The organism is Variovorax nitratireducens (assembly GCF_051216545.1).
Taxonomy (GTDB): Bacteria; Pseudomonadota; Gammaproteobacteria; order Burkholderiales; family Burkholderiaceae_C; genus Variovorax.
Genome location: NZ_JBPJZO010000004.1, coordinates 1 through 56,843 on the forward strand (window position 1 = coordinate 1; position 56,843 = coordinate 56,843).

Here is a 56,843-nt window from a genome sequence, read left to right on the forward strand (position 1 = left end):
AGCACAGGGTTTACCGGACGGGCTCCCTTCAGCGCTTCGGGAGCGGGAGGAACAATATCAGGAGGAGGCCGCAGGCCGGGGGACATTCGCGGAGCAGCGTGCCCCGCCGCCCTGATCCCATCCCGGACCCTCAGCGCTCAGATCAACGCTGGATGGAGATCTTTGAATGCAAGACCGTATGAGTCATTCAAGCGCCGGGTCGACGCCAGAACGCGAGTGTGGCCGCCAGTGCCCACATGCCCGCCGCGCAGCCGCGGTTGAGCCGCTGCAGGCTGCGCCGCGACAACCAGCGCACGGCCTGCGTTCCGGCGGCTGCGTAGGCCAGCATCACGCAGGTGTCGAGCGCCACGAAGATCGCGCCGAGCAGCAGGTACTGCGCGCCCTGCGGCTTCGTGATGTCGATGAACTGCGGCAGGAAGGCTGCGAAGAACAGCACCGTCTTGGGGTTCGACAGCGCCACGATCAGGCTGCGCACCAGCGCGACACGACCGTGCGGCCGGATCTCGATGGCGGACTTGGCCAGCGCGGTGCCGAGGTCGGTCGCTTCACTGCGCCACAGCTTGATACCGAGCCAGACGAGGTAGGCCACACCGGCCACGCGGATTGCATTGAACAGCAACTCCGACGCGGCGAGCAGTGAGCCCAATCCGAGCGCGACGACCGCGATCAGCGTGATGCTGCCGAGCGACGCACCGGCAATGCCCCAGCTCGCGCGCCGCATGCCGCCGTCGATGCCATTGGACAGGGCCAGCAGCATCGTGGGGCCGGGGATCACGGCCAGAGCGAGCGAGGCGACGACGTAGATGAGCAGGGTGTCGAGGCTCATGGTTTGGCGGCGGGCGGGCGTTGCGACGCGGCACGAGCGCGTGCCAGGGCGGCCTCGACGATGGAGCGCTTGCGCGTGTCGGCGGCCTGCGGTTCGGCAAGTGCGGGAGTTTCTTCGGCCTCGCGCTGGCCGGCATCGCGATGCCTGGCGTGAAGCTGGTAGCGCTGCAGCGCGGCATCGGCGTGCGCCTGCGACCAGGCCTGCCAGCCGCTGCGGCCCGGCGTCGCGTCTTCGAGCGAGATGCAGTCGACCGGGCACACTGGAATGCAAAGCTCGCAGCCGGTGCAGTGCGGCTCGATCACGGTGTGCATGCGCTTGTGGATGCCGAGGATGGCGTCGGTCGGGCAGGCGTCGAGGCAGAGCGTGCAGCCGATGCACCAGGCCTCGTCGATCACCGCCATGCTGCGTGGGCCCTCCGTGCCGAATTCCGCGCCGAGCGGTTGCACTGGTCGTCCGGTGATCGCCGCCAGTCGCGCGATGCCTTCGGTGCCGCCGGGCGGGCACTGGTGAATGCCGGCCTCGTTGTTCGCGATGGCCTCTGCATAGCCGGCGCAATCAGGGTAGCCGCAGCGCGTGCACTGCGTCTGCGGCAACGCAGCGTGGATGCGCGCGGCCAGCGGACTCACTGCAGCGCTACTGCTTGGCTCAGCGCGCGGTGCGGCTGCGCGTCGTCTTGCGCGCAGCAGCCACCTTCGCCCGGGGGGCTGGCGCCGTCAATGCTTCGGATTTGGCAGGCATCGGACGAATCGTGTCTTCGGCGGTCACGGCCTTGTTCGAGACTGCGCGCTTTTGCGGCTTGTCGTGCGCCGCGATGAAGGCCAGCGTCTTCGGATAAACCATGTCGCGCCAGCGGCGGCCACTGAAGATGCCGTAGTGGCCCGCGCCCTTGACTTCGTAGTGCTCGCGCTGCGCGGCCGGAATGCCGATGCACAGCTGATGTGCGGCTTCGGTCTGGCCCGAGCCCGAGATGTCGTCGAGTTCGCCTTCGATCGTCAACAGGGCGCTGCCGTGGATGTCCTGCGGTTTGACGCGCTCGATCTGACCTTGCGGGTTCTTCACGTCCCAGGTGCCGTTCACCAGGTCGAACTCCTGGAACACGGTGCGGATGGTGTCGAGGTAGTAGTCGGCGTCCATGTCGAGCACCGCGTTGTACTCGTCGTAGAACTTGCGGTGCGCTTCGGCGCTGGCGCCGTCGCCCTTGATCAGATCCTTGAAGTAGTCGTAGTGACTGGTCGCGTGGCGATCAGGGTTCATCGCCACAAAACCGGTGTGCTGCAGGAAGCCCGGGTACACGCGGCGGCCTTCACCCGGGAAGCCTTGCGGCACGCGGTAGATCACGTTGTTTTCGAACCACTCGTAGCTCTTGTTCATTGCGAGGTTGTTCACCGCCGTGGGCGACTTGCGCGCATCGATCGGGCCGCCCATCATCGTCATCGTGAGCGGCAGCGCCTCGCCGCGGCTGGCCATGAGCGACACCGCAGCCAGTACCGGCACGGTCGGCTGGCACACGCTCACCACGTGGCAGTTGCCGTACTCGGCCTGCAGGTGGCGGATGAACTCCTGCACGTAGTTGATGTAGTCGTCGAGGTGAAACGTGCCTTCCGACAGCGGCACCAGGCGCGCGTTCTTCCAGTCGGTGACGTAGACCTTGTGGTCTTGCAGCATGGTCCGCACGGTGTCGCGCAGCAAGGTGGCGTAGTGCCCCGACAGCGGCGCCACGATCAGCACCACGGGTTGGCGCTTGAGCGTTTGCAGGGTGTGCGGCTCGTCGGTGAAGCGCTTGAAGCGGCGCAGCTGGCAGAACGGTTTGTCGAGTTCGATCACTTCCTGGATCACCACCTCGTCGCCGTCGACCTTCACGCCCTTGACGTTGAATTCGGGCTTTTCGTAGTCCTTGCCGAGGCGGTACAACAGGTCGTAGCCGGCGGCCATGCGCTGTGCCATCGGCAACTGGCTCCAGACCGCGCCCGGGCCGTAGAGCCTGGAGGCGGCCTGCGCGAAATCGGAGAAAGGCTCCATCAGGGAGCGCTGGGCTTCGTAGAGTTGGTAAAGCACGGGTGCCCCAGATAATGTAATGTTGCGGTGCAATATAGCAGCAGCGCGGCCCTGGGAGCTAGGCAGAAGCACCCAAAGAGCCGGCGGCTCAGGTGGCCGCGTAACGGCCCGGCTTGTGGTTGATCCACAAAAACAGACCCATGACGACCGCCGCCAGCACCGACCAGGCGACGCGCTGGGGCGGAATCACCCACAACGCCAGCAACACCACGGTGCAGTCTATGGCGATCTGCACCTTGCCGGCCGGCCAGCCGCGCTTCTCCTGCAGATACAGCGTCAGCACGGTCGCACCGCCCAGACTGGCGCGGTGCCGCGCGAGGAACAGGCAGCCCGTGCCCAGCAGCAGGCCGCCAAGCACCGCGGCAAAAGCCGGGTGCAGCGAATCGATGGAAAAGTAGCGTGGCGCCCACTCGGTCATGGCCGAGAGCAGGGCGATCGCAACAAAGGTCTTGACCGTGAAGGCGCGGCCCATGTGTCGCCAGGCGAACCAGTAGAACGGCAGGTTCACCAGAAAGAACAGCTTGCCGAAGCTCACGTCGGTGGCGTAGTGCAGCAGGAACGCCACGCCGGCCGTGCCGCCGGTGAGCAGGCCCGCCTGCCCGAACAGCATCATCGCGATGGCGACGAACAGCGTGCCCGAAAAAATGGCCTGCGCGTCGTCGAACCGGGAGTGCCGCAACAATTCGGGCAAAGGCGGGTGCGGGGGCGCGTTCATGGCGTGAGCCACGCAAATCCCGCGCCACCCGTGCTGGTTACACCACCATGGCGATGCTGGCGCAGACGTAGTCGATGTTCTTGCTGTTGAGCGCGGCCACACACATGCGGCCCGTGTCGGTGCCGTACACGCCGAACTCGTTGCGCAGACGCACCATCTGGTCTTTGGTCAGGCCCGAGTAGCTGAACATGCCGATCTGCGTGGTGATGAAGCTCATGTCTTCTTTCACGCCGGCCGCCTTCAGGCCGTCGACCAGCTTCTGGCGCATGGCCTTGATGCGCACGCGCATTTCGGCGAGTTCCTTTTCCCAGACAGCGCGGCGGGCCGGGTCGTTCAGCACCGCGGCCACCACCGCACCGCCGTGGATCGGCGGGTTGCTGTAGTTGGTGCGGATCGCGATCTTGAGTTGCGACAGCACGCGGCCGGCTTCTTCCTTGGACTCGCACAACACCGACAGGGCGCCGACGCGCTCGCCGTAGAGGCTGAAGCTCTTGGAGAACGAGGTCGAGACGAAGAAGGTGAGCCCAGCTTCGACGAACTTGCCGATCACGGCGCCGTCTTCCTGGATGCCGTGGCCGAAGCCCTGGTAGGCCATGTCGAGGAAGGCGACCAGATTCTTCGTCTTGACGGCGGCGATGACCTGATCCCACTGGGCGGCCGTGATGTCGTAGCCGGTCGGGTTGTGGCAGCAGGCGTGCAGCACGACGATGGTGCCGGCCGGCGCGGCGTTGAGCGCGGCCAGCATGCCGTCGAAGTTGACGCCGCGCTTGGCCGCGTCGTAGTACGGGTAGCTTTCGACAGGGAAGCCGGCCTGCGTGAACAGCGCGCGGTGGTTTTCCCAACTCGGGTCGCTGATCAGCACCGTGGCATTCGGGCTGAGCTTCTTCAGGAAGTCGGCGCCGACCTTGAGGCCGCCGGTGCCGCCGATGGCCTGGATCGTCGCGACGCGGCCGGACTTCACCGGTTCGCTGTCGGCGCCGAACACGAGGCCCTTGACCGCGCTGTCGTACGCCGCGATGCCGTCGATCGGCAGGTAGCCGCGCGCGCTGGGCGCTTTCATCATGTCTTCTTCGGCGGTTTGCACGCAGGCCAGAAGAGGCAGCTTGCCGTTGTCGTCATAGTAGACGCCGACGCCGAGGTTGACCTTCTTCGGGTTGGTGTCGGCTGCAAATTGCTCGTTGAGGCCGAGGATCGGATCGCGCGGCGCCATTTCGACCGCGGTGAACATAGACATGGAGAAAGTCCTTTGGGATGAAAGCTTCGCGTGTAACCGGGCAAGCGCTTAAGCTTTCCGGTTGCCTTGAATTTTACCGGCGCCACCGCCACCTGACGGGAACAGCCATGCCAGAGATCTCCGAAGCCATCACAGACACGCACGACCCCGCTGCCGTCGGCCCCGCGAAAGAGGGCGAATTCATCCGCTTTCCGAACTCCCCGTTCGAGCTGTTCCAGCCCTATCCGCCGGCCGGTGACCAGCCGAACGCGATCGAAGGCCTGGTCGAAGGGGTCGAGAACGGCGAGGTGTTCCAGACCCTGCTGGGCGTCACCGGCTCGGGCAAGACCTTCACCATGGCCAACGTGATCGCGCGGCTGGGCCGCCCCGCCATCGTGTTCGCGCCCAACAAGACCCTGGCCGCGCAGCTTTACAGCGAGTTCCGCGAGTTCTTTCCGAAGAACGCGGTCGAGTACTTCGTCAGCTACTACGACTACTACCAGCCCGAGGCCTACGTGCCGCAGCGCGACCTGTTCATCGAGAAGGACTCCTCGATCAACGAGCACATCGAGCAGATGCGGCTGTCGGCCACCAAGAGCGTGCTGGAGCGCCGCGACACGGTGATCGTGGCAACGGTGAGCGCCATCTACGGCATCGGCACGCCCGAGGACTACACCCAGATGCGTTTCATCATGCGGGTGGGCGACAAGATCGGCCAGCGCGATGTGATCGGCCGGCTGATCCGCATGCAGTACACGCGCAACGAGCAGGATTTTTCGCGCGGCACCTTCCGCGTGCGCGGCGATACGATCGACGTGTTTCCGGCCGAGCACAGCGAACTCGCCATCCGCATCGAGCTGTTCGACGACGAGATCGAGACGCTGCAGTTGTTCGATCCGCTCACCGGCCGCATCCGGCAGAAGATCCCGCGCTTCACGGTCTACCCGTCGAGCCACTACGTGACGCCGCGCGACAAGGTCATGACCGCGGTGGAAACCATCAAGCTCGAACTGGCGGCTCGGCTCAAGGAGCTGGTGGGGCAGGGCAAGCTGGTGGAGGCGCAGCGGCTCGAGCAGCGCACCCGCTTCGACCTCGAGATGCTGGCCGAGATCGGCCACTGCAAGGGCATCGAGAACTACACGCGCCACCTGTCGGGCGCCGCGCCGGGCGATCCGCCGTCCACGCTGACCGACTATCTGCCGAAGGACTCGTTGATGTTCCTCGACGAGAGCCACCAGATGATCGGCCAACTCAATGCCATGTACAGCGGCGACCGCGCGCGCAAGACCACGCTCGTCGAGTACGGCTTCCGGCTGCCGTCGGCGCTGGACAACCGGCCACTCAAGTTCGAAGAGTTCGAGACGCGCATGCGCCAGGCGATCTTCGTCTCGGCCACGCCGGCACAGTATGAGAAGGATCATGCGGGCAACGTGGTCGAGCAGCTGGTGCGGCCCACCGGGCTGATCGACCCAGAAGTCGAAGTGCGCCCGGCCACGCACCAGGTCGACGACGTGCTCGGCGAGATCCGCCTGCGCGTCGAAAAGAACGAGCGCGTGCTGATCACCACGCTGACCAAGCGGATGGCCGAGCAGCTGACCGACTACCTGGGCGACAACGGCGTCAAGGTGCGCTACCTGCACAGCGACATTGACACGGTCGAGCGGGTCGAGATCCTGCGTGATCTGCGTTTGGGCGCGTTCGACGTGCTGGTGGGCATCAACCTGCTGCGTGAGGGGCTGGACATTCCGGAGGTGTCGCTGGTGGCGATCCTGGACGCCGACAAGGAAGGCTTCCTGCGGGCCGAGCGCTCGCTGATCCAGACCATCGGCCGTGCCGCGCGCAACCTGAACGGCAAGGCGATCCTGTACGCCGATCGCATGACCGATTCGATGAAGAGGGCAATCAGCGAGACCGACCGGCGGCGCGCCCACCAGATCGCCCACAACGAGGCCCATGGCATCACGCCGCGCAGCATCCTGAAGCAGGTGCGCGATCTGATCGACGGCGTCTACAGCGAAAAGACGGGCAAGGAGATGGCCAAGCTCGAATTGGAGCGCGCCAAGGTCGAGGACATGAGCGAAAAAGACGTCTCGCGCGAGATCAAGCGGCTCGAAAAACTCATGCTGGAGCACGCCCGCAACCTCGAGTTCGAGAAGGCGGCGCGTGTGCGCGACCAGCTGGCGCTGCTGCGCGAGCAGGCTTTCGGCGCACGTGGCGGGGACAACATCGCCGTGCTGACCCCCGGCGAAACGCGCACCTGAGCGGCGCTCCGACGCCGCTCCCTCGGGTTTACCCGGAAGGAGCGAGGGACTTTCTGCTATACTTGACTGAAACACTCAACAACAAAGAAACTCCCGATGAAGGGTCGGCTCCAACCGATTGGTAACACCAATCGATGAAGGGTCGGTAAGGGCGGAGACGACGTCACCCAGCCCCGCCCGGGTTTGGTGTCATTTCAACGGTAAGCACACAGGAGCTTGCAATGCGTCTCACAACAAAAGGCCGTTTTGCGGTCACCGCGATGATCGACCTGGCCCTCCGCCAGAACACCGGCCCGGTCACGCTGGCTGCCATCAGCCAGCGCCAGCAGATTTCACTCTCGTACCTCGAGCAGTTGTTCGGCAAGCTGCGCCGGCATGAACTGGTCGAGTCGACCCGTGGCCCGGGCGGCGGTTATTCGCTGGGCCGCAAGGCCACCGAGATCACGGTGGCGGACATCATCGTTTCCGTCGATGAGCCGATCGACGCCACGCAGTGCGGCGGCAAGGAAAACTGCCTCGGCGAAGCCGGCCGCTGCATGACGCACGAGTTGTGGGCGTCGCTGAACCAGCGGATGGTCGAATTCCTCGATTCGGTCACGCTGCAAAAATTGGTCGACGATCAGCTCGCCAAGGGCGTGCAGGTCGAGAACAAGCCGGTCATCAAGCGTGCGATCTCAGCCCAGCCGGTGGTCAAGCCAATGCGGATCAACGCACCGAATTCGGTGTTCGCGCTGGGTAACGTTTTCGCCAAGTCGTGATCCGGTCGGTGCCTTCGGGCACCGAGCCGAAAAAGCGCCCCCCCCGATTTAACAATCTTCTTCCTTCGCCAGCCCGAGCCAGCCATGGACGTCACTCCTCATTTCCCGATCTACCTTGACTACGGCGCGACCACGCCGGTCGATCCGCGCGTTGTCGACGCGATGATTCCCTGGTTGCGCGAGCATTTCGGCAATCCGGCGTCGCGCAGCCATGCCTGGGGCTGGGAAGCCGAAGAGGCGGTCGAAAAGGCGCGTGGCGAAGTGGCCGGGCTGATCGGGGCCGACCCGCGCGAAATCGTCTGGACGTCGGGCGCCACGGAGTCGAACAACCTCGCGATCAAGGGCGCGGCCCAGTTCTACAAGGGCAAGGGCAAGCACCTGATCACGGTCAAGACCGAGCACAAGGCGGTGCTCGACACGATGCGCGAGCTGGAACGCCAGGGCTTCGAAGTCACGTACCTCGACGTGCAGGAAGACGGCCTGCTCGACCTTGACAAGTTCAAGGCTGCGATCCGCCCCGACACCATCCTCGCGAGCGTCATGTTCGTGAACAACGAGATCGGTGTCGTTCAGGACGTGGTCGCGCTCGGCAACATCTGCCGCGAAAAGGGTGTGATCTTTCATGTCGACGCGGCACAGGCCACCGGCAAGGTCGAGATCGACATGGCAAAGCTGCCCATCGACCTGTTGAGCCTGGCTTCGCACAAGACCTACGGCCCCAAGGGCATCGGCGCGCTGTACGTGCGCCGCAAGCCGCGCGTCCGGCTCGAAGCCCAGATGCACGGCGGTGGCCACGAGCGCGGCATGCGTTCGGGCACGCTGCCCACGCACCAGATCGTCGGCATGGGCGAGGCCTTCCGGCTTGCCAAGCTCGAGATGAAAGACGACGTCGCCAAGGCGGCCGCATTGCAGAAGCGCCTGCTCGACGGCCTGAAGGACGTGGAGCAGGTCTTCATCAACGGCGACCTCGAACGGCGCGTGCCGCACAACCTGAACATCAGCTTCAACTACGTCGAAGGCGAGTCGCTGATCATGGGTATCAAGGGTCTGGCGGTGTCGTCGGGCTCGGCATGCACGTCGGCCAGCCTGGAGCCCAGCTACGTACTGCGCGCGCTGGGCCGCAGCGACGAGTTGGCCCACAGCAGCCTGCGCATGACGATCGGCCGCTTCACGACCGAGGAAGAGATCGACTATGCGATCTCGACCATCAAGCACAACGTGGCGAAGCTGCGCGAACTCAGCCCCTTGTGGGAGATGTTCAAGGACGGCATCGACATCAGCACGATCCAGTGGTCGGCCCACTGACATCCACGCCCTGATCAAGTTCAAAGAGGTAACCCCATGGCATATTCACCCAAGGTCATCGACCACTACGAAAATCCCCGCAATGTCGGCTCGTTCGAAAAGGGCGACGACTCGGTTGGCACCGGCATGGTTGGCGCACCGGCCTGCGGCGACGTCATGAAGCTGCAGATCAAGGTCAACGCCGAAACCGGCGTGATCGAAGACGCGCGTTTCAAGACCTACGGCTGCGGCTCGGCCATCGCTTCGAGTTCGCTCGTCACCGAGTGGGTCAAGGGCAAGACGCTCGACGAAGCGGCTGCACTCAAGAATTCGCAGATCGCCGAAGAGCTGGCACTGCCGCCGGTCAAGATCCATTGCTCGATCCTGGCCGAAGACGCGATCAAGGCCGCCGTGAACGACTACAAGGCCAAGCACGGCGCCACGGCGCAAGCCGCATCGGAAGCAGCGGTTCACTGAGATGGCTGTGACGCTCACCGAAGCGGCCGCGCGCCACGTCACACGCTACCTCGGCAAGCGGGGCAAGGGCGTGGGTGTGCGGCTGGGCGTCAAGACCACCGGTTGCTCGGGCCTGGCCTACAAGCTGGAGTATGTGGACGAATTCGCGCCGGAGGACGTCGTGTTCGAAGACCATGGCATCAAGGTGTTGGTCGACCCGAAAAGCCTGGCCTACATCGACGGTACGCAGCTCGACTTCGTGCGCGAAGGCCTGAACGAGGGCTTCAAGTTCATCAATCCGAACGAGCGCGATCGCTGCGGCTGCGGAGAGAGCTTCCGGATTTAGCCCACCCCCGAGGCGGCTCACTTCGTGTAGCCACTTCCCCCTCAAGGGGGCAACACCAGCGGACCGGCAAAGCCGGTTCCGCGGCGTTCCCCGAGCTGGCACCGACACAGCCGCCGCTGACTTTGCAGGCGGTTTTTTATTGCCATGAATCTCCAAGACACAGATTTCGAACTGTTCGGCGTGCCGACGACCTTCGCGCAGGATCGCGCCGCGCTGGATGCGCGCTGGAAGGAACTGCAGCGCGAGGCGCATCCCGACCGCTTTGCGGCCCAGGGCGCGTCTGCACAGCGCGTGGCGATGCAATGGTCGGTTCGCATCAACGAGGCTTACCAGCGCCTCAAGAACCCGCTCCGGCGTGCGAGCTACCTGTGCGAGCTGAACGGCTCGCCGATCGAGGCCGAGAACAACACGGCCATGCCGGGCGATTTTCTGGTGCAGCAGATGGAGTGGCGCGAGGCGCTGGAAGACGTGGCCGACGAAGCCAGCCTTGATGCCTTGCGAAACGAGGTCGACGCGGGCCGTACGCGTGCGCTGTCGTCGCTCGACTGGCTGATCGACGAAAAAGGCGACTACGCGGGTGCGGCGCGTCAGGTCAGAGCCCTGATGTTCATTGAGCGCTTTGCCGAGGACATCGATGCCAAAGCCGCGCAGTGGGGACAATAGCGCCATGGCATTGCTGCAGATTTCAGAACCGGGCCAGGCGCCCGACCCGCACCAGCGGCGCATCGCGGTCGGTATCGACCTCGGCACCACCCATTCGCTCGTCGCTGCGGTGCGCAGCGGCGTGGCCGAGTGCCTCCCCGATACCGAGGGCCGCGTGCTGCTGCCCTCGGCGGTGCGCTATGTCGACCGCGAACGCCGCCAGATCGGCTTCGATGCGCTGGTGGCGCGCGCCGGCGATCCGGCCAACACCATCACCTCGGCCAAGCGGCTCATGGGCCGCGGGCTGGCCGACATCGCGAACCGCGATGCCATGCCGTACCATTTGATCGACGAAGGCGGCATGGTCAAGGTGCAGACGGTTGCGGGCCTGAAGTCGCCGGTCGAGGTCAGCGCCGAGATTCTGGCGACGCTGCGTTTTCGCGCCGAGGACAGTTTCGACGACGAGGTCTACGGCGCCGTGATCACCGTGCCGGCCTACTTCGACGAGGGCCAGCGCCAGGCCACCAAGGACGCGGCCGAGCTGGCCGGCCTCAAGGTGCTACGGCTGATCAGCGAGCCGACTGCGGCTGCCATTGCCTACGGCCTCGACAACGCCAGCGAAGGCGTCTACGCGGTCTACGACCTCGGCGGCGGCACCTTCGACATCTCGATCCTTCGGCTCACGCAGGGCGTGTTCGAGGTGATCGCTACGGGTGGCGATTCGGCGCTGGGCGGCGACGACTACGACCATGCGCTGGCCGAGCTCGTGCTGGCGCAAACCGGGCTGAAGGCCGCCAGCGACACCGACAAGGCCGACATGCTGGCGTCCGCGCGCGCCGCCAAGGAAGCATTGTCTGACGCCGATTCGACCGCCTTCCATGCCTGGCTGGCGGGCGCCGAAGTCTGCCTCGATCTGAAGCGCGAGCAATTCGACGCAGCCACCCGGCCGCTGACCGACCGCACCATCGCCGCCGTGCGCAAAGCGCTGCGCGACGCGAAGCTCAAGCCCGATGCGCTGCAGGGCATCGTGCTGGTCGGTGGCGCCACGCGCATGCCGCAGATTCGCGAAGCGGTAGCTGCGTTCTTTGGCCGACCGCCGCTGACCAACCTGAACCCCGACGAGGTCGTAGCGCTCGGCGCCGCGATCCAGGCAAACCAGTTGGCCGGCAACGCCGGTGCCAGCGACCTGCTGCTGCTCGACGTGATCCCCCTCTCGCTCGGCATCGAGACCATGGGTGGCCTGGTCGAGCGCATCGTGCCGCGCAACCAGACGATCCCGACCGCGATGGCGCAGGATTTCACCACCTACCAGGACGGCCAGACCGCGCTGGCGCTCCATGTGGTGCAGGGCGAGCGCGACCTGGTGGCCGACTGCCGCAGCCTTGCGCGGTTCGAGCTGCGCGGTATTCCACCGATGGTCGCGGGTGCCGCGCGCATCCGCGTGACCTTCACGGTCGATGCCGACGGCCTGCTGAGCGTGGGCGCGAAGGAGCAGGGCAGTGGCGTCGAGGCGCATGTCACGGTCAAGCCCTCGTACGGGCTGTCGGACGACCAGATCGCGGCGATGCTGCAGGAAAGCTTTTCGACCGCGGCTGCTGACATGCAGGCCCGAGCGCTGGTCGAGGCCCGCGTCGATGCCGACCGCATGCTGCTCGCAACCCAGAGCGCACTCGACGCCGACGGCGATCTGCTCGAGGCCGATGAGCGTGCCACCATCGCATCGCTGATGGTTGCGCTGCGCGAAGCGCGCGGCGCCACCGAAGCTGCAACGGTCGAAGCTGCCACCAAGGCACTGGCCGACGGCACCGAGGCCTTTGCCGCACAACGCATGAACCAGGGCATCGCGCGCGCGCTGTCGGGCCGCAAAGTCGAGTCTCTCTAGAAGAACAAGTAGATGCCCATCATCAAGATCCTCCCGCATGCGGAGTACTGCCCGCAGGGCGCAGAAGTCACCGCGCCGGCCGGCACCTCGATCTGCGAGGCGCTGCTCGACAACCACATCAACATCGAGCACGCCTGCGAGATGAGCGCCGCCTGCACCACCTGCCACGTGCTCGTGCGCCAGGGCTTCGAGTCGCTCAATCCGTCGGACGAAACCGAAGACGATCTGCTCGATCGCGCCTGGGGGCTGGAGCCGCAGTCGCGGCTGAGTTGCCAGGCGATCCTGGCGCAGAAGGACGTAACGATCGAGATCCCCAAATACTCGATCAATCACGCCAAGGAGAATCATTGATGAGCGCAGCGCCGGGCCGCCCCGAGCAAGCTCGCACTCCCTTGGGGGGTGGCGAGGACACGAAGTGCCGAGACAGGGGGCACACATGAGTCGCCAGATCGTTCTCGATACCGAAACCACCGGCCTCTCCGCAGAGAACGGCGACCGCGTGATCGAACTCGGCTGCGTCGAGCTGTTCGCCCGCAAGCTGACCGGCAACGACCTGCACATCTACTTCAACCCCGAGCGCGAGAGCCACGAAGACGCCCTGAAGGTGCACGGGCTCACTACCGATTTCCTGCGCGACAAGCCCAAGTTCGCCACGCTGGCGGACGACGTTGTCGAGTACCTGCGCGGCGCAGAACTCATCATTCACAACGCCGCCTTCGACGTGGGTTTCCTGAACAAGGAGCTCGAACTGGCCGGCCTGCCGCCGCTGCGCACCTTCGTCGGCGAGATCACCGACACGCTCGCGATGGCCAAGCAGGTGTATCCGGGCAAGCGCAACTCGCTCGATGCGCTGTGCGACCGCTTCGGCGTGGATCGCTCCAACCGCACTTTCCACGGCGCCAAGCTCGACGCGCAACTGCTGGCCGACGTCTACATCAACCTCACGCGGGGGCAGGACGCGCTGTTGATCGATGTGGCGTCGAACGAGCCCACGCTCGGCATGGCGATCACGGTGGATCTGCGGAGCTTTGCGCTGCCGGTGCTGCGCGCCGGCGAGCACGAACTGGCCCTGCACGAAGCCGCGTTGCAGCAACTCGACAAAGCCAGCAATGGCCGCACGCTGTTTCGCCAAACTGGCGAAAATGCTGTGGCATAATCGCGGGCTTCGCACGAAAGTGTCGAACATTTCTGGCGGTGCCAGCAGCCCTCGCGGCTGTTCCAGGTACCGCTCGGGGCGGTTAGCTCAGGGGTAGAGCACAGCATTCACACTGCTGGGGTCGGAGGTTCGAAACCTCCACCGCCCACCAATTTCCTTCGCTTTTACGCACGCATGTCGGCCCCGGCCGACGCATGGTTGCGCGTGTTCACCGTGGCGGCCGATGCGCATCAGCGGTAGAAGCGAAGCGAAAGGAGGTCCCGCATGGCCACATTCCCCGATTTGCCCACCCCGATCACACCTGACCCGGCCGATTTGCCGGTCGAACCCGATGAGGGCCCTGGCACGCCGCCGATTGAACCTGCCGAGCCGGCCAGTCCTGTGCGACTGGCAATCCACCAGGCGGGCGTTTGAACGCAGTCCCGTTGCGCGGCTAAGCTCGCGCGATGGATGAATTCGATTGCGCCGTCATCGGTGCCGGCGTGGTGGGTTTGGCCGTGGCACGCGAACTGGCGCTCGCCGGGCGCGAGGTGATCGTGCTGGAGAGCGAAGGCGCAATCGGCACCGGCACCAGTTCGCGCAACAGCGAAGTGATCCACGCCGGCATCTATTACTCCAAGGGGTCGCTGAAGGCACAGCTTTGCGTTGAGGGCAAACACCTTCTCTACGACTACCTCATCGCGCGCGGGTTGCCCCATCGCCGCTGCGGCAAGCTCATCGTGGCCACCTCAGAGGCGCAGGTGGCGCAGCTCAACGCGATTCGCGCCAGGGTCTTCGACAACGGTGTCGATGACCTCGAATGGCTCACTGCCGAGCAGGCCCGCACGATGGAGCCACAGTTGCATTGCCTGGCGGCACTGTATTCGCCCAGCACCGGCATCGTCGACAGCCATGCGTTGATGCTGAGCCTGCAAGGCGAATTCGAAAATTCCGGTGGCGTGGTGGCGCTCAAATCGCCGGTGGCGAGTGCCGAATGCGAGCCAGGGTCGATCGTTTTGACAGCAGCGGACGGCACGCAACTGCGTTGCCGCAGCGTGGTCAACGCGGCAGGGCTGGGCGCGCCGGCGTTGGCGAAACGGTTCAAAGGGCTGCGCGCCGATGCGGTGCCGACCGCGTACTTCGCCAAGGGCAACTACTTCACCCTGGCCGGCCGCGCGCCTTTCACGCGCTTGATCTACCCGGTGCCGGAAGCGGCGGGCCTCGGCGTCCATCTCACGCTCGACCTCGGCGGGCAGGCCAAATTCGGGCCTGATGTGCAGTGGGTGGATTCCCCGCAGGATCTGGTCGTCGATCCGATCCGGGGCGAAGGCTTCTATGCCGAGGTGCGCCGCTACTGGCCGGCGCTTGCCGACGGTGCGCTGGTGCCCGGCTACGCCGGCATCCGGCCGAAGATCTCGGGGCCGGGCGAGCCGGCTGCCGACTTCATGATCCAGGGGCCGGCGCAGCACGGTGTGACGGGACTCGTCAATCTGTTCGGCATCGAATCCCCGGGGCTCACCAGCAGCCTCGCGATTGCGCGCCGCGTTGCGCAATTGCTGGCAAAAGTCTGAGCGCGGGCGCGCAAAAGACCCGCGCAACCCATGTACGATGGAACGGCACGCCGCTTGCAGGCGTGCAGTGGCCGGCGCGGTGCCGGCGCAACTCACCGAGGGAAGATTTCAATGACTGCATCCACCCAAAACCTCGAAGCGGCCGCCAACGCGGTGGCTGAAGATCTGGCCAACGACGTGCGCGGCGTTCTGGCCAGCAAGGAACTCGACTCGCTTCCCCACATCAAGGCGCTGCGCCAGCGGGTGGATGCCAAGCTGGCGATTGCCCGTGAACTTGCCGCCGAAAAGGGCAAGCTCGCCGCCAAGAAGGCGCGCGACGCGGCCGACACCGCCAACGCCTACGCGCACGATGAACCGTGGCAGATCGCTGGTGCCGCCCTCGCGGTTGGCGTGCTGGTGGGTCTGCTGCTTGGCCGCCGCAGCTGAGCGCGCAGCCCTACACGCGCAACGCCCACTGCCTGAGCGCCTGAATCGCAGGCTGGAGGCCTGTCGATGAAGCTCATGTCGCTGTTCGGGCTAGACGCCCGGCTGCGTCGGCTGCGCATTGCGGCCGGCGAGGGCGCGCTGGCGGCAGAAGACCGCGTTCAGCTGGTGCGCATGGCATGGGAGGACGAGAAGCGGCGTCTCAAGCAGATGCTCGTTCTGGTGATCGCCGTGCTCGGCCTCACCACGGTTACGGTGGCTTTGCTGTCTGTCGCAGTGGTCGTGCACTTCTGGGACACGCCGAGCCGCACCACGGCGGCCTGGTCGGTGGCCGGGGTGTGGATCGCGCTCTGGCTGAGCGCTGTGCTGGCACTCGTGTCGACGCTGCAAGGCGCGAAGAGCGCCTTTGCCCCGACCCGTCGCGAGTTCGAGCGCGACTGGGAATGGGCGCAACAGCGCTTCGGCCTGGGTGGGGACCGCGACGAGGACGAAGCCGCCGCACCTTCCCCGCGTCCGGCCACGCAGGCGGAACTGCTCGCCCGTATCGAACGGCAGCGCCAGCGCATTGCGGTGCTCGAAACACCGGCGCCGCCAGCGGCGCCGGGCGTCCCTCCACCCGACGAATCGCCAGCCGCCGCAGCGTTGCGCATTGCGCGGCAGCATCCGGTTGCTTCCGGCGTGGCTGCCGCCGCGGTGGTGGCTGCACTTGGGCCGCGCCGATTGTTGCGGTGGGCCGCGTTGATCGCGCCCGTGCTCTGGCGCATGCGTTGAACGGATGAGCGCTCAGGCGCTCTTCAGCGCCTGAGCGGCCTCGCGCACCAGCGCGGGGCCGCGGTAGATCAACCCGGTGTAGATCTGCACCACGTCGGCACCGGCCGCGACCTTGGCCTTGGCATCGGCGGCATTCAGGATGCCGCCCACGCCGATGATCGGGAACCCCTTCCCCAGTGCTGCACGAAGTTGCGCAACCACGCGGTTGCTGGCCTCGCGCACCGGAGCGCCCGAGAGGCCACCGCTTTCGTTGCCGTGCGGCAGGCCCGCCACTGCATCGCGCGCCAGCGTGGTGTTGGTCGCGATCACGCCGTCCATGGCGTGGCGCTTCAGCGTCGCGGCAATCACGGCAACCTGTGCTTCTTCGAGATCCGGCGCGATCTTCACGAACAGCGGCACGCGCTTGCCGTGCGCTGCGGCCAGTGCCTCCCGCCGTTGCGCCAGCGCGCCCAGCAGCGCATCGAGCGCCTCGTCGCCTTGCAGCGCGCGCAGGTTGGCGGTGTTGGGGCTCGAGATGTTGATCGTCACGTAGTCGGCGTGCGCATACACGCCTTCGAGGCATAGCAGGTAGTCGTCTGTTGCACGCTCGATCGGGGTGGCAGCGTTCTTGCCGATGTTGAGGCCGAGCAGCATCGGCGCCGAACGGCCGGCGCGCTTGCGAAACCGCGCGCGCTGCACGTTCGAGATGAAGGCATCGAGGCCTTGGTTGTTGAAGCCAAGGCGGTTGATCAGCGCTTCGCGCTGCGGCAGGCGGAACATGCGCGGCTTGGCATTGCCAGGCTGCGCTTTCGGGGTGACCGTGCCGACCTCGACGAAGCCGAAGCCCATGGCTGCGAAGGCGTCGATGCAGCGTGCGTTTTTGTCCAGCCCGGCGGCAAGGCCGACCTTGTTGGGAAAGCTCAACCCCGCCAGCGTGACCGGGTCTTCCACGCGCGCGGCCGTGTAGACGCAGGCCAGCGGCGTGTTCTGCGTGCGGGCCAGTCCGTCGAGCGTGAGTTCGTGCGCATGCTCCGCGTCGAGGCCGAACAGGAATGGGCGGGCGAGGGCGTAAGGCAGCAACAGCGACATCGGATAATCCAGGGCTTCAGACAGACAACGACAACCCAGGATTCTCCCCGATGACCGCCAGCCCGCTCACCCAAGACGAACTCAAGACCCAGGTCGGCCGCGCCGCGCTCGACTACGTAGTGGCCGGCGAGATCGTCGGCGTCGGCACCGGCTCGACGGTCAACAAGTTCATCGAGGCGCTGGCGACGATCAAGCACACGATCCGCGGCGCGGTGTCGAGCTCGGTGGCTTCGACCGAGCGCCTGCGTGCACTCGGCATCGAGGTATTCGACAGCAACGAGGTGGAGGAACTGGCCGTATACATCGATGGCGCCGACGAGATCGACGGCCGCGGTTTCATGATCAAGGGCGGTGGCGCGGCGCTCACGCGCGAGAAGATCGTCGCTGCGCAGTCGCGGCGCTTTGTCTGCATTGCCGATCTGTCGAAGCGGGTCGAGGTGCTCGGCGCGTTTCCGTTGCCGGTGGAAGTGATTCCGATGGCAGCGCGCCGCGTGATGCGCCAGTTCGAGCGGCTGGGCGGACTGGCCCAGGTGCGCGAGCGGGACGGTCTGCCGCTGGTCACCGACAACGGCCAGCACATCGTGGACGTGACCGGCCTGAAGATCACCGACCCGCTCGCGTTTGAGACTGAGGTGAGCCAGTGGCCCGGCGTGGTGACTGTGGGCGTGTTCGCGCACCAGAAGGCCGACGTGTGCCTGCTCGCCACGCCGGACGGCGTTCAGACGCTTGTCTTCGGCGGCGCGCCGTCGCTCAGAACTTGATGCCGGCGGGGTTGCTCGGTGTCGGGCCGGTTGCGGCCGGCGGAGGAGCCGGCGCAGCCGCAGGTGCGGGCGCTGGCGCAGGGCGCGGGGGCGCTGCCTGCTGGGCCGCCACCAGCGGTTGCGCTGGCGGACGGTTGTAGCCCGCCGGCAACTGATTGCTCTTGGGATAGCCGGCTGCGTCGAGGTACTGAGACCATTCGCCGTCCGAATAGCCCTTGAGTTGTTGCGCGCCGATGGTCAGCAGCGGCAGCGAGTTCTGCCCGCTCAGGCGCTGGAGTGCGTCGATGTCTTCGTTGGTCTTGACGACGCGTTCGTCGAACGGTATGCCACGCGTGGTCAGCATTGAACGCGCGGTGCCGCAGGGCACGCAATCTTCGCCGGTGTAGATCGTGACCGGGTAGCGCTGAACCACCTGGCGCAATTCGTAGGGCAGGCCCGCGCCGGTGGCGCCGGCCGAGGCACCGCCGCCGCGTGGCGCGGTCGGCTGCACGTTGGCAGCCGGCGGCTGATCCGAGAAGGTGACCTTGCCGTTCTTGTCGACGTTGCGGTACACAGGCTGCGCGATGGCGCCAGCGGCGATCAGCAAGAAGGCGAGGGCAGTGAGACGGGTAGAAAGGGGCATCGGAAACTCCGGGTCAACGAATGACCCGAGTATCCATCAGGCCGCCTCGACTTCGGCCATCCCCTGGTGGCGCAACAGCGCATCGAGCTGCGGTTCGCGGCCGCGGAAGGCCTTGAACGACTCCATCGCGCTGCGGCTGCCGCCGGCTTCGAGAATCGCCTGCCGGTACTTTCGGCCGGTCTCGATGCTCGGCTCGCCGTTGCTGCCCACGGTTTCCTCGAACGCCGCATAGGCGTCGGCGCTAAGCACCTCGGCCCACTTGTAGCTGTAGTAGCCGGCTGCGTAGCCGCCGGAGAAGATGTGGCTGAAGGTGTTGGGCGTGCGGCTGAACTCGGGCGAGGGCATCACGGCGACCTCACGACGCACCTCGCCCAGCAGTGCCATCACCGCGCCGGGAGCGGCCGTCGCGGCGTCGTAGCGCGTGTGCAGCAGCATGTCGAACAGCGAGAACTCGATCTGGCGCAGCGTCTGCAGGCCGCTCTGGAAGTTCTTGCCCGCGGTCATCTTGTCGAACAGCGCGCGCGGCAGCGGCGCACCGGTGTCGACGTGCGAAGTCATGTGCGAAAGAACGTCCCACTCCCAGCAGAAGTTCTCCATGAACTGGCTCGGCAGCTCGACCGCGTCCCATTCGACGCCGCTGATGCCCGAGACATCGCGCTCGTTGATCTGCGTGAGCATATGGTGCAGGCCGTGGCCAAACTCGTGGAACAGCGTCGTTACGTCGTCGTGCGTGAGCAGTGGCGGCTTGCCGTCGACGCCTTCGGCGAAGTTGCAGACCAGTTGCGCGACCGGCGTTTGCAGCGCGCCCGTGTCGGGGCGCAGCCAGCGTGCGCGCACGTCGTCCATCCAGGCGCCGCCGCGCTTGCCGGCGCGCGCCGAGGGGTCGAGGTAGAACTGGCCGATCTTCTGCCCCCCGCGCTCGATGCGGTAGAACTCGACGGCTGGGTGCCACACCGGAGCGCCGTCGCGTTGGATGTTCACTTCGAACAGCGTCTCCACGATCTTGAACAGGCCGGCCATCACTTTCGGCGCGGTGAAGTACTGCTTCACCTCCTGCTCGCTGAAGGAATAGCGCGCCTCCTTGAGCTTCTCGCCCACGTAGCTCCAGTCCCAGGGTTGCGGGTCGCTCATGCCGAGTTGCTCGCTCGCAAACACGCGCAGGTCGGCCAGGTCGCGCTCGCCGTAGGGCCTGGCCTTGACGGCGAGGTCACGCAGGAACTTGATCACCTGGTCGGGCGAATCCGCCATCTTCGGCACCACCGAGAGTTCGCCGAAGTTCTTGTAGCCGAGCAGTTGCGCTTCTTCCTGCCGCAGCGCGAGGATCTCGCGGATCAGCGCCGTGTTGTCGAGCGCCGGGTCGCCGAACTCGCTGGCGCGCGTCACGTACGCGCGGTAGAGCGTCTGGCGCAACGCGCTGCTTTTTGCAAACTGCATCACCGGCAGGTAGCAAGGCATCTTGAGCGTGAGCTTGTAGCCTTCCTTGCCCTCGGCTTCGGCCGCCGCACGCGCGGTACTGACCACGTCTTCGGGCACGCCTTCGAGTTCGCCCAGGGCTGCGTAGTACGCGAAGGCATCGGTGGCGTCGAGGGCGTTCTCGCTGAACTTCTGGCTCAGCTCGGCCTGGCGTTCCTGGATCGCGGCAAAGCGCTCCTTGGCGGTGCCCTGCAACTCTGCACCGCCGAGCACGAAGTTGCGCACCGCGTACTTGTGGGCCTGGCGCTGCTCGGGGTTCAGCGTGGCCGGGTCGATCGCCTTGTACTTGGCGTAAAGCCGCTCATCGGAACCGAGTCGCGTCCAGAACGCCGTGACCCGCGGCATGGCGTCGTTGTAGGCGGCGCGCAGCTCGGGCGTGTCCGCCACCGCATTGAGGTGGCCGATTGCACCCCAGGCGCGGCTGAAACGCTCGGTCGACACATCGAGCACCTTCGCAATGGCCAGCCATTCAGCCGGGAACGCCGGCGCGGTGACAGTCTGCAGTGCGGCATCGGCCTCGGCCAGCATCACGTCGACCGCAGGGGCAACGTGCTCGGGCCGGATCTGGTCGAACAGCGGGAGGTCGGTGAAGTCGAGGAGCGGGTTGGGGTTCATGGTCTCAATCAATTGGCGGCGCGTTCGGCCGCTTCAAGGGTGTTCACCAGCAACATCGTGATGGTCATGGGGCCCACGCCGCCGGGCACCGGCGTGATCCAGCCGGCCACTTCGCGCACGCCGTCGAAGTCGACGTCGCCGCAGAGCTTGCCGTCGTCGTTGCGGTTCATGCCGACGTCGATCACGACCGCGCCGGGCTTCACCATGTCGGCCGTGAGCACATTGCGCTTTCCGACGGCGGCGACGATCACGTCGGCCTGGCGCGTCATGGCGCCGAGGTCGTGCGTCGCGCTGTGGCAGATGGTCACGGTGGCGCTCTGCGCCAGCAGCATCAGCGCCATCGGTTTGCCGACGATGTTGCTGCGGCCGATCACCACCGCATGCTTGCCGCGCAGCTTGTAGCCGATGGACTCCAGCATCTTCATGCAGCCATAGGGCGTGCAGGGCCAGAAGCCGGGCGCGCCTGTCATGAGCGCGCCCGCGCTAGCAACGTGGAAGCCGTCGACGTCCTTGGCCGGCGAGATGGCTTCGATGACCTTTTGCGCGTCGATGTGGGCGGGCAGCGGCAATTGCACCAGGATGCCGTGGATGGCGGGGTCGTTGTTGAGCGCATCGACGCGCGCCAACAGGTTGGCTTCGCTCAGGTCGGCCGGGTACTTCTCCAGCACCGAATGCAGGCCGTTGTCTTCGCAGGCCTTGACCTTGTTGCGCACGTAGACCTGGCTGGCCGGGTTTTCGCCGACCAGCACCACGGCGAGGCCGGGCGTGACGCCTTTTGTCCTGAGGGCGGCGGCGCGGGAGGCGACCTCGGTGCGCAGGGTGCGGGACAGCGCGGTGCCGTCGATCAATTGAGCCGTCATGGGTTTCGATTCTCCAAGTAAAAACGCCCGCTGACGCAGGCGTGGCGGGCATTCATGGCTATCGCGGCGATAGGGTCGTCTAGGCCTTGGCCGGGGCGGCCTGCCCGAGCGCGATCTTGAGCAGATCGGCCACGGTGTTGGCGTTGAGCTTCTCCATGATGTTGGCGCGGTGCGCTTCCACCGTCTTGATGCTGATGCCGAGGTCGTCGGCGATCTGCTTGTTCAGCCGCCCGGCGACGATGCGCTCGAGCACCTGTGCCTCGCGGCCCGTGAGCTTGGACAGTAGCGCGTCGCGGCTGGCCGATTGCTGGTGCTGCGCAAAGGCGCCGCGGGCATGCTCGAGCATGCGCTCGACCAGCGTGACCAGTTCCTCGTCGTTGAACGGCTTCTGGATGAAATCCATCGCGCCCTTCTTCATCGAGTCGACCGCCATCGGCACGTCGCCGTGGCCGGTAATGACCACGATCGGCAGCGGCGAGCGGCGTTCGATCAGGCGATCCTGCAATTCGAGACCGGTCATGCCGGCCATGCGGATGTCGACGATCAGGCAGGCCACTTCGCGCGGGTCGTAGCGCGACAGAAAGGATTCAGCCGAATCGAAACAGCGCACCCTGTAGTCCTTGCCTTCCAACAGCCACTGGAGGGAATCGCGCACTGCTTCGTCGTCGTCGACGACGTAGACCGTGCCCTTCTTCGGAATCAAACTCATGCGGGTACCTTTGCCTCGTCGCTTGCTACGGAATTGATAGCGTCAAGCACCGGAATCCAGAAGGAAAAACGGCAACCGACGACCTCTGAACCATTGTAGAGGTTCTCTGCCTGCATCCGCCCGCGGTGCGACTCGACGATGGTGCGGCACAGGTTCAGCCCGATGCCCATGCCTTCGGGCTTGGTCGAGAAGAAAGCCTCGTAGAGCCGGTCCATCACCTCCGGCGCCAGGCCCATGCCGGTGTCCTGCACCGAGAACTCGACGGCATTCTGGCCTTCGGCCATCCTCGGCAACACGCGCAGCTCGACGCTGCGGCGCGCCAGCGGCCGCTCGGCCGCGTCGATCGACTCGGCTGCGTTCTTCAGCAGGTTGACCAGCACCTGCTCGATCAGGATCGGATCGACGCGCAGGATCGGCAGCCGCGCCGCCACGTAGTGGTTGAGCCGCACGTTGCGCCGGCGCAGCTCGATACCGGCCAACTCGACCGCTTCGCTCACCATCGCGCCGACCTCGGCCGGCGTGCGATTCGGCTCGCTGCGCTTCACGAAGGAACGGATGCGCTGGATGATCTGGCCGGCCCGCTGCGCCTGCTTGGACGTTTTGTCGAGCGCTGCCAGCAACGCCTCGTTGTCGATGGTCTGGCCGCGGATGCGCGAGGCCATGCCGTTGCAATAGTTGGTGATGGCGGTCAGCGGCTGGTTCAGCTCGTGTGCCACGCTGGAGGCCATTTCGCCCATCGTGATCAGGCGGCTTGCGGACTGCGCACGATCTGCCTGTGCGGCCGACAGATCCTCGGCGTCGCGCCGCGGCGTGATGTCGGTGGCGATCACCATCTGCGCCAGCCGCCCGTCGACCCAGGTCAGGTAGCGTGAGCGCACTTCGAGCCACTTGCCGAGTTCGGGCACGAAGATCTCGTTGTTGGCCGGCTGGGCGCCGGTCAGCGTGTCGATCGGCAGGCCGGCGAACGGGTCGACGTCGTCCAGACCCTCGTCGTGCGCCTGCGACGCCGGCACACCAGCCTGCGCCACCATGCCGAGGTGGCCGATGGTGTCGGAGCCGAACCAGCTGCGGTAAAGCTTGTTGGCGAACAGCAGTTCCTCGCTGCCGAGCGGCGCCACCGACACCGAGGCGTCGAGCGCTTCCAGCACCGTTGTGAAGCGCTCGTGCGAGGCCGACAGCTGCTCGCGGATGCGCGTGGGCTCGGTGATGTCGGTCATCGACGTCATCCAGCCGGTTTGATGCCCGCGCGCATCGATCAGCGGCGACACGTACAGGCGGGCGCTGAACACGCTGCCGTTCTTGCGTTTCACTCGCACCTGAAAGCCGCCCGGCAGGGCGCGGCCATGCAGCTCTTCCTCGAGCCGCTCGGTCATCACCTCGCGGTCGGATTCCAGCCAGTAGGGGAAGGGCGGCGTCTGGCCGACCAGCTCGGACTCGCTCCAGCCGGTCATCGCGCAGAACGCCGCGTTGACGTAGGTGATGCGGCCTTCGAGATCAAGCACGCGCATGCCAGTCAGCATGGAGTTTTCCATCGCCCGGCGGAAGTTGGTTTCGGCCATCAGCGCCTGTTGTGCCTGCAGGCGCCGCCGGGTGTGGCGCCAGGTGCCGATCAGCATCCAGCTGGTCAGTACGCTGAGCGCGACCACCAGCCAGAACAGCCCGTTGCCGACGATGCCCTGCGAGGTGCGGTAGGCCTGCGCGCGCAGCAGCAGCCCGTTGCCGACCGGCGACACCGGCACCTCGTACTCGTTGGTGTGCTCGGCCCACGGCAGCAGCCGAGCGCCGGGCTCGCGCGGGTTGACGGTGTTGCCGGCGATCAGCCCGTCCTTGGCGTCGAGCAGCGACACCGCATAGCGTGCCGACACCTCTGGCGGGATGCCGTAGCGCAGCAGCCCGTCGATCGAGAACTCGCCGAGCACCACGCCGGCAAACAGGCCCTGGTCAAACAGCGGAATGTGGAGCTGCAGCAGGCTTGGCGGATCGCTGCCCGCCACCGGCTGCGAAAACACCGGCTGGCGCAATTCGCGCGCAAGCGCGTAGTTGGTTTCGATGTCGCCCGGACGCAGCACCTCGCCGATCGCATGTTGCTGGGCCGGATGCAGGCTGGGCGCCCCATAAGCTGCGCGCACCCGACGCCGGTCGTCGATCCAGGTTACGGCCTGAAGTTCGGGGAACTGGCTCACCAGCGACTCGGCCCGGCTCGCGAACTCGGTCGGATCGATCTCGCGATTGGATGCATCGCGCGCAATGCGCATCAGCTGCTCTTGCCGCTCGAGCAACCGCAGCCGCACGCGCTGCTGGGCGTATTCGACATCGCGTTTGACCGACTCCTGCTCGCGCCCGAGTTCTTCGGCGCGCAAATACCAGAAGGCCGACACGATGGCCGCCAGAAACAGCAACACCGCTGCCAGCGGCGCCAGCATGGCCACCGCGTCCTGCAACACCGGCGTTTGCCTGCGCCACCAGCGGCGCCACCACGACAACGGCGACGCGTTCACGACGTGACGCGCTGCGGTGACGGGGGAAGAGAGGGGCATCGCGCGAGTTTAGGGGAACCCCCGGCTTGCGCCGCCGAATGCGCCTGAAATGGCTTTCGACGAGGCAGGCGATTGCCCGCCCATCGCCTCTGAAGTACTGCAATATATTTCATAATAAGAAATCAACACGCACCATTTGAAATCTCATAAAATTTATGCGAAACTGCCGCGCGATGCAAACCCGGCGGTAAATTGCTGCCATCCACATCCAGGAGACAAACAACATGTCGGCAAATCCCGAGAATCTTTTTGGCTCGGCCGCGAACGACGCGGACACACAGGAAACACGAGAGTGGATGGACGCGCTGTCCGCCGTGATCCAGAGCGAGGGCCCGGAGCGCGCCCACTTCCTGCTCGAGCAATTGCTCGAACATGCACGCCAGAACAGCATCGACATGCCGTTCTCGGCCAACACCGGCTACGTCAACACAATCGAGCCCGACCAGGAAGCGCGCTGCACGGGCAACATCGAAGTCGAAGAGCGCCTGCGCGCCTACATGCGCTGGAATGCGATGGCCATGGTGGTCAAGGCCAATCGCCATCACCCCGTCGATGGGGGTGACCTCGGTGGCCACATCGGCTCGTTCGGCTCGCTGGCCCACATGTTCGGCGCCGGCTTCAACCACTTCTGGCATGCCGAGAGCGAAAACCACGGCGGCGACTGCCTCTACATCCAGGGCCACGTGTCGCCGGGCGTCTATGCGCGCGCCTACCTCGAAGGTCGCCTGACCGAAGAGCAACTGCTGCACTTCCGCCAGGAAGTCGATGGCAAGGGCCTGTCGAGCTATCCGCATCCGAAGCTGATGCCCGAGTTCTGGCAGTTCCCGACCGTATCGATGGGCCTCGGCCCGCTGATGGCGATCTACCAGGCCCGCTTCCTCAAGTACCTGCATGCCCGCGGCATCGCCAACACCGAGAACCGCAAAGTCTGGGTGTTCTGCGGCGACGGCGAAATGGACGAGGTCGAGTCGCTCGGCGCCATCGGCCTGGCCGCCCGCGAGAACCTCGACAACCTGGTGTTCGTCGTCAATTGCAACCTGCAGCGCCTCGACGGCCCGGTGCGCGGCAACGGCAAGATCGTGCAGGAGCTCGAAGGCGAGTTCCGCGGCTCGGGCTGGAACGTGATCAAGCTGCTGTGGGGCAGCGAATGGGATCCGCTGCTGGCGCGTGACAAGGATGGCGCGCTCAAGAAGCTCATGATGGAAACGCTCGACGGCGACTACCAGGCCTTCAAGGCGAACGACGGCGCCTATGTCCGCAAGCATTTCTTCGGCCGCGATCCGCGCACGCTCGAGATGGTTGCCCACATGACGGACGACGAGATCTGGCAGCTCAAGCGTGGCGGCCACGACCCGAAGAAAGTCTATGCAGCGTTCCATTCGGCCGTGAACCACACCGGCCAACCGACGGTGTTGCTGATCAAGACCGTCAAGGGCTTCGGCATGGGCAAGAGCGGCGAGGGCAAGAACAACGTGCACCAGACCAAGAAGCTCACCGACGAAGACATCAAGGCGTTCCGCGACCGCTTCAACATTCCGATTCCGGACAGCCAGCTGGCCGAGATTCCGTTCTACAAGCCTGCCGACGACACGCCCGAAATGCAGTACCTGCACGAGCGCCGCAAGGCACTGGGCGGTTACCTGCCGCACCGCCGCACCAAGGCCGATGAAAGCTTCACGGTGCCTTCGCTGGAAACCTTCAAGTCGGTGGTCGAGCCCACGGCCGAAGGCCGCGAGATCTCGACCACGCAGGCCTACGTGCGCTTTCTCACGCAGTTGCTGCGCGATCAGGCGCTCGGCCCGCGCGTGGTGCCGATCCTGGTCGACGAAGCGCGCACTTTCGGCATGGAAGGCCTGTTCCGCCAGATCGGCATCTACAACCCCGCAGGACAGCAGTACACCCCGGTCGACAAGGATCAGGTCATGTACTACCGCGAAGACAAGGCCGGCCAGATCCTCCAGGAAGGCATCAACGAAGCCGGCGGCATGGCCAGCTGGATCGCGGCAGCCACGTCGTACAGCACCAACAACCGCATCATGGTGCCGTTCTACGTGTACTACTCGATGTTCGGTTTCCAGCGCATCGGCGACCTGGCCTGGGCGGCTGGCGACATGCAGGCGCGCGGCTTCCTGCTCGGCGGCACCTCGGGGCGCACCACGCTGAACGGCGAAGGCCTGCAGCACGAAGACGGCCACAGCCACATCCTGGCCAACACCATCCCGAACTGCGTCAGCTACGACCCAACCTTCGCGCACGAAGTCGGCGTGATCCTGCACCACGGCCTGAAGCGCATGGTCGAGCGCCAGGAAAACGTCTACTACTACCTGACGCTGCTCAACGAGAACTACCCGATGCCCGGCCTGCAGCCCGGCACCGAGGAACAGATCATCAAGGGCATGTACCTGTCGAAGCAGGGCCCGGCATTGAAGGCCAAGGCGCCGACCGTGCAACTGCTCGGCAGCGGCACGATCCTGCGCGAGAGCTTTGCGGCGCAGGACCTGCTCGAGAAGGACTGGGGCGTGAGCGCGAGCGTGTGGAGCTGCCCGAGCTTCAACGAGCTCACGCGCGACGGCCAGGATGCCGACCGCTGGAACCTGCTGCACCCGACCGACACGGCGCGCGTGCCGTTCATCGCGCAGCAACTCGCTGCCAGCACTGGCCCGGTGGTCGCCTCGACCGACTACATGAAGGCCTATGCAGAGCAGGTGCGTCCGTTCATCCCGAAGGGCCGTACCTACAAGGTGCTGGGCACCGACGGTTTCGGTCGCAGCGACTTCCGCAGCAAGCTGCGCGAACACTTCGAGATCAACCGCCATTTCATCGTTGTGGCCGCACTCAAGGCGCTCAGCGAAGACGGCACGCTGCCGGCCGCCAAGGTGGCCGAAGCGATCAAGAAGTACGGCATCGACGCCGACAAGATCAACCCGCTTTACGCGTAATCATCAACGCCACAAGGCGGGAGACACACAACATGGCAACAGTGGAAGTCAAAGTGCCGGACATCGGCGATTTCGATGAAGTCGCGGTGATCGAGGTGCTGGTGAAGGTGGGCGACACGGTCAAGGCCGAGCAGTCGCTGATCACGGTGGAGTCGGACAAGGCGTCGATGGAAATCCCGTCGAGCACGGCCGGCGTGGTGAAGGAACTCAAGGTCGCGGTCGGCGACAAGGTCAAGGAAGGCTCGATCGTGCTGGTGGTGGAGGCCGAAGGCGCCGCCGCTCCCGCCCCTGCAGCAGCCGCGGCCCCTGCTACCGCGCCTGCACAGGCGGCTGCACCTGTGCCCGCTGCCGCGGCGCCTGCAGCGGCGGCCGGCCCGATCGACGTCAAGGTGCCGGACATCGGCGACTTCAAGGACGTGGCCGTCATCGAAATCCTGGTCAAGGCCGGCGACACGATCAAGGTCGAGCAGTCGTTGATCACGGTCGAGTCGGACAAGGCGTCGATGGAGATTCCCTCGTCCACCGCCGGCGTGCTGAAAGAGCTCAAGGTCAAGGTCGGCGACACGGTCAACATCGGCGATCTGATCGCGGTGATCGAAGGCTCGGCCGCCGGTGCCGCGGCACCGCCGGCCGCACCGGCACAGGCTGCAGCTGCGCCAGCGCCGGCCACCGCGTCGGCGCCCGCCGCTGCGGCGCCGGCAGCGTCTGCGGGAGCGGCGCCTGCTGCGCATCAGCCGATGGTGGCCCCCAGCGCCGGTCTGCCGCACGCATCCCCCTCCGTGCGCAAGTTCGCGCGCGAACTCGGCGTGCCGCTGGAAGAGGTCAAGGGTTCGGGGCCGAAGGGCCGCATCACGCAGGAAGACGTCCAGGGCTTCACCCGCGCCGTGATGAGCGGCCAGTCCAGCACCAAGGCAGCAGGCGCGAAGGCACCGGCGAGCGGCGGCGGCGACGGTGCGGCGCTGGGCCTGATCCCCTGGCCCAAGGTCGACTTCACGAAGTTCGGCGGCGTCGAGCGCAAGGATCTGTCGCGCATCAAGAAGCTCAGCGGCGCCAATCTGCACCGCAACTGGGTGATGATCCCGCACGTCACCAACAACGACGAGGCCGACATTACCGAGCTCGAGGCTTTCCGCGTCTCCACCAACAAGGAGAACGAGAAGTCGGGCGTCAAGGTGACGATGCTGGCCTTCGTGATCAAGGCGGTGGTGGCGGCGCTGAAGAAGTTCCCTGATTTCAATGCCAGCCTCGACGGCGACACGCTGGTCTATAAGCACTACTACAACGTCGGCTTCGCGGCCGACACGCCCAACGGGCTCGTGGTGCCCGTGCTGAAAGATGCCGACAAGAAGGGCATCCTGCAGATCAGCGTGGAAATGGGCGAACTCGCCAAGAAGGCGCGCGACGGCAAGCTGGGCTCGGCCGACATGCAGGGCGGATGCATGTCGATCAGCTCCCTTGGCGGCATCGGCGGCACGCACTTCACGCCCATCATCAATGCGCCCGAAGTCGCCATCCTGGGCCTGTCCAAGGGGCAGATGAAGCCTGTGTGGGACGGCAAGCAGTTCGTGCCGCGCCTGACGCTGCCGTTGTCGCTGTCGTATGACCACCGTGTCATCGACGGGGCTTTGGCGGCGCGCTTCAACGCGTATCTCGGGCAGGTGCTCGCCGACTACCGCCGCATCCTGCTATGACCACGGTGGTGGCCGCCCGCAAGGGCGGCCAGGTGGCAATGGTGGCCGACTCGCTCGTGACCTTCGGGGACACGCGCATGTCGCAGCGCATGGAGGCCAACCGCAAGATGTTCAAGGTCGACGATGCGGCCGGGCAAAGCGTGATGGCGGTGGCCGGTTCGGCTGCGCACTTCCCTGCGTTGCGGCATGCGCTGGCCAGCATCCCGCGCGAGGAACTGCGCCTGGGCAGCAAGGACGAGGTGTACCGCACTTTCCTGCACTTGCATCCGGTGCTGAAGGACTCATTCTTCCTGCAGACCAAGGAAGACGAGCACGAGCCCTACGAGTCGAGCCAGTTCACCGTGTTGCTGGCCAACCCGAGCGGCATCTACGGCATCTACAGCTACCGCGAAGTGTTCGAGTTCAAGGAGTTCTGGGGCATCGGCTCCGGACGCAGCTTTGCGCTCGGCGCCATGCATGCGGCTTACCCCAAGGCGCGCAGTGCGCTGGAAGTCGCGCAGGCCGGCATCGCCGCGGCTTGCGAATTCGATCGCAATTCGGCCGAACCGGTCGACGTTCTCACACTCAAACTCAAGGTGTCCAAATGAGCGAACAACAAATTCAGGTGCCCGACATCGGTGACTTCGACGAAGTCGCTGTGATCGAGGTGCTGGTGAAGCCAGGCGACACGGTCAAGGTCGAGCAATCGCTGATCACGGTCGAATCGGACAAGGCCTCCATGGAGATCCCGTCGTCGGCAGCAGGTGTGGTCAAGACGCTGGCGGTGAAAGTCGGCGACAAGGTCAAGCAAGGTTCGGTGGTGCTGACGCTGGAGGTCGATGGCGCCGCAGCGCCCGCTGCTGCCCCGGCAGCAGCCCCTGCGCCCGCCGCTGCGGCAGTGAAGCCGGCTGCCGCACCGCCCCCGGCGCCGGCCCCCGCGGCCGCATCGAGCTACGGCGGCGCGGTCGATGTCGAATGCGATGTGGTCGTGCTCGGCGCTGGCCCCGGCGGTTATTCAGCCGCCTTCCGCGCGGCCGACCTCGGCCTCAAGGTGGTGCTGGTCGAGCGCTACGCGACGCTCGGCGGCGTGTGTCTGAACGTCGGCTGCATTCCATCGAAGGCACTGCTGCACGTTGCGTCGGTGATGGACGAGGTCAAGCACTTCGAGTCGCTTGGCGTCACGTTCGCGGCGCCGACGGTCGACCGCGCCAAGCTGCTGGGCCACAAGAACAAGGTGGTGGGCAAGCTCACCGGTGGCCTGACCGCGATGGCCAAGATGCGCAAGGTGACCGTTGTGCGCGGCGTCGGCAATTTCATCGACCCGTACCACCTCGAGGTGGAAGAAACCTCCGGCACGAGCTGGGACACGACCGGTAAGAAGCAGGTCGTCAAGTTCCGCAACGCCATCATCGCTGCCGGCTCGCAGTCGGTCAGCCTGCCGTTTATGCCGAAGGGCGATCCGCGCATCGTCGACTCCACCGGTGCGCTCGAGATGGGCACCGACCCGAAGCGCATGCTGATCCTGGGCGGCGGCATCATCGGCCTCGAAATGGGCACGGTGTATTCGACCCTCGGCGCACGGCTCGACGTGGTCGAAATGCTCGACGGCCTGATGCAGGGCGCCGACCGCGACCTGGTCAAGGTCTGGCAGAAGATGAACACGCCGCGCTTCGACAACATCATGCTTAAGACCAAGACCGTGGGCGCCGAAGCGACCAAGGAAGGCATCAAGGTCAGGTTCGAGGGCGATCAGGCGCCGAAAGAGCCGCAGGTCTACGACCTGGTGCTGCAGGCCGTGGGCCGCAGCCCGAACGGCAAGAAGATCAGCGCCGAGAAGGCCGGCGTGGCCGTGACGGATCGCGGCTTCATCAACGTCGACATCCAGATGCGTACCAACGTGCCGCACATCTTCGCGATCGGCGACATCGTCGGCCAGCCGATGCTGGCGCACAAGGCGGTGCACGAGGCGCACGTGGCGGCCGAGGTCATCGCGGGCGAGCAGAAGGGCGACAAGGAACTGTCCAGCGCCGCCTTCAACGCCCGCGTGATCCCGAGCGTGGCCTACACCGACCCCGAGGTGGCGTGGGTCGGCCTCACCGAAGACCAGGCCAAGGCCGAAGGCATCAAGGTCAAGAAGGGTCACTTCCCCTGGACGGCTTCCGGCCGCGCCATTGCCAATGGGCGCGACGAGGGCTTCACCAAGCTGCTGTTCGATGCCGAGACGCATCGCATCCTGGGTGGCGGCATCGTCGGCACCCATGCAGGCGACATGATCGGAGAGATCGCGCTGGCCATCGAGATGGGCGCCGACGAAGTCGACATCGGCAAGACCATCCATCCGCATCCGACGCTGGGCGAGAGCATCGGCATGGCGGCGGAAGTGGCGCACGGCACCTGCACCGATCTGCCGCCTTCAAAGCGTTGAACCTGGCAGGCACCGGAGTGCCGCCCATGAAAAAACCCGCCGCTGGCGGGTTTTTTCATGGGGCGGTCGATGACCGCGTGGCCGCGGATTCAGTCGCCAGCCTTGGCCGCCGATCCCTGCGCCGCTTCGACCCGGCGCGCGCCATTGAAGCGTCTTTGCCAGTAACTGCCCGTCATGTCTTCCACCCGCACCTGCGCGCCGGGCTTCGGAGAATGGATGAATTTGCCTTCGCCGACGTAGATGCCGACATGGCTGAATGCGCGCCGCATGGTGTTGAAGAAAACCAGATCGCCCGGCTTCATGTCGGCGCGCGCCACCGGTTGGGTGGCTGCGGCCTGCTCTTCAGCGCGGCGCGGCAGCACGAGGCCGACGGTCTGGTTGTACATCGCGCGGACGAAGCCGCTGCAATCGAAACCCGTTTCGGCAGTGTTGCCGCCGCGACGATAGGGAACACCGAGAAATCCGATGGCGCTCACCACGAGTTCGGAGGTTCGGTCGGTCACCGTCTGGCGAACTTGATCGAGTTGCCCGATCAAACCCTTGTCGCCCAGCAAGCGTTCCATGTCGTCGGAGCGGTCGTGGTGCGGCGCAGCGTGCGCTGCGAAGGCAAGGAGGAGGGAAGCGGGTAAGACGAAAAAACGCATGGTGCGTAGGATATTGATGACAAACAGTGATGTCAATTTCATGCGAGTTCGCGATTGTGCATGTAAGTCATTGTCCTGCATATGTTTTTTTTGGAATTCGTTATATGAGATGTAAAGATGCACCGAGTCGGGTCATGCCCTGTCACTGCGATGTAACCCGAAAGTTTGTTAAACAGCTTCAATGGTTTGCAACAGATCTTTAACATCCGACTTCACCAACCTGAGGAATGGCAATGCATAGCAAATTCGGGGCCCGCTGGTGGTGCACGCGGACCGGCTGGCTACTCGCGGGGATTTGTTGCGGTGCAATGGCTGCACCGCGACCGGTCATTCTGGCCAGCGGGTTCGACCATCCATGGGGCGTGAGTTTTCTGCCCGAAGGCAGATTCCTGGTGACGGAACGGCCAGGGCGACTGCGCGTGGTCGAGGCAGACGGCAAGCTCAGCGCCCCAGTTGCGGGGCTGCCGGCCATTGCGGCCGGAGGCCAGGGCGGCCTGCTCGACGTGCTGGTCGACTCGGCGTTTGTGCGCAACCGCACCGTGTACTTCTGTTTTTCGGAGCCCGAGGCGGGCGGCGGCGGCGCCAACAGCACGGCGCTCGCAAGCGCGCAGCTGTCGGCCGACCGCAGCCGGGTGGAGGGCGTGAAGATTATTTTTAGCCAGAAGCCCAAGTTCGCCAGCCGCTCGCACTTCGGCTGCCGCATCGTCGAGTCGGGAGACGGCAACCTGTTTCTCACGCTCGGCGACCGTTTCAGCCGCAAGGAAGATGCGCAGACGCTCGACAACCATCACGGCAAGGTGATCCGCATCCGGAAAGACGGCACGGTGCCGAAGGACAACCCCTTTGCGGGCAAGGCCGGCGCGCTGCCCGAGATCTGGAGCTACGGCCATCGCAACGGGCAGGGCGCTGCACTCGCGCCGGACGGGCGTTTCTGGATGACCGAGCACGGGCCGCAGGGCGGCGACGAGATCAACGTTGCGCAAGCCGGCCGCAACTACGGGTGGCCGGTGATCACCTATGGCGAGAACTACGGCGGCGGCAGGATCGGCGACGGCCTGAAGGCGAAGGACGGCCTGGAGCAGCCGCTGCACTACTGGGTGCCTTCGATCGCGCCCTCGGGCATGACCTTTCTCACGAGCGATCGCTACGGCGACGGCTGGAAGGGCAACCTGTTCGTCGGCTCGCTGAAATTCGGCTATCTGGATCGCATCGAGCTCAAGGATGGCAAGGTCGTGGCCGAGCACAAGCTGCTGCAGGAAGGCAGGGGGCGGATTCGCGATGTCAGGCAGGGGCCCGACGGCCTGCTTTATGTGCTGACCGATGAATCGAACGGGCAGCTGATCCGATTGATGCCGGATTGATCGGGCGGCCAGCGCGACCTGTTCGGTGGTACGGTCTAGCCCCCGTTTCAAAAGACATCCGCTCCCATGCTGCTCGACGCTTCCCAATCCCAACTTGTGCTGGTCGACTACCAGGCGCGTCTGATGCCGGCGATCTTCGAAGGCGATGCGGCGGCCGCCAATGCGGTGCGGCTCGGCCAACTCGCAAAACTGGTCGACGTGCCGGTGTTCGGCACCGAACAGAACCCGTCGAAGCTCGGCGAAAATCTGGCCGCGATCCGTGCCCTGTGCCAGCGCACTCTGTCCAAGATGCATTTCAGCGGCGTGGAAGAGGGCCTGGGCGAATGGCTGCGTGTGCCGGCCAAAGCGGTGCCGCAAGGCAACGCGCGCAGCCTGCCCAAACATCTGCAGAAACCGCCGGCTGCGGCCGAGGAGCGCAACACCATCGTCATTGCAGGCTGCGAAGCCCATGTTTGCCTGCTGCAAACAGCGCTCGACTTGCTGGAAGACGAGTTCGAAGTCTGGGTCGTGACCGACGCCTGCAGCTCGCGCACCGAGCGCAACCGGGACGCCGCGTTCGACCGCCTGGCCGGTGCCGGCGCCGAACTCGTGACCACCGAGATGGTCGGCTTTGAGTGGCTGCGCAGCGCCGAGCACCCCGCGTTCCGCGAATTCCAGGCGCTGATCCGCTAGCCAGGAGACAACTGCATGGCCTCGTACAGCGACTTCTACCGCCGCTCCGTCGATGACCCCGAGGCTTTCTGGGCCGAGCAGGCGAATCTGATCGACTGGCAGGCGCCGCCGCGGCAAATCCTCGATGCAAGTCGCCCGCCATTCGTGAACTGGTTCGTCGGTGGCACCACCAATCTCTGCCACAACGCGGTCGACCGGCACCTGGCTGCGCGCGGCGACCAGTCGGCGCTGATCTTCGTCTCGACCGAAACCGGCGTCGAGCGCAGCTACAGCTTCGTCGAGCTGCATGCCGAGGTTCAGCGCGTGGCTGCGAGCCTGATCGAACTCGGCGTGGGGCAGGGCGACCGCGTGCTGATCTATATGCCGATGATTCCCGAGGCGGCGTTCGCCATGCTGGCCTGTGCCCGCATCGGCGCGATCCACTGCGTGGTGTTCGGCGGCTTCGCGAGCGGCTCGCTCGCCTCGCGCATCGAGGATGCTGAGCCCAAGGTGGTCGTCAGCGCCGATGCAGGGTTGCGCGGCGGCAAGGTGCTGGCCTACAAGCCGCTGCTGGACGAAGCCATCCGGCTGTCGAAACACAAGCCCGCCAGCGTGCTGCTGGCCGACCGTGGCCTGGCTGCAATGGAATTGACCGCGGGCCGCGACCATCTGATGGCCACCCTGGCCAGCAAACACCTGAACGCCGTGGTGCCCTGCGTCTGGCTGGAATCGACCGCCATCAGCTACACCATCTACACCAGCGGCACTACCGGCAGGCCCAAGGGCGTGCAGCGCGACACCGGCGGCTATGCGGTGGCGCTGGCAGCCAGCATGCAGCACATCTTCGATGGCCGGGCCGGCGAAACCTATTTCTCGACCAGCGACATCGGCTGGGTCGTGGGCCACAGCTACATCGTCTATGGGCCGCTGATTGCCGGCATGGCGACCCTCATGTATGAGGGCTTGCCCACACAAGGGCTGGATCAGCAGCCGGACGGCGGCATCTGGTGGCGCCTGGTCGAAAAGTACAAGGTCACCGTGATGTTCAGCGCCCCGACCGCTGTGCGCGTGCTCAAGAAGCAGGATCCGGCGCTGCTGAAGAAATACGACCTGTCGAGCCTGCGCGCGCTCTTCCTGGCTGGCGAGCCACTGGACGAGCCAACCGCGCGCTGGATCAGCGACGGGCTCGGCGTGCCGATCATCGACAACTACTGGCAGACCGAATCAGGCTGGCCGATCATCACCATCGCCAATGGCGTCGAGAAGAAGCCGAGCAAGTTCGGCAGCCCCGGAGTGCCGATGTACGGCTGGCGCGTGAAGATCCTGCACGAGTCCACTGGCGAGGAACTCACCGCGCCGAACCAGAAGGGCGTCGTCGTGATCGAGGGCCCGACGCCGCCCGGCTTCATGCAGACCGTTTGGCGCGACGACGCGCGCTTCGTCAACACCTACTGGAACAGCATTCCCGGCAGGATGGTCTACTCGACCTTCGACTGGGGCATCCGCGACGAAGACGGCTACTTCTACATCCTGGGCCGCACCGACGACGTGATCAACGTGGCCGGCCACCGGCTCGGCACGCGCGAGATCGAGGAAAGCATTTCCGGCCATGCCGACGTGGCCGAGGTCGCGGTGGTCGGTGTCGCCGATCCGTTGAAGGGGCAGGTGGCGATGGCCTTCGTCGTGCCCAGGTCGGGCCATGCGGCAACCGATGCCGACGCGGCGCTGAAGCTCGAAGGCGAAATCATGAAGCGCGTCGCGGATCAACTCGGCGCGCTGGCGCGGCCCGCGCGCGTGCGCTTCGTCACGGCGCTGCCCAAGACGCGCAGCGGCAAGCTGTTGCGGCGTGCGATCCAGGCCGTGTGCGAGCAACGCGACCCGGGCGACCTGACCACCATCGACGATCCGGCCTCGCTGCAGCAAATCAGGCAATCGATGACGCCTTGAAAGCCTGGTGAAAGGCTCGCATGTCGTGCCATATTCAACGTGGCACAATGCCGGGGTACCTAGGCCCCTTCCCCAGCCACAGTCGCATCCGCCAATCGGTCCAGCCGTGTCGCGGAAGGTTTCTTGAACCAGCTAGTGCTTCCCCCAGGGAAGCGAAGGTCAGCGCAACATGAGCAACTCGACGCCCTCGGCGTACCAAGCCTATCAGGGCAATACCTACCTCTTCGGCGGCAATGCGCCCTATGTCGAAGAGATGTACGAAAACTACCTCGCCAATCCGGGCAGCGTGCCCGACAACTGGCGCTCGTATTTCGACGCACTCCAGAACGTGCCCGCCACCGATGGCAGCAACACCAGGGACGTGGCGCACCTGCCGGTGATCAACGCCTTCGCCGAGCGCGCCAAGCAGGGCACCACGCGTGTGGTGCAGGCCAGTGGTGCCGATTCCGAACTCGGCCGCAAGCGCACCGCGGTGCAGCAACTGATCGCCGCCTACCGCAACGTCGGCGCCCGCTGGGCCGACCTCGATCCGCTCAAGCGCACCGAGCGGCCGTCCATTCCCGAACTCGAGCCCTCGTTCTACGGCTTTGCCGACGCCGATCTCGAAACGGTGTTCAACACAAGCAACACCTTTTTCGGCCGCGACACGATGTCGCTGCGCGACCTGTTGAACGCCCTGCATGAAACGTACTGCGGCACGATGGGCGCCGAGTACATGTACACGACCGACCAGAACCAGAAGCGCTGGTGGCAGCAAAAGCTCGAGAGCGCGCGCACCAACCCGCAACTGAGCGTCGAGCAGAAGAAGCATGTGCTGAACCGCCTGACCGCCGCCGAAGGCCTCGAGCGCTTCCTTCATACCAAGTACGTCGGCCAGAAGCGTTTTTCGCTGGAAGGCGGCGAAAGTTTCATCGTGGCGATGGACGAGCTGATCAACCAGGCCGGCGCCAGCGGCGTGCAGGAAATCGTGATCGGCATGGCCCACCGCGGCCGCCTCAACGTGCTGGTCAACACGCTCGGCAAGATGCCGGCCGACCTGTTCGCCGAGTTTGACCACACCGCACCCGAGGACCTGCCGAGCGGCGACGTCAAGTACCACCAGGGCTTTAGCTCCGACGTGACCACGCCCGGCGGCCCGGTGCATTTGAGCCTCGCGTTCAACCCGTCCCACCTCGAGATCGTGAACCCCGTGGTCGAAGGCTCAGTGCGCGCGCGCATGGACCGTCGCGGCGACACGGAAGGTGACTCGGTGCTGCCGATCATCGTGCACGGCGACGCGGCCTTTGCCGGCCAGGGCGTCGTGATGGAAACGCTGGCGCTGGCCGAGACCCGCGGCTACTACACCGGCGGCACGGTACACATCGTCATCAACAACCAGATCGGTTTCACCACCAGCGACCCGCGCGACAGCCGCTCGACGCTGTATTGCTCGGACATCGTCAAGATGATCGAGGCGCCGGTGCTGCACGTGAACGGCGACGACCCCGAAGCCGTGGTGCTGTGCACGCAGCTCGCACTGCAGTACCGCCAGGAATTCAACAAGGATGTGGTGGTCGACATCGTCTGCTTCCGCAAGCTGGGCCACAACGAGCAGGACACCCCTTCGCTCACCCAGCCGCTGATGTACAAGAAGATCGCACAGCACCCTGGTACTCGCAAGCTCTACGCCGACAAGCTGGCCGCGCAAGGGCTGGGCGACACGCTCGGCGACGACATGGTCAAGGCGCAGCGCGCCGCCTTCGATGAAGGCAAGAACACCATCGACCCGGTGCTCACCAACTTCAAGAGCAAGTACGCGGTCGACTGGACGCCCTTCCTCAACAAGAAGTGGACCGACGCTGGCGACACCGCCATTCCGACCGCCGAATGGAAGCGGTTGGCCGAGCGCATCACGACCGTGCCGTCCGGCTTCACCGTGCACCCGCTGGTGAAGAAGGTGCTGGACGACCGCGCCGCCATGGGCCGCGGCGACGTCAACATCGATTGGGGCATGGGCGAGCACATGGCCTTCGCCTCGCTGGTGGCCAGCGGCTATCCGGTGCGCCTGTCGGGCGAAGACAGCGGCCGCGGCACCTTCACGCACCGCCACGCGGTGCTGCACGACCAGAACCGCGAGAAGTTCGACGAAGGCACCTACACGCCACTGCAGAACGTCGCCGACAACCAGGCGCCCTTCGTCGTGATCGATTCGATCCTGTCGGAAGAGGCCGTGCTGGCCTTCGAATACGGCTATGCCTCGAACGACCCCAACACCTTCGTGATCTGGGAAGCCCAGTTCGGCGATTTCGTCAACGGCGCGCAGGTCGTGATCGACCAGTTCATCGCCTCGGGCGAAGTGAAGTGGGGCCGCGTCAACGGCATCACGCTGATGCTGCCGCACGGCTACGAAGGCCAGGGCCCGGAACACAGCTCGGCTCGCATCGAACGTTTCATGCAGCTGAGCGCCGACACCAACATGCAGGTCTGCCAGCCGACCACTGCCAGCCAGATCTTCCACCTGCTGCGTCGGCAGATGGTGCGCAACCTGCGCAAGCCGCTGATCATCATGACGCCGAAGTCGCTGCTGCGGAACAAGGACGCGACCTCGCCGCTGTCCGAGTTCATCAAGGGCGGTTTCCAGACCGTCATTCCCGACAGCAAGGAACTCAAGGTAGAGAAGGTCAAGCGCGTGATCGCCTGTTCGGGCAAGGTCTACTACGACCTGGCCAAGAAGCGCGAGGAACGTGGCGGCGACGACGTGGCGATCCTGCGCGTCGAGCAGCTCTATCCGTTCCCGCACAAGGCCTTCGGTGCCGAACTCAGGAAGTACCCGAACCTGGTCGATGTGGTGTGGGCGCAGGACGAGCCGCAGAACCAGGGCGCCTGGTTCTTCGTGCAGCACTACATCCACGAGAACATGCTGGAAGGCCAGAAGCTCGGCTATTCCGGCCGCGCCGCGTCGGCCTCGCCGGCTGCCGGCTATTCGCACCTGCACCAGGAACAACAAAAAGCGCTGGTCGACGGCGCGTTCGGCAAGCTCAAGGGCTTCGTGCTGACCAAGTAATTTCAACCTCACGACACAACTTAGAAGCGCACGAAGCGGAGCAAAACTCAAATGTCTATCGTAGAAGTCAAAGTCCCCCAGCTGTCCGAATCGGTGGCCGAAGCCACCATGCTCACCTGGAAGAAGAAGGTCGGCGATGCCATCGCCATCGATGAAATCCTGATCGAAATCGAAACCGACAAGGTCGTGCTCGAGGTGCCGGCGCCATCGGCCGGGGTGCTGGCCGAGATCGTCCAGCCCGACGGGGCCACGGTGCTGGCCGAGCAATTGATCGCGAAGATCGATACCGAAGGCAAGGCCGGCGCTGCGGCGCCTGCTGCAGCCGCGGCACCTGCTGCAGCAGCGCCGGCAGCGGCACCTGCCGCAGCCGCTGCTGCAACCGGCGGTTCGAAGTCCGACGTGGCGATGCCGGCGGCTGCCAAGCTGCTGGCCGACAACAAGCTGAGCACCGGCGACGTGGCCGGTTCGGGCAAGGACGGCCGCGTGACCAAGGGCGACGTGCTCGGCGCCGTCGCTGCCGGCGCCACCGCCAAGGCCGCACCGGCGCCCGCCGTGGCCGCACCGGCCGCCCGGCCCGCGTTGCAACAGGTCGGCGCACCCACCGGCGCGCCGGATCTGGGCGATCGCCCCGAACAGCGCGTGCCGATGAGCCGCCTGCGCGCGCGCATTGCCGAACGCCTGCTGCAATCGCAGTCGACCAACGCCATCCTGACCACCTTCAACGAGGTCAATATGGGCCCGGTCATGGAGATGCGCAAGAAGTTCCAGGACGTGTTCACCAAGGAACATGGCGTCAAGATCGGCTTCATGAGCTTCTTCGTGAAGGCCGCCGTGCATGCGCTCAAGAAGTACCCTGTGCTGAACGCCTCGGTCGACGGCAACGACGTGCTGTACCACGGCTACTTCGACATCGGCATTGCCGTCGGTTCGCCGCGCGGCCTGGTGGTGCCGATCCTGCGCAATGCCGACCAGATGAGCTTTGCCGACATCGAGAAGAAGATCGCCGAATACGGCAAGAAGGCGCAGGAAGGCAAGCTGGGCATCGAAGAGATGACCGGCGGCACCTTCTCGATCAGCAATGGCGGCACCTTCGGCTCGATGCTCTCGACCCCGATCATCAACCCGCCGCAGTCGGCCATCCTCGGCGTGCACGCAACCAAGGATCGTGCCGTCGTCGAAAACGGCCAGATCGTGATTCGTCCGATGAACTACCTCGCGATGAGTTACGACCACCGCATCATCGACGGCCGCGAAGCCGTGCTGGGCCTGGTCGCGATGAAGGAAGCGCTGGAAGATCCGTCGCGCCTCCTGTTCGATATTTGATCCACCCCCAGTCTTCGCGCACTTCGTGTCGCTTCGCCAACCCCCTGCAAGGGGGCAACACCAGCGGCCCGGCAGAGCCGGTTCCGCGGTGTTCTGGTCAGGAGCACTTCTTGAAAGAGGTTTATGTCCAAACAATTTGATGTCATCGTGATCGGTGGCGGCCCCGGCGGCTACATCGCGGCAATCCGCGCGGCGCAACTCGGCTTCAATGTCGCCTGCATCGACGAATGGAAGAACGCCAAGGGCGGCCCGGCACTGGGCGGCACTTGTACCAATGTGGGCTGCATCCCTTCGAAGGCGCTGCTGCAATCGTCGGAGCACTACGAGCATGCGGGCCACGGCTTTGCGGACCACGGCATCAAGGTGGAGGGGCTCGGCCTCGACATCGGCAAGATGCTGGCCCGCAAGGATCAGGTCGTGAAGCAGAACAACGACGGCATCACCTACCTGTTCAAGAAGAACAAGATCACGTCGTTCCATGGCCGCGGCTCGTTCGTCAAAGCGGGCGACGCGGGCTACGAGATCAAGGTGGCGGGTGCCACCGAAGAAACGATCAGCGGCAAGCAGATCATCATCGCGACCGGCTCCAACGCACGCGCGTTGCCGGGTACGGCGTTCGACGAAGAAAACATTCTTTCGAACGACGGCGCGCTGCGCATCGGCGCCGTGCCGAAGAAGCTGGCGCTGATCGGCTCCGGCGTGATCGGCCTCGAGATGGGTTCGGTCTGGCGCCGCCTCGGCGCCGAAGTTACGGTGCTCGAAGCGCTGCCGACCTTCCTGGGCGGGGTCGACGAACAGATCGCCAAGGAAGCCAAGAAGGCATTCGACAAGCAGGGCCTGAAGATCGAGCTGGGCGTCAAGGTCGGCGAGATCAAGTCGGGCAAGAAGGGCGTGAGCATCGCCTGGACCAATGCCAAGGGCGAAGCGCAGACGCTCGATGTCGACAAGCTGATCGTGTCGATCGGCCGCGTGCCGAACACCATCGGCCTCAACGCCGAAGCGGTGGGCCTCAAACTGGACGAACGCGGCGCCATCACGGTGGACGACGACTGCAAGACGAACCTTGCGGGCGTCTGGGCGATCGGCGACGTGGTGCGTGGCCCGATGCTCGCGCACAAGGCCGAGGAAGAGGGCGTGGCTGTGGCCGAGCGCATTGCCGGCCAGCATGGGCACGTCAACTTCAACACCGTGCCGTGGGTGATCTACACGCACCCCGAGATCGCATGGGTCGGCCAGACCGAGCAGCAGCTCAAGGCCGCGGGTCGCGCCTACAAGGCCGGTACCTTCCCGTTTCTGGCGAACGGCCGGGCACGCGCACTGGGCGACACGACCGGGATGGTCAAGTTCCTGGCCGATGCGACGACCGACGAGATCCTCGGCGTGCACATGGTGGGACCGCAAGTGAGCGAGCTGATCTCCGAAGCCGTGGTGGCGATGGAGTTCAAGGCGAGCAGCGAAGACATTGCGCGCATCTGCCATGCACACCCCTCGCTCTCCGAAGCGACCAAGGAAGCGGCCCTGGCCGTGGACAAGCGCACGCTGAACTTCTGATCCTTTGAGCGTCAAACAGGCCTACGAAGCGGAGCTCGCCACGCGCGGGTTCCAGAGCGATCCGGCGCAACTGCGCGCGGTCGAAGCGCTGGATCGCTGCGCCGGCGAATGGGCGGCCTACAAGGAGCAGCGCTCCAACGCGTTCAAGAAGCTCATCCGCCGGCCGGAGATCCCGCGCGGCGTCTATATGTACGGCGGCGTCGGGCGCGGCAAGAGCTTCCTGATGGATCTGTTCTTCAACGCGGTGCCGCTGCGACGCAAGACGCGCCTGCACTTCCACGAGTTCATGCGCGAGGTGCACCGCGAGCTGGCCGATCTGCAGGGCACGGTCAACCCACTCGACGAACTAGGCCTGCGGATCTCGAAGCGCTACAAGCTCATCTGCTTCGACGAGTTCCACGTCGCCGACATCACCGACGCGATGATCCTGCACCGGCTGCTGGCAGCGCTGTTCGACAACGGCGTGGGTTTCGTCACGACCTCGAATTTCAAGCCCGATGACCTGTATCCGAACGGGCTGCACCGAGACCGCATCCTGCCGGCGATCGCGCTGCTCAACGAAAAGCTCCAGGTACTGAGCGTCGACAACGGCACCGACTACCGGCGTCGCACGCTCGAGCAACTGCGCATGTACCTCACGCCGAACGGCGCCACGGCCGACCACGAGATGCGCGACGCCTTCAACAAGCTGGCCGAAACCGCCGACGAGAATCCGGTGCTGAAGATCGAATCGCGCGAGATCCACGCGCGGCGCAAGGCCGGTGGCGTGGTCTGGTTTGACTTCAAGACCCTGTGCGGCGGCCCGCGTTCACAGAACGACTACCTCGAGATCGCAACCCAGTTCCACACGGTTCTGCTGTCCGATGTGCCGCAACTGTCGGTAAACCGTGCCTCCGAAGCACGCCGGTTTACCTGGCTGGTCGATGTGTTCTACGATCGTCGCGTCAAGCTGATCCTGTCGGCCGAGGTCGCGCCCGAGGCGTTGTACACCGACGGGCCACTGGCCCACGAGTTTCCCCGCACCGTCTCCCGACTCAACGAAATGCAGTCGGCCGAGTTTCTGGCGCTCGAGCGCCGCACGGTCGACACCCGCCTCACATGAAGAAGATCGCGCTTTCGCTGTTGTTCGCTGCCGTGGTCTCGCCCGCATGGGCCCAGACCGGCGCCACCATGGGCGGGCTCGACGCTGAAGCCGAGCGCGCGCGCATCGCGACCGAACGCCAGGCGCTCGACAAGCGTGTTGCCGCCGAGCGCGCGGCCTGCTATCAGAAGTTCGCGGTCGAAGACTGCCTCCTGGACAGCCGCCGGCGGGCGCGCACGACCTCGGACGATCTGAAGCGGCAGGAGGCCGCGCTCAACGACGTCGAACGCAAGCGCCGTGCGGCTGCGCAACTGCAACGCATCGAGGACAAGGCCGCGCCCCAGCGCGCACAGGAGCAGGCGGCGCAGCACGAGCGCGCCGGCCAAGCCCAGAAGGCGCGTGAAGAGCGGGCGGTTGGCCATGCGACCAGCCGCGAGGGGTTGGCTGCACAAGAGGCAGAACGCCAGCGCGCGTTCGAGGCCAAGCAGCGCGCGCATGCCGAAGAACAGGCCAAGCTCGCGCGCCAGCGTGGCAAGGCGCCCTCGCTGGCGCAAGAGCACGAGAGCAAACTGCAAAACGCGGCACAGCACCGCGCCGAGGTCGAACGGCGCAACGCCAGTCGCGACAAGCCGCGCTCCGCGCCGCTGCCCGCGGTGCCCTGAACTCAACGCTACTTGGGAAGCGCCTCGAGCTTGAGGATGGCAATCGAGAGGTTGTCGCCGGTTCCGCGCGCGCGTTTGCGCGCTTCGGCCACCAGCAATTCGACCGCCGCCCGGGGCGATTGCTCGGCCACCACCGCACCCATCTCCTCGGGCGTGAAGTAGTGCCAGAGCCCGTCGCTGCAGGCCATGAGCACGTCCCCGGGCTTGAGCCGCGTCAACTGGTGCGTGACGATCGGGGGGGGTGCAGCGGCCATGCCGAGACATCCCAGCAGGATATTGCCTTGCGGATGCACGTTGGCTTCCTCTTCGTTGAGCTCGCCGCGGTCGATCAGCGCCTGCACGTAGGAATGGTCGAGGGTGCGCTTGACCAGCCTGCCCCGCTGAAAATGGTAGATGCGCGAATCGCCGGCGTGGATCCAGGCACCGTCGCCGCCCGGGTTCATCACGAAAGCGGCCACGGTGCTGTGCGGCTCCTGCTCGCTCGACTGCGCGGTGAGCTTGATCACCGTGTGGGCGTCGTTCACGATCTGGCGCAGCAAGTCATGCAGGTCGTCCGTGGCCGGCGCATAGCGGCTGAACAGCTGCTTGGCGGTCATGAGCACCTGATCCGACGCTTTGCGTCCGCCGCTGCGTCCGCCCATGCCATCGGCCACCACGCCGAGCAGGCAGCCTTCCACGCGTGGATGGTTCATCAACAACACCTGGTCTTGCTGATAGGGCCGATCCCCCTTGTGGAGGCCGGTGGCGGCGGAAATTCGAAAGCCTCGGGTCATGGGCGCTGCATGCGCCTGTGGCGCGATCTCTTTCGTTGTTCGTCAGTCGGTGAGACGACGTATTATCAAGCGAAGACGGGAAGCCCCGAAATGCTCCCGAACCGTGCCCGTTGGACTCCAATCTCCACTCCCTTTCCCGTCAACTGATCGAGCTGCGCATCGAGCACGGCGACCTCGACGCCACCATCGACCGGCTGGTCGAGTCGACGCCGCAGGACGAGTTGCTGCTGCGCCGGCTGAAGAAGCGGCGGCTTGCCTTGCGGGACCAGATCGAGCGGCTGGTGCGGCTGCTTGATCCGCAAGAGCCGGCGTGAACATGAACTGCCACCAGGCTTTGTCCACTTCCGGGCGTTTCGCGCGCTGGCCGCGTCGAGTTCGTGCGCCGCGCATCGTGCGCAGTGCTGAAAAAAGCTGAGATGTCCCTGGAAGACGAAGTGCGCGAAGCCTTCGCGCAGCATGGCGCACTGTCCCGCGCCGCTGACCAGTTCCGCGAACGCGCGGGCCAGACCGAGATGGCGCTGGCCGTGGCGCGCACCATCGACGAGGGTGGGCAACTCGTGGTCGAGGCCGGTACCGGCGTCGGCAAGACTTTTTCGTACCTGGTTCCCGCGCTGCTGAGCGGCGAACGCGTGCTGCTTTCGACCGCCACCAAGACCTTGCAGGATCAGCTCTTCGGCCGCGACCTTCCGCGCCTCGTCGAGGCGCTCGGACTGCCGGTGCGCACCGCGCTGCTCAAGGGCCGCGGGAGCTACCTGTGCCTGCACCGGCTCGAACTGGCGCGTCACGATGCGGGCCCCGAGCGCGCGTCGGCCCGCACGCTCGCCAAGATCGAGCAATGGTCGAAGTCCACGCGCACCGGCGACCTGGCCGAGCTTCCGGGTCTCGACGAGCGCTCTCCGCTGATCCCGCTAGTGACCTCGACCCGCGAGAACTGCCTCGGCGCGCAGTGCCCGCAGTTCCGCCCCTGCCATGTGAACGCCGCGCGGCGCGAGGCGCTGGGCGCCGACGTGGTGGTGATCAACCACCATCTGTTCTTCGCCGACCTGGCCGTGCGCGAGTCCGGCATGGCCGAACTGTTGCCGACCGTGCGCGTGGTGGTGTTTGACGAGGCCCACCAGCTCAACGAAACCGGTGTTCAGTTTCTGGGTGTGCAGTTGGGCACCGCGCAGGCGCTCGATTTCGCACGCGACTTGCTCGCGGCCGGTCTGCAGCATGCGCGCGGGCTGGTCGACTGGACGAGTGCTGTCGCTGCGGTGGAACGCGCTGCACGCGAGTTGCGGCTTGCGGTCGGCAAGCAGTGGCCCGGTGCCAAGTTACGGTGGATCGAGGCCGCGCCCGAGGGTGTCGAAGCCCGGGTCTGGCAGCAGTCGATGGAAGCGTTGCAGCAAGGCTTTGCGCAGGCCGCGGACGCGCTCGACAGCGTTAGCGAGATCGCGCCTGACTTCGTGCGCCTGCACGAACGCGCGACGCAGCTCGCGCAACGCGCGGCGCGCTTTGCGCTGGCTTGTGCGCCCGAGTCGGTGCGCTGGGTTGATGTGGGGCAGCAGTTGCGGCTGATCGAATCACCGCTCGACATCGCCGAGGCGGTGCAGACGCGCGTGCTCAAAGCCGACAAGGCAGAGCCCGATGCCGTCGAGCGCGCCTGGATTTTTACCTCTGCAACACTCGGCGATGACCCGAAGCTGCGCTGGTTCACCGAACCCTGCGGCCTCGGCGAGGCCGAGGTTCTGCGTGTGGCCAGCCCGTTCGACTATGCCAATCAGGCCGCGCTGTATGTGCCGCGCCAGTTTCCGAAGCCCAACGACCCTGGCCACAGCGGCGCGGTTGCACAACTCGCGGCGCGTGGTGCGGCATTGCTCGGTGGCCGCACGCTCGTGCTCACGACCACGCTGCGCGCGTTGCGCACGATCGGCGACGCCATTCGCCAGCAGTTCGGCCGTGCCGAGGCAGACGGAATGCCCGAGGTGCTGGTGCAGGGCGAACTGCCCAAGCGCGTGCTGATGGACCGCTTCCGCGAAGGCGCGAGCGCCGGGCGCACCGGCTGCGTACTGGTCGCTTCGGCGTCCTTCTGGGAAGGCTTCGACGCGCCGGGTGATGCGTTGCAGTTGGTGGTGATCGACAAGCTGCCGTTTCCGCCGCCCAACGACCCGCTGGTCGAGGCGCGCTCACGCCGACTCGAAGGGCAGGGCCGAAGCCCGTTCAACGATTACTTCCTGCCGGAAGCCGGAGTCTCGCTCAAGCAGGGTGCCGGGCGCCTGATCCGCCGCGAAACCGATCAGGGGCTGCTGGTGATCTGCGATACCCGGCTGGTCGCCATGGGCTATGGGCGGCGATTGCTGAACGCGCTGCCGCCGATGCGCAGGCTGGAAACCGAGGCGGATTTCGATACGGCGTTGGCCGAACTCAGCGCCAGCGCCTGAACGACGCTGCCCGCGTGGCTACCAGAACTTCCACCAGGGGTCGTCCTTGCTGCGGAAGCCCTTGGCCAGGTACTCGCTCTTCGGGTAGTTGCTCGTCAGCACACGCTGTGCGTCGTCGCGCAATTGCGTGAGTCCGAGCGCGTCGTACGACTTGACCATGATGTAGAGCGCCTCTTCGAGCGCCGGCACTTCACGATAGTCGGCCAGCGCCAGCTGGGCGCGGTTGATGGCGGCGAGGTAGGCACCGCGCGTGTAGTAGTAGCGCGCCACGTGGACTTCGTACTGGGCCAGCGAGTTCACGATGTAGTTCATGCGCTGGCGCGCATCGGGCGCGTAGCGAGACTCGGGAAAGCGCGTGACCAGTTCCTTGAACGACTCGAACGATTCCTTGGCGGCTTTCTGGTCGCGCTCCGACAGATCCTGCCGGGTCATGAACGAGAAGATGCCGAGGTCGTCGTTGAAGTTGATCACGCCCTTCATGTAGAGCGCATAGTCGAGCGCCGGGCTGGCCGGGTGCAGCTTCATGAAGCGGTCGAGCGTGGCGAGCGCGTTGGGCTTTTCGCCGGCCTTGAACTGGGCATACGCCTTGTCGAGCTGAGCCTGCTGGGCCAGCGGCGTGCCGGCGGCGCGGCCTTCGAGCTTTTCGAACAGCGGAACCGCCTTGTCGAAGGCGCCCGAGTTGGACTCGTCCTTGGCTTCGGCGTAGATCTTGTTGGGGCTCCAGTTCGCCGTTTTGTCGACATTGGTCGACGAGCAGCCGGCCACAAGCCCTGCTACGGCGCAAACCGCAAGCCAGCCGGGGACAGCCGATAATTTGGCGCGAAACATCACATGAAGCTTTCGTGAAACAGTTGCCCTCAATTATATCGACCGACCATCCCGATGCCGCCGCAGCGACAGCCGCCGAGCCGGAGGAGGGGGCCGAACTGGTCGAGACGAGCGAGGCGCGGGCCTTCACGATCGGCGTGGCCCAGCACGGACAGCGGCTCGATCGCGCTCTGGCAGCGCTGGTGCCCGAGTTCTCGCGCAGCTACCTGCAGCAACTGATCGAGTCCGGCGCCGTGCAGCTGCAGGGCGGGCGCGCTGCCACCAAGCCTTCGGCCAGCATGCGCGCGGGCGAGGCCGGCACCATCGAACTGAAACCGACGCCGCAGAGCCAGGCGTTCCGGCCCGAGGCGATGGATCTGCGCGTGGTGCATGAGGACGCCTATCTGCGCGTGATCGACAAACCAGCCGGGCTGGTGGTGCACCCGGCACCGGGCCACTGGAGCGGCACGCTGCTCAACGGCCTGCTGGCGCTCGATGATCAGGCGGTGATGCTGCCGCGCGCCGGCATCGTGCACCGGCTCGACCGCGACACCAGTGGCCTCATGGTGGTCGCGCGCACGCGGGCAGCCATGGATGCGCTAGTGGCGCTGATTGCGGCGCGCGAAGTCACGCGCCAATACCTTGCGATTGCCCACAAGCCCTGGCAGGGCGCGGCCGCGCGCCAGGTCGATGCGCCGATCGGGCGCGACCCCCGCAACCGGCTGCGCATGGCGGTGGTCGATCTCGAGCGGCAAGGCGGCAAGGCGGCCCGCACGTTGATCGAGCGGCTCGACAGCCACGATCGCGGCTGCCTGGTGCGGTGCACCCTCGAAACCGGCCGTACCCACCAGATCCGGGTGCACATGGCCTCGATCGGCCATCCGCTGGTTGGCGATGCGACCTATGGCGGCGCGCCCGCGGCCGGCGTCGGGCGCCAGGCGCTGCATGCGTTCCGGCTGGCATTCGTGCACCCTGTCACGCGAGCTGCGTTGACCTTCCATTCGCCGTTGCCGCCCGACCTGGCCGACGGGTTGCAGGCCTGGGGGCTGGATTACAATCGCGCCTGACGGCCCGAGGGCCGCGCCGGCCACCTGGAGCCGGCCTTGCGCTGCACTTGCCCCAAGTGCCTGCAGCGCCCCCGATTTTCAATTCTCTGAACGCGCGCCCTCGGGCGCCTTGTCCCGGACAACGCGAACCATGAATACGGCGGATGCCAAGCGCATTCTGGAAACGGCCTTGATCTGTTCGGCCCAGCCGCTGCAGGTGCGCGAACTGCGCGTGCTGTTCGACGACGAACTCGGTGCCGACACCATCAAGTCGCTGCTCGTCGAGCTGCAGGAAGACTGGACACAGCGCGGGCTCGAACTGGTGAGCGTCGGCAGCGGCTGGCGCTTCCAGAGCCGGCCCGAACTGCGCGACCACCTCGACCGCCTGCACCCCGAAAAGCCGCCGCGCTACACCCGAGCCGTGCTGGAAACGCTGGCGATCATTGCCTATCGGCAGCCGGTGACGCGCGGCGACATGGAAGACATTCGCGGCGTCACGATCAATTCGCTGATCATCAAGCAGCTGGAAGACCGAAACTGGATCGAGGTGATCGGCCACCGCGAGACGGTCGGACGCCCGGCACTGTTCGCCACCACGCGCCAGTTTCTCGACGACCTCGGGCTCGCGTCGCTCGACCAGTTGCCGTTGATCGAAACCCCGGCACAGCAGGGCGCACTGCTCGATGTGCTGGCGCAGGCCGTCGATGACAGCCCGGCCGCACTGCCGATGGACGTCGCGCCCGAAGTCGAGGCCACGGTCGACGCCGCGGTCGATGTGCCCGAACCTGCCGAAGTAGCCGTCGAAGCACCCGTCGAATCTCCGGTCGAAGTACCCGCCGACCCGGAAGCCGATCCCGAGTCCGAGTCCGCTGTCGACCTGCCCCCTGTCCCTTCCGGAACACCATCATGAGCCCCTCCGATCCTGACGCGGTGAACTCGCCGGTCGCCCCTGTTCCCGAAGAAAAGGAGGCGGCAGCGCCCACCTTGCCTGCGGAGGGTGCTATCGAATCAATAGCAAGCGAAGCGCTTTCCGGCGATGCCGAGGCGCCCCGGAAGCGGCGTCCGCGTCGACGCAAGCCCGATGTGCAGGAAGCCGCCGAGGCACCGGTCGAATCGGCTCCGGAGGCCGGAACGCCGGAGCCGGTCGAGGTCGAAACGCCGCCACCGCCCGTGGTGCCGGCGCGGGTCGAGCCAGTGGCGCAAGCCCGCGACGAGGACGACTACGACGAAGACGAGGAAGAGCCGGACGAGGAAGAGGACGACCTCGACCGCGCCCGCCGTATCGCCGAGCGCGAGCAGCGCAATGCGCCGCCGCCGCAACCCATCCGTTTTGCCGACGTGGTCTCGGGCCAGTTCGATGCCGACGAGGACAGCCCGGAAGTGCCGCCGCTCAAGCGCGTGCTGCTGCCCGAAGCCGATTCGCCCAAGCTGCACAAGGTGCTGGCCCAGTCGGGACTCGGCTCGCGGCTCGAGATGGAGGCGCTTATCCTGCAGGGTCGCATCTCCGTCAATAACGAGCCGGCCCACATCGGCCAGCGCATCCAGTATGGTGACTCGGTCAAGGTCAACGGCAAGCCGATCCGCTACCGCATCGCACCGCCGCCGGCACGCGTGATCGCCTACCACAAGCCGGCCGGCGAGGTCGTCACGCACGACGATCCGCAGAACCGGCCCACCGTGTTCCGCAAGCTGCCGCGCCTGCAGCAGGGCAAGTGGCAGTCGGTCGGCCGGCTCGACCTCAACACCGAAGGGCTGTTGCTGTTCACGAGTTCGGGCGAACTGGCCAACAACCTGATGCATCCGCGCTTCGGGCTCGAACGCGAGTACGCGGTGCGCGTGCTCGGTGCCATCAACAAGGAAGAGCGTCAGAAGCTGCTGGAGGGCGTGCGTCTCGATGACGGCATGGCCCAGTTCGGCACCATCGAAGACGGTGGCGGCGAAGGCTCGAACTGCTGGTATCGCGTCACCATCTCCGAAGGCCGCAACCGCGAAGTGCGGCGCATGTTCGAAGCGGTGGGTCACGCGGTGAGCCGGTTGATCCGCATCCGCTATGGCGCCATGGTGTTGCCGCGCGGGCTCAAACGAGGTGCGTGGATGGAGCTCGACGAGCGCGACATCCGCTCTCTGTTCCAGGCCGCAGCGGGTGGGCCCGGCGGCGCAGAGCGCGGTCCGCGCCCGGCGCCGCGCGGCCCCGGCAACGGCGCGGGTGGCGAGGGCGGCGGCCGCAGCAAGCGCCGGCGCGGCAAGGGCGGCAAGGGCCCCGCCGGCCCGCGCGACGACATGCGCGGCCAGCAGATTCCCGATCCGATGGGCGGTGGCCGCGGCCCGAAGGGCAACCGCGGCGGCGCCGGCGGGCCGGGGCAGGGTGGCCCGCGCCGCAACAACAACAACAACAACAGCAACAGCAACCGTGGCGATGGCCCACCGGGCGGGGCCAACCAGCCCGATCCGATGAAGACCTCGCTCGGCTACATCGGCGCCGACAGCTTCTCTCGCCAGCGCAAGGAACAGCGTCAGGGCCCGCGTCGTGGCGGCCCAGGCGGTGCGCCCGGCGGTGGGGGCGGTGGCGGCCCGCGGCGCCGTCCGCGCTGAATCCGGTGGTGGCAGCGGTCTTTCGCTGCTTCGTCACCGAACCGGCATGCCGTGCCGGTTAAAATTAGAGGCTTTGTCAAGGTCGTGCAACCGATCGTTGCAACCTTGATCGAACACTTCAAAATCCAAGCTCCCAGGAAGCATTTCAATGGCCATCGAACGTACCCTCTCCATCATCAAGCCCGACGCAGTGGCTAAGAACGTCATCGGCAAGATCGTCTCCCGCTTTGAAGCGGCCGGCCTCAAGATCGTCGCCGGCAAGCTGGTGCACCTGTCGCGCAGCGAAGCCGAGCAGTTCTACGCCGTTCACAAGGAACGTCCCTTCTTCAAGGATCTGGTCGAGTTCATGATCTCGGGCCCGGTGTTCGTGCAAGCGCTCGAAGGCGAAGACGCCATTGCCAAGAACCGCGACCTGATGGGCGCCACCGACCCCAAGAAGGCTGCCGCCGGCACCATCCGCGCCGACTTCGCCGACAGCATCGACGCGAACGCCGTGCACGGCTCGGACGCGCCCGAAACCGCCAAGGCCGAGATCGCCTTCTTCTTCGCCGGCCTCAACGTCTACCAACGTTAAGGCGCGACCTCGCCAAGCCCAATGACCACGGCCAACCTGCTCGAATTCGACCTCGAGGGGCTGGCTGCGTTCTGCGAAAAGCTCGGCGAAAAAAGATTCCGCGCGACGCAGCTGTTCCGCTGGATCCACCAGCGCGGCGCGAGCGATTTTGCGCAAATGACCGACCTCGCCAAGTCGCTGCGTGAAAAGCTCGCCGGCACCGCGCGGGTCGAAGCATTGCCGGTGCTGAGCCGGCATGAATCGGCCGACGGCACCATCAAATGGCTGTTCGACGTCGGTGACGGCAATGCGGTCGAGGCCGTGTTCATCCCCGAAGACGATCGCGGGACCTTGTGCGTGTCGTCGCAAGCGGGTTGCGCGGTCGGCTGCCGCTTTTGCTCGACGGGGCACCAGGGGTTCAGCCGCAACCTCACCGCTGGCGAGATCGTGGCCCAGCTCTGGTTTGCAGAGCATTTCCTGCGCAAGCACCTGAAACGCGACGAGCGTGTCATCTCCAACGTGGTGATGATGGGCATGGGCGAACCGCTGCAGAACTACGCGGCACTGGTGCCGGCCCTGCGCACCATGCTGGACGACAACGCCTATGGCCTTTCGCGCCGTCGCGTCACGGTGTCGACCTCGGGCGTGGTGCCGATGATGGATCGGCTCGGTACCGACTGCCCGGTGGCACTGGCGGTTTCGCTGCACGCGCCCAACGACGCACTGCGCGACGATCTGGTGCCGCTCAATCGCAAATACCCGATCGCCGAACTGCTCGACGCCTGCCGCCGCTACCTGGCGCATGCGCCGCGCGACTTCATCACCTTCGAGTACTGCATGCTCGACGGCGTGAACGACCAGCCCGAGCATGCGCAGCAACTGATCGAACTGGTGAAGCCGCGCGGCGGCCATGGCGGCGTCTCGTGCAAGTTCAACCTGATTCCGTTCAACCCTTTTCCCGCCTCCGGTCTGCTGCGCTCGCCGCAGCCGCGCGTGCTGGCGTTCGCGAAGGCGTTGAGCGAAGCCGGCATCGTAACCACCGTGCGCAAGACGCGCGGTGACGACATCGATGCAGCGTGCGGCCAACTGGCTGGCGACGTGAAGGATCGCACGCGCGCCGCCGAACGCATGGCGCAACGCCGACTGACCGAGCACACCGTGGCCATGCATCCGGCGCGCCGCGCCGCAGCGGCGCCCGATGTCCAGGAGCATTGAAGCAATGAGCAACGTTATTCCCGGCTGGCTGATCCGTGCCGCCTTTCTCGCGGCTGCAGCGGTGACGCTGGCCGGCTGCGCGAACAAAGGTGGCCCGGTCGCCAGCACCGCCGGCCACGGCACTGAAATGGCGACCGACTCCGACGAAGGCAGCGGCCGCAAGCGCGCACGCATCCGCCTGGAACTCGCGATCGGCTATTTCGAAGCCGGCCAGCCCACGGTGGCGCTCGACGAAATCAAGCAGTCGCTGTTCGCCGATCCGACCTACGCCGAAGCCTACAACCTGCGAGGCCTGATCTACATGCGTCTCGACGATGCCGGGCTGGCCGAAGACAGCTTCCGCCGCGCGATCGCGCTCAATCCGCGCGAACCGAACACGATGCACAACTACGGTTGGCTGCTGTGCCAGCAGAACCGCTACAACGACGCGATGCAGCAGTTCGGCCAGGCGCTCGCAATGCCGGGCTATGCCGACACCGCCAAGACGCTGATGACCCAGGGCGTGTGCCAGATCCGCGCAGGCCAGCGTGCCGAGGCCGAGAAGACCCTGCTCAAGGCCTACGAGATCGACGCCGGCAATCCGGTGACCGGCTACAACCTGGCGGCGCTGCTCGTTCAGCGCGAAGACTGGACGCGCGCGCAGTTCTATGTGCGCCGCGTCAACAACAGCCCCTCGGCGAATGCCGAAACGCTGTGGCTCGGCATCAAGATCGAACGCAAGCTCAACAACCGGGAAGCGCTGGCTCAACTGGCCGGCCAGTTGCAGCGGCGGTTCCCTCAGTCGCGGGAGGCGATTGCATACGAGCGCGGAAATTTCAATGATTGAGCGAGCGAGTGAGTTTGGTGCCTCGGCCGCAGTGCCGCTGGTTGCCGGAGACAGTTCGCTCATGACTGCCGGCGACATGCTGCGCCAGGCGCGCGAGGCGCACGGGCTCCACGTTGCGGTGGTGGCGGCCGCACTCAAGGTTCCGACGCAGAAGCTCGAAGCGCTCGAGAACGACAACATCGACGCGCTGCCCGACCCGGTATTCGCGCGCGCATTGGCCGCCAGCGTTTGCCGAGCGCTCAAGATCGACCCGGCGCCGGTGCTGGCCAAGCTGCCGGGCGCGTTGCGCCCCGGGCTGGCCGATGCCGACCGCACCATCAGCACCCACATCCGTTCGGGCGCCCCCCACCAGGGGCGCAGTTCGGGAGGCGCGCTGCCTTCACGCGCCTTGATGGCCGTGGTGATCCTGCTGCTGGTGGGCGCGGCCGCACTCTTCTGGCTGCCGCAGGCGGTGTTCGATCAACTCAGTGGCACGGTTTCCCGGTGGATGGCCCGCTCCGAGTCGACCGCTGCGAGCACGGAACCGGCAAACGCGGCATCCCCGGCGACGGCCGGCACCGTGGTCGAATCTGTGACGCCGCCCGCGCCGGCCGTCGAGCCGATGCCTCCGCCTGCTGCAGCACCCATCGCGGCCGCGCCGGCGCCTGCGGCACCCGCCCTGACGGCCGCCACTCCCGGTGGCAACGTGCTGGTGTTCACTGCACGCGCAGATTCATGGATCACCGTGACCGAGCCCGGTGGCAAGCAGGTGTTGCGCCGCACCGTGCAGGCCGGTGAAACGGTCGGTGTTTCGGGCACGCTGCCGCTCGCTGTGGTGGTGGGACGCGCATCCGGCATCGACGTGCAGGTGCGCGGCAAGCCGTTCGACCTTGCGCCATTGGCCAAGACCGGTGGCGTGGCCCGCTTCGAGGTCAAACCGTGAATGCGCTGAACGGTACGCCCTGCCTGCCGATCGAGCCGGCCGCGCCGGGCGCGCGTCGCTCGCGCCAGGCCCAGGTGGTCTGGGGCCCGCGCACCGTGACGGTCGGTGGCGACGCGCCGGTGCGCGTGCAGTCGATGACCAACACCGACACGGTCGATGCCATCGGCACTGCAATCCAGGTCAAGGAGCTGGCGATTGCCGGCTCCGAGATGGTGCGCATCACGGTCAACACGCCTGAAGCCGCGGCGCAGGTGCCCTACATCCGCGAACAGCTCGACCGCATGGGCATCGACGTGCCGCTGATCGGCGACTTCCACTACAACGGCCACCGTTTGCTGACCGACTATCCGGCCTGCGCCGAAGCGCTCAGCAAGTACCGCATCAACCCCGGCAACGTGGGCAAGGGCGACAAGAAGGACAAGCAGTTCGGCCAGATGATCGACGCTGCGATGCGCTGGAACAAGCCGGTGCGCATCGGCGTCAACTGGGGCAGTCTCGACCAGGAACTGCTCGCGAGCCTGATGGACATCAACAGCCAACGCCCCGAGCCGTGGGATGCCAAGTCGGTGATGTACGAGGCGCTGGTCACGTCGGCGATCGATTCCGCCAAGCTGGCCGAGTCGATGGGCATGAACGGCAACCAGATCATCCTGAGCTGCAAGGTCAGCGGTGTGCAGGACTTGATTTCGGTCTACCGCGAACTGGCAAAGCGTTGCGACTACACGCTGCACCTCGGCCTGACCGAAGCCGGCATGGGAACCAAGGGCACTGTGGCCTCGGCCACGGCGCTGTCGATCCTTCTGCAGGAGGGCATCGGCGACACGATTCGCGTGTCGCTCACGCCGCAGCCGGGCGAGTCGCGCACGCAGGAAGTGCTGATCGCCAACGAGATCCTGCAGGCGCTGGGCCTGCGCGTGTTCGTGCCGAGTGTCACGGCCTGCCCGGGCTGCGGCCGCACAACGAGCACCACTTTCCAGGAACTGGCCAAGCAGATCGACGACTATCTGCGCCTGCAGATGCCGCTGTGGCGCAAGAAGTACCCGGGAGTCGAAACGCTGAAGGTGGCCGTGATGGGCTGCATCGTCAACGGCCCCGGCGAGAGCAAGCACGCCGACATCGGCATCAGCCTGCCGGGCACCGGCGAGGCACCTGCCGCGCCCGTTTTCATCGACGGCCAGAAGGCGCTTACCTTGCGCGGCGACAACATCGCGAACGAGTTCCACCAGCTGGTCGAAACCTACATCGAAAAGCGCTTCGGCGGCGAACACGCCGTCGTCGCCTGACATCCCCGTATCCATGGCCGACAAACTGAATGCCGTCAAAGGCATGAACGACATATTGCCGCCCGAATCGGCGCGCTGGGAGTGGCTCGAGGCCATCGTGCGTGAGTTGATGGGGCGCTACGCGTA

At 65.8% G+C, this 56,843-nt stretch carries 51 protein-coding genes and 1 tRNA gene (1 of these 52 running past the window's edge); 38 read left to right on the forward strand and 14 right to left on the reverse strand.

Going from position 1 to position 56,843, the window contains the following annotated elements; genetic code table 11:
- Positions 1-187 precede the first annotated feature (187 nt).
- From ACSFA8_RS12105 to ACSFA8_RS12125, 5 genes are all read right to left on the reverse strand, one after another.
- A complete protein-coding gene (locus ACSFA8_RS12105) occupies positions 188-826 on the reverse strand; it encodes a LysE family translocator (protein WP_435479772.1) in 639 nt (212 codons plus the stop codon).
- Positions 823-1,452, reverse strand: a complete 630-nt coding sequence (locus tag ACSFA8_RS12110; RefSeq protein WP_435479773.1) for an RnfABCDGE type electron transport complex subunit B — start codon at positions 1,450-1,452, stop codon at positions 823-825. The genes ACSFA8_RS12105 and ACSFA8_RS12110 overlap by 4 nt, the downstream gene beginning before the upstream one ends.
- Positions 1,453-1,471: 19 nt before the next feature.
- A complete protein-coding gene (locus ACSFA8_RS12115) occupies positions 1,472-2,881 on the reverse strand; it encodes a polyhydroxyalkanoate depolymerase (protein ID WP_435479774.1) in 1,410 nt (469 codons plus the stop codon).
- 88 nt (positions 2,882-2,969) lie between these two features.
- Positions 2,970-3,596 carry a YitT family protein gene (locus ACSFA8_RS12120; RefSeq protein WP_435479775.1) on the reverse strand — a complete coding sequence of 209 codons (627 nt, stop codon included), beginning with the start codon at positions 3,594-3,596 and terminating at the stop codon, positions 2,970-2,972.
- Between the two features lie 37 nt (positions 3,597-3,633).
- Positions 3,634-4,830: an amino acid aminotransferase gene (locus tag ACSFA8_RS12125; RefSeq protein ID WP_435479776.1), complete on the reverse strand. Its 1,197-nt coding sequence runs from the start codon at positions 4,828-4,830 to the stop codon at positions 3,634-3,636.
- Positions 4,831-4,937: 107 nt separating this feature from the next.
- Here ACSFA8_RS12125 and uvrB point away from each other — a divergent pair, with 107 nt between their 5' ends.
- From uvrB to ACSFA8_RS12195, 14 genes are all read left to right on the forward strand, one after another.
- The gene (gene uvrB / locus ACSFA8_RS12130) at positions 4,938-7,070 is read left to right on the forward strand and encodes an excinuclease ABC subunit UvrB (protein ID WP_435479777.1); all 2,133 of its coding nucleotides are present in this window, start codon (positions 4,938-4,940) and stop codon (positions 7,068-7,070) included.
- A 221-nt stretch (positions 7,071-7,291) separates the two neighbouring features.
- Positions 7,292-7,828 carry a Fe-S cluster assembly transcriptional regulator IscR gene (iscR, locus tag ACSFA8_RS12135; protein ID WP_435479778.1) on the forward strand — a complete coding sequence of 179 codons (537 nt, stop codon included), beginning with the start codon at positions 7,292-7,294 and terminating at the stop codon, positions 7,826-7,828.
- Positions 7,829-7,912: 84 nt separating this feature from the next.
- Positions 7,913-9,133, forward strand: a complete 1,221-nt coding sequence (locus ACSFA8_RS12140) for an IscS subfamily cysteine desulfurase (protein ID WP_435479779.1) — start codon at positions 7,913-7,915, stop codon at positions 9,131-9,133.
- Positions 9,134-9,169: 36 nt separating this feature from the next.
- Positions 9,170-9,589, forward strand: coding sequence for a Fe-S cluster assembly scaffold IscU (gene iscU / locus ACSFA8_RS12145; RefSeq protein WP_435479780.1), 420 nt, complete (start codon positions 9,170-9,172; stop codon positions 9,587-9,589).
- Position 9,590: 1 nt separating this feature from the next.
- Positions 9,591-9,914, forward strand: a complete 324-nt coding sequence (gene iscA, locus ACSFA8_RS12150; RefSeq protein WP_286542957.1) for an iron-sulfur cluster assembly protein IscA — start codon at positions 9,591-9,593, stop codon at positions 9,912-9,914.
- Between the two features lie 144 nt (positions 9,915-10,058).
- Positions 10,059-10,577 (forward strand): Fe-S protein assembly co-chaperone HscB, encoded by a 519-nt coding sequence (gene hscB, locus ACSFA8_RS12155; protein ID WP_435479781.1) that lies wholly within the window; start codon positions 10,059-10,061, stop codon positions 10,575-10,577.
- Between the two features lie 4 nt (positions 10,578-10,581).
- The gene (hscA, locus tag ACSFA8_RS12160; protein WP_435479782.1) at positions 10,582-12,438 is read left to right on the forward strand and encodes a Fe-S protein assembly chaperone HscA; all 1,857 of its coding nucleotides are present in this window, start codon (positions 10,582-10,584) and stop codon (positions 12,436-12,438) included.
- 12 nt (positions 12,439-12,450) lie between these two features.
- A complete protein-coding gene (fdx, locus tag ACSFA8_RS12165) occupies positions 12,451-12,789 on the forward strand; it encodes an ISC system 2Fe-2S type ferredoxin (protein ID WP_286542960.1) in 339 nt (112 codons plus the stop codon).
- An 85-nt stretch (positions 12,790-12,874) separates the two neighbouring features.
- Entirely contained in the window at positions 12,875-13,594 is a 720-nt protein-coding gene (gene dnaQ, locus ACSFA8_RS12170) for a DNA polymerase III subunit epsilon (RefSeq protein WP_435479783.1), read from the forward strand.
- Positions 13,595-13,670: 76 nt separating this feature from the next.
- Positions 13,671-13,745, forward strand: a tRNA-Val gene (locus tag ACSFA8_RS12175).
- Positions 13,746-13,858: 113 nt separating this feature from the next.
- Positions 13,859-14,008, forward strand: coding sequence for a stereocilin (locus tag ACSFA8_RS12180; RefSeq protein ID WP_435479784.1), 150 nt, complete (start codon positions 13,859-13,861; stop codon positions 14,006-14,008).
- Between the two features lie 32 nt (positions 14,009-14,040).
- Positions 14,041-15,144, forward strand: a complete 1,104-nt coding sequence (locus tag ACSFA8_RS12185) for an NAD(P)/FAD-dependent oxidoreductase (RefSeq protein WP_435479785.1) — start codon at positions 14,041-14,043, stop codon at positions 15,142-15,144.
- 111 nt (positions 15,145-15,255) lie between these two features.
- Complete coding sequence (locus tag ACSFA8_RS12190) at positions 15,256-15,570, forward strand: glycine zipper domain-containing protein (protein ID WP_435479786.1); 315 nt, start codon at positions 15,256-15,258, stop codon at positions 15,568-15,570.
- A gap of 66 nt (positions 15,571-15,636) precedes the next feature.
- Positions 15,637-16,338, forward strand: coding sequence for a phage holin family protein (locus ACSFA8_RS12195; protein WP_435479787.1), 702 nt, complete (start codon positions 15,637-15,639; stop codon positions 16,336-16,338).
- A gap of 12 nt (positions 16,339-16,350) precedes the next feature.
- Here ACSFA8_RS12195 and ACSFA8_RS12200 read toward each other — a convergent pair whose 3' ends face one another.
- Positions 16,351-17,406: a quinone-dependent dihydroorotate dehydrogenase gene (locus ACSFA8_RS12200; RefSeq protein WP_435479788.1), complete on the reverse strand. Its 1,056-nt coding sequence runs from the start codon at positions 17,404-17,406 to the stop codon at positions 16,351-16,353.
- A 50-nt stretch (positions 17,407-17,456) separates the two neighbouring features.
- On the opposite strand from ACSFA8_RS12200, the gene rpiA reads away from it, so the two are divergent.
- Positions 17,457-18,167, forward strand: a complete 711-nt coding sequence (gene rpiA, locus ACSFA8_RS12205; RefSeq protein ID WP_435479789.1) for a ribose-5-phosphate isomerase RpiA — start codon at positions 17,457-17,459, stop codon at positions 18,165-18,167.
- On the opposite strand, the gene ACSFA8_RS12210 is transcribed toward rpiA, so the two are convergent.
- The 5 genes from ACSFA8_RS12210 to ACSFA8_RS12230 form a co-directional block, all read right to left on the reverse strand.
- Positions 18,157-18,789: a glutaredoxin family protein gene (locus ACSFA8_RS12210; RefSeq protein WP_435479790.1), complete on the reverse strand. Its 633-nt coding sequence runs from the start codon at positions 18,787-18,789 to the stop codon at positions 18,157-18,159. The two genes, rpiA and ACSFA8_RS12210, sit on opposite strands and share 11 nt — an antisense overlap.
- A gap of 36 nt (positions 18,790-18,825) precedes the next feature.
- Positions 18,826-20,877: a M3 family metallopeptidase gene (locus tag ACSFA8_RS12215; RefSeq protein WP_435479791.1), complete on the reverse strand. Its 2,052-nt coding sequence runs from the start codon at positions 20,875-20,877 to the stop codon at positions 18,826-18,828.
- Positions 20,878-20,885: 8 nt separating this feature from the next.
- A complete protein-coding gene (gene folD, locus ACSFA8_RS12220; RefSeq protein ID WP_435479792.1) occupies positions 20,886-21,737 on the reverse strand; it encodes a bifunctional methylenetetrahydrofolate dehydrogenase/methenyltetrahydrofolate cyclohydrolase FolD in 852 nt (283 codons plus the stop codon).
- 79 nt (positions 21,738-21,816) lie between these two features.
- Positions 21,817-22,446, reverse strand: a complete 630-nt coding sequence (locus tag ACSFA8_RS12225) for a response regulator transcription factor (protein ID WP_286542981.1) — start codon at positions 22,444-22,446, stop codon at positions 21,817-21,819.
- Positions 22,443-24,983 carry a PAS domain-containing sensor histidine kinase gene (locus tag ACSFA8_RS12230; RefSeq protein WP_435479793.1) on the reverse strand — a complete coding sequence of 847 codons (2,541 nt, stop codon included), beginning with the start codon at positions 24,981-24,983 and terminating at the stop codon, positions 22,443-22,445. Before ACSFA8_RS12230 ends, ACSFA8_RS12225 begins: the two co-directional genes overlap by 4 nt.
- A gap of 224 nt (positions 24,984-25,207) precedes the next feature.
- Here ACSFA8_RS12230 and aceE point away from each other — a divergent pair, with 224 nt between their 5' ends.
- From aceE to lpdA (ACSFA8_RS12250), 4 genes are read left to right on the forward strand one after another with little or no spacing between them, the layout of a single operon-like run.
- The gene (aceE, locus tag ACSFA8_RS12235; protein ID WP_435479794.1) at positions 25,208-27,922 is read left to right on the forward strand and encodes a pyruvate dehydrogenase (acetyl-transferring), homodimeric type; all 2,715 of its coding nucleotides are present in this window, start codon (positions 25,208-25,210) and stop codon (positions 27,920-27,922) included.
- A gap of 32 nt (positions 27,923-27,954) precedes the next feature.
- Complete coding sequence (gene aceF / locus ACSFA8_RS12240; protein WP_435479795.1) at positions 27,955-29,613, forward strand: dihydrolipoyllysine-residue acetyltransferase; 1,659 nt, start codon at positions 27,955-27,957, stop codon at positions 29,611-29,613.
- Complete coding sequence (locus ACSFA8_RS12245) at positions 29,610-30,200, forward strand: Ntn hydrolase family protein (RefSeq protein ID WP_435479796.1); 591 nt, start codon at positions 29,610-29,612, stop codon at positions 30,198-30,200. The genes aceF and ACSFA8_RS12245 overlap by 4 nt, the downstream gene beginning before the upstream one ends.
- A complete protein-coding gene (gene lpdA, locus ACSFA8_RS12250; RefSeq protein WP_435479797.1) occupies positions 30,197-32,017 on the forward strand; it encodes a dihydrolipoyl dehydrogenase in 1,821 nt (606 codons plus the stop codon). The genes ACSFA8_RS12245 and lpdA (ACSFA8_RS12250) overlap by 4 nt, the downstream gene beginning before the upstream one ends.
- Positions 32,018-32,106: 89 nt before the next feature.
- Here the strand turns inward: lpdA (ACSFA8_RS12250) and ACSFA8_RS12255 are convergent, their stop codons facing one another.
- A complete protein-coding gene (locus ACSFA8_RS12255) occupies positions 32,107-32,661 on the reverse strand; it encodes a C40 family peptidase (protein ID WP_435480208.1) in 555 nt (184 codons plus the stop codon).
- 308 nt (positions 32,662-32,969) lie between these two features.
- On the opposite strand from ACSFA8_RS12255, the gene ACSFA8_RS12260 reads away from it, so the two are divergent.
- The 8 genes from ACSFA8_RS12260 (at position 32,970) to ACSFA8_RS12295 (ending at position 44,280) form a co-directional block, all read left to right on the forward strand.
- The gene (locus tag ACSFA8_RS12260; RefSeq protein WP_435479798.1) at positions 32,970-34,022 is read left to right on the forward strand and encodes a PQQ-dependent sugar dehydrogenase; all 1,053 of its coding nucleotides are present in this window, start codon (positions 32,970-32,972) and stop codon (positions 34,020-34,022) included.
- A 66-nt stretch (positions 34,023-34,088) separates the two neighbouring features.
- Positions 34,089-34,694 (forward strand): isochorismatase family protein, encoded by a 606-nt coding sequence (locus tag ACSFA8_RS12265; RefSeq protein ID WP_435479799.1) that lies wholly within the window; start codon positions 34,089-34,091, stop codon positions 34,692-34,694.
- A 15-nt stretch (positions 34,695-34,709) separates the two neighbouring features.
- Positions 34,710-36,620 carry a propionate--CoA ligase gene (locus tag ACSFA8_RS12270; RefSeq protein WP_435479800.1) on the forward strand — a complete coding sequence of 637 codons (1,911 nt, stop codon included), beginning with the start codon at positions 34,710-34,712 and terminating at the stop codon, positions 36,618-36,620.
- A 169-nt stretch (positions 36,621-36,789) separates the two neighbouring features.
- Positions 36,790-39,663, forward strand: coding sequence for a 2-oxoglutarate dehydrogenase E1 component (locus ACSFA8_RS12275; RefSeq protein WP_435479801.1), 2,874 nt, complete (start codon positions 36,790-36,792; stop codon positions 39,661-39,663).
- A gap of 51 nt (positions 39,664-39,714) precedes the next feature.
- Positions 39,715-40,986, forward strand: coding sequence for a 2-oxoglutarate dehydrogenase complex dihydrolipoyllysine-residue succinyltransferase (gene odhB / locus ACSFA8_RS12280; RefSeq protein WP_435479802.1), 1,272 nt, complete (start codon positions 39,715-39,717; stop codon positions 40,984-40,986).
- A gap of 123 nt (positions 40,987-41,109) precedes the next feature.
- On the forward strand, positions 41,110-42,537 hold the full coding sequence (gene lpdA, locus ACSFA8_RS12285; RefSeq protein WP_435479803.1) for a dihydrolipoyl dehydrogenase: 1,428 nt from the start codon (positions 41,110-41,112) through the stop codon (positions 42,535-42,537).
- A 4-nt stretch (positions 42,538-42,541) separates the two neighbouring features.
- Positions 42,542-43,639 carry a cell division protein ZapE gene (zapE, locus tag ACSFA8_RS12290; protein ID WP_435479804.1) on the forward strand — a complete coding sequence of 366 codons (1,098 nt, stop codon included), beginning with the start codon at positions 42,542-42,544 and terminating at the stop codon, positions 43,637-43,639.
- Positions 43,636-44,280 carry a hypothetical protein gene (locus ACSFA8_RS12295; protein ID WP_435479805.1) on the forward strand — a complete coding sequence of 215 codons (645 nt, stop codon included), beginning with the start codon at positions 43,636-43,638 and terminating at the stop codon, positions 44,278-44,280. The genes zapE and ACSFA8_RS12295 overlap by 4 nt, the downstream gene beginning before the upstream one ends.
- 8 nt (positions 44,281-44,288) lie before the next feature.
- Here ACSFA8_RS12295 and ACSFA8_RS12300 read toward each other — a convergent pair whose 3' ends face one another.
- Complete coding sequence (locus ACSFA8_RS12300) at positions 44,289-45,053, reverse strand: PP2C family protein-serine/threonine phosphatase (RefSeq protein ID WP_435479806.1); 765 nt, start codon at positions 45,051-45,053, stop codon at positions 44,289-44,291.
- Positions 45,054-45,163: 110 nt separating this feature from the next.
- Here ACSFA8_RS12300 and ACSFA8_RS12305 point away from each other — a divergent pair, with 110 nt between their 5' ends.
- Both ACSFA8_RS12305 and ACSFA8_RS12310 read left to right on the forward strand, forming a co-directional pair.
- A complete protein-coding gene (locus ACSFA8_RS12305) occupies positions 45,164-45,367 on the forward strand; it encodes a DUF465 domain-containing protein (RefSeq protein ID WP_286543004.1) in 204 nt (67 codons plus the stop codon).
- A gap of 102 nt (positions 45,368-45,469) precedes the next feature.
- Entirely contained in the window at positions 45,470-47,473 is a 2,004-nt protein-coding gene (locus ACSFA8_RS12310) for a DNA repair helicase YoaA (RefSeq protein ID WP_435479807.1), read from the forward strand.
- 18 nt (positions 47,474-47,491) lie between these two features.
- On the opposite strand, the gene ACSFA8_RS12315 is transcribed toward ACSFA8_RS12310, so the two are convergent.
- Positions 47,492-48,301 carry an outer membrane protein assembly factor BamD gene (locus ACSFA8_RS12315; RefSeq protein ID WP_435479808.1) on the reverse strand — a complete coding sequence of 270 codons (810 nt, stop codon included), beginning with the start codon at positions 48,299-48,301 and terminating at the stop codon, positions 47,492-47,494.
- A 23-nt stretch (positions 48,302-48,324) separates the two neighbouring features.
- On the opposite strand from ACSFA8_RS12315, the gene ACSFA8_RS12320 reads away from it, so the two are divergent.
- The 9 genes from ACSFA8_RS12320 to hisS all read left to right on the forward strand — a co-directional run.
- On the forward strand, positions 48,325-49,347 hold the full coding sequence (locus tag ACSFA8_RS12320; protein ID WP_435480209.1) for an RluA family pseudouridine synthase: 1,023 nt from the start codon (positions 48,325-48,327) through the stop codon (positions 49,345-49,347).
- A gap of 130 nt (positions 49,348-49,477) precedes the next feature.
- Entirely contained in the window at positions 49,478-50,236 is a 759-nt protein-coding gene (gene scpB, locus ACSFA8_RS12325; protein WP_435479809.1) for an SMC-Scp complex subunit ScpB, read from the forward strand.
- Positions 50,233-51,918 (forward strand): pseudouridine synthase, encoded by a 1,686-nt coding sequence (locus tag ACSFA8_RS12330; protein ID WP_435479810.1) that lies wholly within the window; start codon positions 50,233-50,235, stop codon positions 51,916-51,918. Before scpB ends, ACSFA8_RS12330 begins: the two co-directional genes overlap by 4 nt.
- 148 nt (positions 51,919-52,066) lie before the next feature.
- Entirely contained in the window at positions 52,067-52,492 is a 426-nt protein-coding gene (ndk, locus tag ACSFA8_RS12335; protein ID WP_435479811.1) for a nucleoside-diphosphate kinase, read from the forward strand.
- A gap of 21 nt (positions 52,493-52,513) precedes the next feature.
- Positions 52,514-53,686 carry a dual-specificity RNA methyltransferase RlmN gene (gene rlmN / locus ACSFA8_RS12340; RefSeq protein ID WP_435479812.1) on the forward strand — a complete coding sequence of 391 codons (1,173 nt, stop codon included), beginning with the start codon at positions 52,514-52,516 and terminating at the stop codon, positions 53,684-53,686.
- A gap of 4 nt (positions 53,687-53,690) precedes the next feature.
- Entirely contained in the window at positions 53,691-54,512 is an 822-nt protein-coding gene (gene pilW, locus ACSFA8_RS12345) for a type IV pilus biogenesis/stability protein PilW (RefSeq protein ID WP_435479813.1), read from the forward strand.
- Between the two features lie 61 nt (positions 54,513-54,573).
- Positions 54,574-55,434: a helix-turn-helix domain-containing protein gene (locus ACSFA8_RS12350; RefSeq protein WP_435479814.1), complete on the forward strand. Its 861-nt coding sequence runs from the start codon at positions 54,574-54,576 to the stop codon at positions 55,432-55,434.
- A 5-nt stretch (positions 55,435-55,439) separates the two neighbouring features.
- Positions 55,440-56,717: a flavodoxin-dependent (E)-4-hydroxy-3-methylbut-2-enyl-diphosphate synthase gene (ispG, locus tag ACSFA8_RS12355; protein ID WP_435480210.1), complete on the forward strand. Its 1,278-nt coding sequence runs from the start codon at positions 55,440-55,442 to the stop codon at positions 56,715-56,717.
- 13 nt (positions 56,718-56,730) lie between these two features.
- On the forward strand, positions 56,731-56,843 hold the beginning of the coding sequence (gene hisS / locus ACSFA8_RS12360) for a histidine--tRNA ligase (RefSeq protein ID WP_435479815.1). 1,237 nt of this gene lie beyond the right edge of the window; only the first 113 of its 1,350 coding nucleotides appear in the window; its start codon is at positions 56,731-56,733; the stop codon falls past the right edge of the window.

Bases quoted from the DNA above. Each gene is read 5' to 3' on its own strand.
- ACSFA8_RS12105 (WP_435479772.1), bottom strand. From the start codon at position 826: ATGAGCCTCGACACCCTGCTCATCTACGTCGTCGCCTCGCTCGCTCTG.
- ACSFA8_RS12120 (WP_435479775.1), bottom strand. From the start codon at position 3,596: ATGAACGCGCCCCCGCACCCGCCTTTGCCCGAATTGTTGCGGCACTCC.
- ACSFA8_RS12125 (WP_435479776.1), bottom strand. From the start codon at position 4,830: ATGTCTATGTTCACCGCGGTCGAAATGGCGCCGCGCGATCCGATCCTC.
- uvrB (WP_435479777.1), top strand. From the start codon at position 4,938: ATGCCAGAGATCTCCGAAGCCATCACAGACACGCACGACCCCGCTGCC.
- iscR (WP_435479778.1), top strand. From the start codon at position 7,292: ATGCGTCTCACAACAAAAGGCCGTTTTGCGGTCACCGCGATGATCGAC.
- ACSFA8_RS12140 (WP_435479779.1), top strand. From the start codon at position 7,913: ATGGACGTCACTCCTCATTTCCCGATCTACCTTGACTACGGCGCGACC.
- iscU (WP_435479780.1), top strand. From the start codon at position 9,170: ATGGCATATTCACCCAAGGTCATCGACCACTACGAAAATCCCCGCAAT.
- iscA (WP_286542957.1), top strand. From the start codon at position 9,591: ATGGCTGTGACGCTCACCGAAGCGGCCGCGCGCCACGTCACACGCTAC.
- hscB (WP_435479781.1), top strand. From the start codon at position 10,059: ATGAATCTCCAAGACACAGATTTCGAACTGTTCGGCGTGCCGACGACC.
- hscA (WP_435479782.1), top strand. From the start codon at position 10,582: ATGGCATTGCTGCAGATTTCAGAACCGGGCCAGGCGCCCGACCCGCAC.
- fdx (WP_286542960.1), top strand. From the start codon at position 12,451: ATGCCCATCATCAAGATCCTCCCGCATGCGGAGTACTGCCCGCAGGGC.
- dnaQ (WP_435479783.1), top strand. From the start codon at position 12,875: ATGAGTCGCCAGATCGTTCTCGATACCGAAACCACCGGCCTCTCCGCA.
- ACSFA8_RS12180 (WP_435479784.1), top strand. From the start codon at position 13,859: ATGGCCACATTCCCCGATTTGCCCACCCCGATCACACCTGACCCGGCC.
- ACSFA8_RS12185 (WP_435479785.1), top strand. From the start codon at position 14,041: ATGGATGAATTCGATTGCGCCGTCATCGGTGCCGGCGTGGTGGGTTTG.
- ACSFA8_RS12190 (WP_435479786.1), top strand. From the start codon at position 15,256: ATGACTGCATCCACCCAAAACCTCGAAGCGGCCGCCAACGCGGTGGCT.
- ACSFA8_RS12195 (WP_435479787.1), top strand. From the start codon at position 15,637: ATGAAGCTCATGTCGCTGTTCGGGCTAGACGCCCGGCTGCGTCGGCTG.
- ACSFA8_RS12200 (WP_435479788.1), bottom strand. From the start codon at position 17,406: ATGTCGCTGTTGCTGCCTTACGCCCTCGCCCGCCCATTCCTGTTCGGC.
- rpiA (WP_435479789.1), top strand. From the start codon at position 17,457: ATGACCGCCAGCCCGCTCACCCAAGACGAACTCAAGACCCAGGTCGGC.
- ACSFA8_RS12210 (WP_435479790.1), bottom strand. From the start codon at position 18,789: ATGCCCCTTTCTACCCGTCTCACTGCCCTCGCCTTCTTGCTGATCGCC.
- ACSFA8_RS12215 (WP_435479791.1), bottom strand. From the start codon at position 20,877: ATGAACCCCAACCCGCTCCTCGACTTCACCGACCTCCCGCTGTTCGAC.
- folD (WP_435479792.1), bottom strand. From the start codon at position 21,737: ATGACGGCTCAATTGATCGACGGCACCGCGCTGTCCCGCACCCTGCGC.
- ACSFA8_RS12225 (WP_286542981.1), bottom strand. From the start codon at position 22,446: ATGAGTTTGATTCCGAAGAAGGGCACGGTCTACGTCGTCGACGACGAC.
- ACSFA8_RS12230 (WP_435479793.1), bottom strand. From the start codon at position 24,983: ATGCCCCTCTCTTCCCCCGTCACCGCAGCGCGTCACGTCGTGAACGCG.
- aceE (WP_435479794.1), top strand. From the start codon at position 25,208: ATGTCGGCAAATCCCGAGAATCTTTTTGGCTCGGCCGCGAACGACGCG.
- aceF (WP_435479795.1), top strand. From the start codon at position 27,955: ATGGCAACAGTGGAAGTCAAAGTGCCGGACATCGGCGATTTCGATGAA.
- ACSFA8_RS12245 (WP_435479796.1), top strand. From the start codon at position 29,610: ATGACCACGGTGGTGGCCGCCCGCAAGGGCGGCCAGGTGGCAATGGTG.
- lpdA (WP_435479797.1), top strand. From the start codon at position 30,197: ATGAGCGAACAACAAATTCAGGTGCCCGACATCGGTGACTTCGACGAA.
- ACSFA8_RS12255 (WP_435480208.1), bottom strand. From the start codon at position 32,661: ATGCGTTTTTTCGTCTTACCCGCTTCCCTCCTCCTTGCCTTCGCAGCG.
- ACSFA8_RS12260 (WP_435479798.1), top strand. From the start codon at position 32,970: ATGGCTGCACCGCGACCGGTCATTCTGGCCAGCGGGTTCGACCATCCA.
- ACSFA8_RS12265 (WP_435479799.1), top strand. From the start codon at position 34,089: ATGCTGCTCGACGCTTCCCAATCCCAACTTGTGCTGGTCGACTACCAG.
- ACSFA8_RS12270 (WP_435479800.1), top strand. From the start codon at position 34,710: ATGGCCTCGTACAGCGACTTCTACCGCCGCTCCGTCGATGACCCCGAG.
- ACSFA8_RS12275 (WP_435479801.1), top strand. From the start codon at position 36,790: ATGAGCAACTCGACGCCCTCGGCGTACCAAGCCTATCAGGGCAATACC.
- odhB (WP_435479802.1), top strand. From the start codon at position 39,715: ATGTCTATCGTAGAAGTCAAAGTCCCCCAGCTGTCCGAATCGGTGGCC.
- lpdA (WP_435479803.1), top strand. From the start codon at position 41,110: ATGTCCAAACAATTTGATGTCATCGTGATCGGTGGCGGCCCCGGCGGC.
- ACSFA8_RS12295 (WP_435479805.1), top strand. From the start codon at position 43,636: ATGAAGAAGATCGCGCTTTCGCTGTTGTTCGCTGCCGTGGTCTCGCCC.
- ACSFA8_RS12300 (WP_435479806.1), bottom strand. From the start codon at position 45,053: ATGACCCGAGGCTTTCGAATTTCCGCCGCCACCGGCCTCCACAAGGGG.
- ACSFA8_RS12310 (WP_435479807.1), top strand. From the start codon at position 45,470: ATGTCCCTGGAAGACGAAGTGCGCGAAGCCTTCGCGCAGCATGGCGCA.
- ACSFA8_RS12315 (WP_435479808.1), bottom strand. From the start codon at position 48,301: ATGTTTCGCGCCAAATTATCGGCTGTCCCCGGCTGGCTTGCGGTTTGC.
- scpB (WP_435479809.1), top strand. From the start codon at position 49,478: ATGAATACGGCGGATGCCAAGCGCATTCTGGAAACGGCCTTGATCTGT.
- ACSFA8_RS12330 (WP_435479810.1), top strand. From the start codon at position 50,233: ATGAGCCCCTCCGATCCTGACGCGGTGAACTCGCCGGTCGCCCCTGTT.
- ndk (WP_435479811.1), top strand. From the start codon at position 52,067: ATGGCCATCGAACGTACCCTCTCCATCATCAAGCCCGACGCAGTGGCT.
- rlmN (WP_435479812.1), top strand. From the start codon at position 52,514: ATGACCACGGCCAACCTGCTCGAATTCGACCTCGAGGGGCTGGCTGCG.
- pilW (WP_435479813.1), top strand. From the start codon at position 53,691: ATGAGCAACGTTATTCCCGGCTGGCTGATCCGTGCCGCCTTTCTCGCG.
- ACSFA8_RS12350 (WP_435479814.1), top strand. From the start codon at position 54,574: ATGACTGCCGGCGACATGCTGCGCCAGGCGCGCGAGGCGCACGGGCTC.